Source organism: Arthrobacter sp. 05T444 (assembly GCF_056395905.1).
Window position 1 is genome coordinate 1 of the sequence record NZ_JBFTKK010000025.1, and the last position, 57,671, is coordinate 57,671.

General features: G+C 66.0%; 49 protein-coding genes and 2 pseudogenes. 30 read left to right on the plus strand and 21 right to left on the minus strand.

The features are described 5' to 3' along the window. Positions 1-581 (minus strand): L-lactate permease (locus tag AC1DD3_RS18895; RefSeq protein WP_476882264.1); only part of this gene is annotated, 581 nt, incomplete at its 3' end. 374 nt (positions 582-955) lie between these two features. Between AC1DD3_RS18895 and AC1DD3_RS18900 the strand changes: the two genes are divergently transcribed. Next, positions 956-3,136, plus strand: coding sequence for a malate synthase G (locus AC1DD3_RS18900; RefSeq protein ID WP_476882265.1), 2,181 nt, complete (start codon positions 956-958; stop codon positions 3,134-3,136). Beyond that, entirely contained in the window at positions 3,133-3,561 is a 429-nt protein-coding gene (locus AC1DD3_RS18905) for a GlcG/HbpS family heme-binding protein (RefSeq protein ID WP_476882266.1), read from the plus strand. The genes AC1DD3_RS18900 and AC1DD3_RS18905 overlap by 4 nt, the downstream gene beginning before the upstream one ends. Before the next feature lie 533 nt (positions 3,562-4,094). Here the strand turns inward: AC1DD3_RS18905 and AC1DD3_RS18910 are convergent. After that, positions 4,095-4,672, minus strand: a pseudogene (locus AC1DD3_RS18910) (ATP-binding cassette domain-containing protein); the annotation flags it as partial. A gap of 97 nt (positions 4,673-4,769) precedes the next feature. Further along, positions 4,770-5,549 carry an SDR family NAD(P)-dependent oxidoreductase gene (locus AC1DD3_RS18915; RefSeq protein ID WP_476882292.1) on the minus strand — a complete coding sequence of 260 codons (780 nt, stop codon included), beginning with the start codon at positions 5,547-5,549 and terminating at the stop codon, positions 4,770-4,772. A gap of 83 nt (positions 5,550-5,632) precedes the next feature. Between AC1DD3_RS18915 and AC1DD3_RS18920 the strand changes: the two genes are divergently transcribed. Together AC1DD3_RS18920 and AC1DD3_RS18925 are read left to right on the plus strand one after the other, a co-directional pair. After that, entirely contained in the window at positions 5,633-6,319 is a 687-nt protein-coding gene (locus tag AC1DD3_RS18920; RefSeq protein WP_476882267.1) for a TetR/AcrR family transcriptional regulator, read from the plus strand. Between the two features lie 59 nt (positions 6,320-6,378). Continuing rightward, positions 6,379-6,951: a TMEM175 family protein gene (locus AC1DD3_RS18925; protein ID WP_476882268.1), complete on the plus strand. Its 573-nt coding sequence runs from the start codon at positions 6,379-6,381 to the stop codon at positions 6,949-6,951. Between the two features lie 44 nt (positions 6,952-6,995). On the opposite strand, the pseudogene AC1DD3_RS18930 reads toward AC1DD3_RS18925, so the two are convergent. From AC1DD3_RS18930 to AC1DD3_RS18945, 4 genes and pseudogenes are all read right to left on the minus strand, one after another. Beyond that, a pseudogene (locus AC1DD3_RS18930) lies at positions 6,996-7,131 on the minus strand (ABC transporter ATP-binding protein); the annotation flags it as partial. A gap of 40 nt (positions 7,132-7,171) precedes the next feature. Then, entirely contained in the window at positions 7,172-8,038 is an 867-nt protein-coding gene (locus tag AC1DD3_RS18935) for a phosphotransferase (RefSeq protein ID WP_476882269.1), read from the minus strand. A gap of 345 nt (positions 8,039-8,383) precedes the next feature. Further along, on the minus strand, positions 8,384-10,420 hold the full coding sequence (locus tag AC1DD3_RS18940) for an ABC transporter ATP-binding protein (protein ID WP_476882270.1): 2,037 nt from the start codon (positions 10,418-10,420) through the stop codon (positions 8,384-8,386). After that, a complete protein-coding gene (locus AC1DD3_RS18945) occupies positions 10,417-12,192 on the minus strand; it encodes an ABC transporter ATP-binding protein (protein ID WP_230118421.1) in 1,776 nt (591 codons plus the stop codon). Before AC1DD3_RS18945 ends, AC1DD3_RS18940 begins: the two co-directional genes overlap by 4 nt. 208 nt (positions 12,193-12,400) lie before the next feature. On the opposite strand from AC1DD3_RS18945, the gene AC1DD3_RS18950 reads away from it, so the two are divergent. After that, on the plus strand, positions 12,401-12,835 hold the full coding sequence (locus AC1DD3_RS18950; protein WP_230118422.1) for a hypothetical protein: 435 nt from the start codon (positions 12,401-12,403) through the stop codon (positions 12,833-12,835). Between the two features lie 48 nt (positions 12,836-12,883). Here AC1DD3_RS18950 and AC1DD3_RS18955 read toward each other — a convergent pair whose 3' ends face one another. After that, on the minus strand, positions 12,884-13,804 hold the full coding sequence (locus AC1DD3_RS18955; RefSeq protein ID WP_476882271.1) for a 2-hydroxyacid dehydrogenase: 921 nt from the start codon (positions 13,802-13,804) through the stop codon (positions 12,884-12,886). A gap of 140 nt (positions 13,805-13,944) precedes the next feature. On the opposite strand from AC1DD3_RS18955, the gene AC1DD3_RS18960 reads away from it, so the two are divergent. The 10 genes from AC1DD3_RS18960 (at position 13,945) to AC1DD3_RS19005 (ending at position 25,764) form a co-directional block, all read left to right on the plus strand. Next, positions 13,945-14,310, plus strand: coding sequence for a VOC family protein (locus AC1DD3_RS18960; RefSeq protein ID WP_476882272.1), 366 nt, complete (start codon positions 13,945-13,947; stop codon positions 14,308-14,310). Positions 14,311-14,641: 331 nt separating this feature from the next. Then, entirely contained in the window at positions 14,642-15,556 is a 915-nt protein-coding gene (locus AC1DD3_RS18965) for an SRPBCC family protein (RefSeq protein WP_230118428.1), read from the plus strand. Between the two features lie 207 nt (positions 15,557-15,763). After that, positions 15,764-16,186 carry a hypothetical protein gene (locus tag AC1DD3_RS18970; RefSeq protein ID WP_476882273.1) on the plus strand — a complete coding sequence of 141 codons (423 nt, stop codon included), beginning with the start codon at positions 15,764-15,766 and terminating at the stop codon, positions 16,184-16,186. Positions 16,187-16,432: 246 nt separating this feature from the next. After that, positions 16,433-17,644, plus strand: a complete 1,212-nt coding sequence (locus tag AC1DD3_RS18975; RefSeq protein WP_476882274.1) for a glycosyltransferase family protein — start codon at positions 16,433-16,435, stop codon at positions 17,642-17,644. Then, on the plus strand, positions 17,631-18,851 hold the full coding sequence (locus tag AC1DD3_RS18980; RefSeq protein WP_230118434.1) for a glycosyltransferase family 4 protein: 1,221 nt from the start codon (positions 17,631-17,633) through the stop codon (positions 18,849-18,851). Before AC1DD3_RS18975 ends, AC1DD3_RS18980 begins: the two co-directional genes overlap by 14 nt. Further along, on the plus strand, positions 18,848-20,020 hold the full coding sequence (locus AC1DD3_RS18985) for a glycosyltransferase family 4 protein (protein WP_476882275.1): 1,173 nt from the start codon (positions 18,848-18,850) through the stop codon (positions 20,018-20,020). Before AC1DD3_RS18980 ends, AC1DD3_RS18985 begins: the two co-directional genes overlap by 4 nt. Then, the gene (locus AC1DD3_RS18990; protein WP_476882276.1) at positions 20,017-21,879 is read left to right on the plus strand and encodes an ABC transporter ATP-binding protein; all 1,863 of its coding nucleotides are present in this window, start codon (positions 20,017-20,019) and stop codon (positions 21,877-21,879) included. Before AC1DD3_RS18985 ends, AC1DD3_RS18990 begins: the two co-directional genes overlap by 4 nt. Further along, on the plus strand, positions 21,876-23,171 hold the full coding sequence (locus AC1DD3_RS18995; protein ID WP_476882277.1) for a phosphotransferase family protein: 1,296 nt from the start codon (positions 21,876-21,878) through the stop codon (positions 23,169-23,171). The genes AC1DD3_RS18990 and AC1DD3_RS18995 overlap by 4 nt, the downstream gene beginning before the upstream one ends. After that, on the plus strand, positions 23,168-24,304 hold the full coding sequence (locus AC1DD3_RS19000; protein ID WP_476882278.1) for a phosphotransferase: 1,137 nt from the start codon (positions 23,168-23,170) through the stop codon (positions 24,302-24,304). The genes AC1DD3_RS18995 and AC1DD3_RS19000 overlap by 4 nt, the downstream gene beginning before the upstream one ends. Beyond that, positions 24,301-25,764, plus strand: a complete 1,464-nt coding sequence (locus tag AC1DD3_RS19005; RefSeq protein ID WP_476882279.1) for a UDP-glucose dehydrogenase family protein — start codon at positions 24,301-24,303, stop codon at positions 25,762-25,764. The genes AC1DD3_RS19000 and AC1DD3_RS19005 overlap by 4 nt, the downstream gene beginning before the upstream one ends. 112 nt (positions 25,765-25,876) lie before the next feature. Here AC1DD3_RS19005 and AC1DD3_RS19010 read toward each other — a convergent pair whose 3' ends face one another. After that, on the minus strand, positions 25,877-26,083 hold the full coding sequence (locus AC1DD3_RS19010) for a hypothetical protein (RefSeq protein WP_230118439.1): 207 nt from the start codon (positions 26,081-26,083) through the stop codon (positions 25,877-25,879). 346 nt (positions 26,084-26,429) lie between these two features. Between AC1DD3_RS19010 and AC1DD3_RS19015 the strand changes: the two genes are divergently transcribed. The 7 genes from AC1DD3_RS19015 (at position 26,430) to bcp (ending at position 34,044) form a co-directional block, all read left to right on the plus strand. Next, entirely contained in the window at positions 26,430-27,230 is an 801-nt protein-coding gene (locus AC1DD3_RS19015) for a hydroxypyruvate isomerase family protein (RefSeq protein WP_230118441.1), read from the plus strand. Positions 27,231-27,284: 54 nt separating this feature from the next. Then, positions 27,285-28,163, plus strand: a complete 879-nt coding sequence (locus AC1DD3_RS19020) for a 2-hydroxy-3-oxopropionate reductase (RefSeq protein ID WP_230118444.1) — start codon at positions 27,285-27,287, stop codon at positions 28,161-28,163. 150 nt (positions 28,164-28,313) lie between these two features. Further along, positions 28,314-30,104 (plus strand): glyoxylate carboligase, encoded by a 1,791-nt coding sequence (gene gcl, locus AC1DD3_RS19025; protein ID WP_230118445.1) that lies wholly within the window; start codon positions 28,314-28,316, stop codon positions 30,102-30,104. Positions 30,105-30,139: 35 nt separating this feature from the next. Further along, positions 30,140-31,399 carry a glycerate kinase gene (locus tag AC1DD3_RS19030; protein WP_476882280.1) on the plus strand — a complete coding sequence of 420 codons (1,260 nt, stop codon included), beginning with the start codon at positions 30,140-30,142 and terminating at the stop codon, positions 31,397-31,399. Next, a complete protein-coding gene (gene allB, locus AC1DD3_RS19035; protein ID WP_476882281.1) occupies positions 31,392-32,735 on the plus strand; it encodes an allantoinase AllB in 1,344 nt (447 codons plus the stop codon). Before AC1DD3_RS19030 ends, allB begins: the two co-directional genes overlap by 8 nt. A gap of 11 nt (positions 32,736-32,746) precedes the next feature. Further along, positions 32,747-33,490: a winged helix-turn-helix domain-containing protein gene (locus AC1DD3_RS19040; RefSeq protein WP_230118451.1), complete on the plus strand. Its 744-nt coding sequence runs from the start codon at positions 32,747-32,749 to the stop codon at positions 33,488-33,490. Positions 33,491-33,564: 74 nt separating this feature from the next. Beyond that, complete coding sequence (gene bcp / locus AC1DD3_RS19045) at positions 33,565-34,044, plus strand: thioredoxin-dependent thiol peroxidase (protein ID WP_230118453.1); 480 nt, start codon at positions 33,565-33,567, stop codon at positions 34,042-34,044. Between the two features lie 173 nt (positions 34,045-34,217). Here bcp and AC1DD3_RS19050 read toward each other — a convergent pair whose 3' ends face one another. Continuing rightward, a complete protein-coding gene (locus AC1DD3_RS19050; RefSeq protein WP_230118455.1) occupies positions 34,218-35,174 on the minus strand; it encodes a polysaccharide deacetylase family protein in 957 nt (318 codons plus the stop codon). 13 nt (positions 35,175-35,187) lie between these two features. Continuing rightward, entirely contained in the window at positions 35,188-36,711 is a 1,524-nt protein-coding gene (locus tag AC1DD3_RS19055; RefSeq protein ID WP_476882282.1) for a purine-cytosine permease family protein, read from the minus strand. 108 nt (positions 36,712-36,819) lie between these two features. On the opposite strand from AC1DD3_RS19055, the gene AC1DD3_RS19060 reads away from it, so the two are divergent. Next, positions 36,820-38,397 carry a PucR family transcriptional regulator gene (locus AC1DD3_RS19060; protein WP_476882283.1) on the plus strand — a complete coding sequence of 526 codons (1,578 nt, stop codon included), beginning with the start codon at positions 36,820-36,822 and terminating at the stop codon, positions 38,395-38,397. 151 nt (positions 38,398-38,548) lie between these two features. On the opposite strand, the gene purU is transcribed toward AC1DD3_RS19060, so the two are convergent. Genes purU through glyA form a run of 7 tightly spaced genes read right to left on the minus strand, consistent with a single transcriptional unit; the run spans position 38,549 to position 47,402 of the window. Further along, positions 38,549-39,445 (minus strand): formyltetrahydrofolate deformylase, encoded by an 897-nt coding sequence (purU, locus tag AC1DD3_RS19065; RefSeq protein ID WP_230118459.1) that lies wholly within the window; start codon positions 39,443-39,445, stop codon positions 38,549-38,551. A gap of 3 nt (positions 39,446-39,448) precedes the next feature. Beyond that, the gene (locus tag AC1DD3_RS19070; protein ID WP_230118462.1) at positions 39,449-40,822 is read right to left on the minus strand and encodes an L-serine ammonia-lyase; all 1,374 of its coding nucleotides are present in this window, start codon (positions 40,820-40,822) and stop codon (positions 39,449-39,451) included. Next, positions 40,822-41,457 carry a sarcosine oxidase subunit gamma gene (locus AC1DD3_RS19075; protein ID WP_476882284.1) on the minus strand — a complete coding sequence of 212 codons (636 nt, stop codon included), beginning with the start codon at positions 41,455-41,457 and terminating at the stop codon, positions 40,822-40,824. The genes AC1DD3_RS19070 and AC1DD3_RS19075 overlap by 1 nt, the downstream gene beginning before the upstream one ends. After that, positions 41,450-44,398 carry a sarcosine oxidase subunit alpha family protein gene (locus AC1DD3_RS19080; RefSeq protein WP_476882285.1) on the minus strand — a complete coding sequence of 983 codons (2,949 nt, stop codon included), beginning with the start codon at positions 44,396-44,398 and terminating at the stop codon, positions 41,450-41,452. The genes AC1DD3_RS19075 and AC1DD3_RS19080 overlap by 8 nt, the downstream gene beginning before the upstream one ends. Next, complete coding sequence (locus tag AC1DD3_RS19085; RefSeq protein ID WP_476882286.1) at positions 44,395-44,802, minus strand: sarcosine oxidase subunit delta; 408 nt, start codon at positions 44,800-44,802, stop codon at positions 44,395-44,397. The genes AC1DD3_RS19080 and AC1DD3_RS19085 overlap by 4 nt, the downstream gene beginning before the upstream one ends. A gap of 27 nt (positions 44,803-44,829) precedes the next feature. Further along, positions 44,830-46,050, minus strand: coding sequence for a sarcosine oxidase subunit beta family protein (locus tag AC1DD3_RS19090; RefSeq protein ID WP_230118467.1), 1,221 nt, complete (start codon positions 46,048-46,050; stop codon positions 44,830-44,832). Continuing rightward, positions 46,047-47,402: a serine hydroxymethyltransferase gene (gene glyA / locus AC1DD3_RS19095; RefSeq protein ID WP_290369746.1), complete on the minus strand. Its 1,356-nt coding sequence runs from the start codon at positions 47,400-47,402 to the stop codon at positions 46,047-46,049. The genes AC1DD3_RS19090 and glyA overlap by 4 nt, the downstream gene beginning before the upstream one ends. 175 nt (positions 47,403-47,577) lie before the next feature. Between glyA and AC1DD3_RS19100 the strand changes: the two genes are divergently transcribed. Next, on the plus strand, positions 47,578-48,249 hold the full coding sequence (locus AC1DD3_RS19100) for a GntR family transcriptional regulator (RefSeq protein ID WP_230118468.1): 672 nt from the start codon (positions 47,578-47,580) through the stop codon (positions 48,247-48,249). 830 nt (positions 48,250-49,079) lie between these two features. On the opposite strand, the gene hxlA is transcribed toward AC1DD3_RS19100, so the two are convergent. Further along, complete coding sequence (gene hxlA / locus AC1DD3_RS19105) at positions 49,080-49,703, minus strand: 3-hexulose-6-phosphate synthase (RefSeq protein WP_476882287.1); 624 nt, start codon at positions 49,701-49,703, stop codon at positions 49,080-49,082. A gap of 54 nt (positions 49,704-49,757) precedes the next feature. Further along, positions 49,758-50,375, minus strand: coding sequence for a 6-phospho-3-hexuloisomerase (gene hxlB / locus AC1DD3_RS19110; protein ID WP_230118470.1), 618 nt, complete (start codon positions 50,373-50,375; stop codon positions 49,758-49,760). A 131-nt stretch (positions 50,376-50,506) separates the two neighbouring features. On the opposite strand from hxlB, the gene AC1DD3_RS19115 reads away from it, so the two are divergent. The 3 genes from AC1DD3_RS19115 (at position 50,507) to AC1DD3_RS19125 (ending at position 53,410) form a co-directional block, all read left to right on the plus strand. Continuing rightward, entirely contained in the window at positions 50,507-51,835 is a 1,329-nt protein-coding gene (locus AC1DD3_RS19115; protein WP_476882288.1) for a helix-turn-helix transcriptional regulator, read from the plus strand. Between the two features lie 50 nt (positions 51,836-51,885). After that, positions 51,886-52,458 (plus strand): GNAT family N-acetyltransferase, encoded by a 573-nt coding sequence (locus AC1DD3_RS19120; protein ID WP_230118472.1) that lies wholly within the window; start codon positions 51,886-51,888, stop codon positions 52,456-52,458. Positions 52,459-52,594: 136 nt separating this feature from the next. Continuing rightward, positions 52,595-53,410, plus strand: coding sequence for an IclR family transcriptional regulator (locus AC1DD3_RS19125; RefSeq protein WP_230118475.1), 816 nt, complete (start codon positions 52,595-52,597; stop codon positions 53,408-53,410). Positions 53,411-53,433: 23 nt separating this feature from the next. Here the strand turns inward: AC1DD3_RS19125 and AC1DD3_RS19130 are convergent, their stop codons facing one another. Next, the gene (locus tag AC1DD3_RS19130; protein ID WP_290369747.1) at positions 53,434-53,691 is read right to left on the minus strand and encodes an FAD-dependent oxidoreductase; all 258 of its coding nucleotides are present in this window, start codon (positions 53,689-53,691) and stop codon (positions 53,434-53,436) included. A gap of 342 nt (positions 53,692-54,033) precedes the next feature. On the opposite strand from AC1DD3_RS19130, the gene AC1DD3_RS19135 reads away from it, so the two are divergent. The 3 genes from AC1DD3_RS19135 to AC1DD3_RS19145 all read left to right on the plus strand — a co-directional run bounded on the left by AC1DD3_RS19135 (position 54,034) and on the right by AC1DD3_RS19145 (position 57,495). Beyond that, a complete protein-coding gene (locus tag AC1DD3_RS19135; RefSeq protein ID WP_476882289.1) occupies positions 54,034-55,932 on the plus strand; it encodes a BCCT family transporter in 1,899 nt (632 codons plus the stop codon). Between the two features lie 161 nt (positions 55,933-56,093). Beyond that, on the plus strand, positions 56,094-57,221 hold the full coding sequence (gene moaA / locus AC1DD3_RS19140) for a GTP 3',8-cyclase MoaA (protein WP_476882290.1): 1,128 nt from the start codon (positions 56,094-56,096) through the stop codon (positions 57,219-57,221). 1 nt (position 57,222) lies between these two features. Continuing rightward, complete coding sequence (locus AC1DD3_RS19145) at positions 57,223-57,495, plus strand: MoaD/ThiS family protein (protein ID WP_290369749.1); 273 nt, start codon at positions 57,223-57,225, stop codon at positions 57,493-57,495. Positions 57,496-57,671: the final 176 nt, after the last annotated feature.

Below are 57,671 nucleotides of genomic sequence, written 5' to 3' on the forward strand. Positions count from 1 at the left end.
GAGGACAGATCGTGCAAGGGCAGGCCGGTGACCCCGTTCAGGGCAATGATGGGAGCAGCCATGGCACCGAAGGCCACCGGGGCTGTGTTGGCAAGGAGCGAGACAACGGCGGACTTGAGCGGTTTCATGCCGGCGGCCATCAGCATCGCCGCGGTGATCGCCACCGGTGCACCGAAACCAGCCAGGGACTCCAGCAGCGCACCGAAGCAAAACGCAATCAGGATGGAGAGGATGCGCAGGTCGTTGGAAATGGACCGGATGGTCCGGCCGAGGGCATCGAACCACGGAGTGGCCACGGTGAGCTTGTAGATCCACAGGGCGTTCACCAGGATCCACAGAATCGGGAACAGGCCGTAAAAGGCGCCGGCGGCAGTGGCGCTAAGAGCCTGATCCAAGGGCATCTGCCAAACCATGGTGGCCAAGACAATTGATAGCAGCAGACTTGTCAGGGCAGCTTTTGCCGCTTTCACACGGAAGACACCCAACAAGACAAACAGAAGAAGCAACGGCAACGCCGCACACAAGGCGGATAGGCCAAGCGAACCCCAGAGGGGATCCACGACTTGCTGGTAAGTGCTCACAAAAGACTCCTTTGTATTTGGAGCGGGGAGGGAGAGAGTACGTGGCGCATAGGACTGAAAGCGTCAATTTACGGGGCAGGTTCCCCGACGGCTTCCGGTACGGAGCTTGAAGATCCAAGGCACCTTTTCCACCATACGATAAAAATATTCTGCGTTATGGATTGACTTTACGTATCGGTCTGACCACTAGTCAATGGTCTTGTGGGGAAAAGTTGAACTTGCTTTTAGCCGTTAGCGCCGACCGGAGCGGGATCGCTGAGACGACGTCGTGAGCGAATTGCACTTGAGCGTTGACAGGCAGCGTTGCTCTCGTTAGGTTCTACTTGTTGAAATAATCTTTCCGCTGTGCGGAATAACTTGGATGGACGAGGAACATGTCACACCGGATAGAAACTAACGGCCTTAGTGTCGCCGAAGAGCTCCATGCCTTTGTACGGGACGAGGCGTTGCCGGGCACGGGGATCGAGGAGGAGGAATTTTGGAGCGGCGCCGCGGCGCTAATCGGGGAGTTCTCGCCGCAGGTGCGCGACCTGCTGGATGTCCGTGACCTGCTGCAGCAGCAGATTGACGAGTTCCACCGCTTGAACGGTCCGGGGGACCCGGAGGTCTACGAGGAGTTCCTGCGTTCGATCGGTTACTTGGCCGATGAGCCTGCGGATTTCACTATTACGACCAATAAGGTCGACCCCGAAATGGCCACGATCTCCGGCCCCCAGCTGGTCGTGCCGCTGCTGAATGCACGCTTTGCGATCAACGCGGCCAACGCCCGCTGGGGCTCGCTGTACGATGCCTTGTACGGAACCGACGTCATCGACGAAGCGGAGGGACGTGAGCGAACGAGCGGCTACAACCCGGTTCGGGGCATCGCCGTCGTCGCCCGCGGGCGACAGTTCCTGGACGAGCACGTGCCATTGGCGGCCGGCTCGCACGCAGATGTCACCGCCTACCGTATCGCAGACGGCCTCCTTGTCGCCGAGACCCCGAACGGCATGACAGAGCTGGCCAAGCGCGACCAGCTCCGCGGCTATCGGGGCACCGCGGATGCGCCTGAGTCCGTGCTGCTCGTCCATCATGGCCTGCACGTGGAGATCCAGATCGACTTCACCCATCTCATCGGCTCGGGCGACCCAGCCGGCGTGAAAGACATCGTGCTGGAATCCGCGATCACTACAATCATGGACCTTGAGGACTCGGTGGCGGCCGTCGACGCCGAGGACAAGGTGGTCGGCTACCGCAACTGGCTGCAGCTGATGCAGGGCACTCTGACCGCCGAGGTCGCCAAGGGCGGGGGTACCTATACCCGACGGCTGAACACCGATCGCGTCTACACCGCACCTGACGGATCCGAACTGGCCCTTTCGGGCCGCTCGCTGCTGCTCATCCGCCAAGTCGGCCACCTCATGACGAGTGACGCCGTTCTCGATACAGCCGGTGAGCCGGTGCCGGAGGAGATCCTCGACGCCCTGTTTACCGGCCTCGGCTCCGTGCACGACCTGCGCGGGCCGAACGCACGCAACAATTCGCGGACAGGCTCGGTATACATCGTGAAGCCAAAGATGCACGGACCGCGCGAAGTGGCAGTGGCCTGCGCTCTACTCGCGGGCACAGAGTCCGTGCTGCGCCTTGACCCACTCACCCTCAAGATCGGAATCATGGACGAGGAGCGCCGCACCTCGGCCAACCTCAAGGCGTGTATCTGGGAGGCGCGCGACCGCGTGGTATTCATCAACACCGGATTCCTGGATCGCACCGGCGACGAGATCCACACCTCGATGCTCTCAGCGCCCATGGTGCGCAAGGCCGACATGCGCACTTCCAGCTGGATTGCCGCCTACGAGGACGCCAACGTGGACATTGGACTGGAATGCGGATTCCGCGGCCGGGCCCAGATCGGCAAGGGCATGTGGGCGGCACCGGACAACCTGGCGGATATGCTCGCCCAGAAGATCGCGCACCCGCTCGCCGGCGCCAACTGTGCTTGGGTTCCCTCGCCGACCGCCGCGACCCTGCACGCCATCCACTACCACCACGTCGACGTGGACGCCCGGCAGGCCGAGCTCGGTGGGGCGCGCCGGTCCACGTTGCGGCAGCTTCTCACCATCCCGGTCGGGGACCCCTCCGATTGGGACGCCGATGCTCGACGCAACGAGCTGGACAACAACATCCAGAGCACCTTGGGCTACGTCGTGCGCTGGGTGAATGCCGGCATCGGGTGCTCCAAGGTTCCCGATATTCAGGGCGTGGCGCTCATGGAGGATCGGGCCACCTGCCGCATCAGCTCGCAGCATGTCTCCAACTGGGTCCGGCACGGGGTTGTAACCACGGAGCAAGTGGAAGAATCGCTGCGCCGCATGGCCACGGTCGTCGACGAGCAGAACGCCTCAGATCCCGACTATTTGCCGATGTCCCCTGCGTTCGACACCGAGGGGTTCCTAGCCGCCCGCGAGCTCGTACTTGACGGCGTCGCGCAGCCGTCCGGATACACCGAACCCGTTTTACACTTGCGCCGAGCCACGCAGAAACACATCCACGACCTTGCCAGGAGCACCTCATGAACATTGACCTAGCGACTGCCCAGTCGATCATCGCCCAGGCCCTCGCGACGGGTCAGGAACACGGCTTCAAACCGCTGACCGTTGTCGTGCTCGACGCAGGAGGCCACGTCATCGCCGTCTCTCGCCAGGACGGCGCTTCGAATAACCGCTTTGAAATTGCCCAAGGCAAGGCCTACGGTGCCCTCGCCCTCGGGATGGGATCGCGGGCCATCATGGAGCGCGCCGAGCAGCAGGCCTACTTCATCGCCGCTGCGACCGCCGCTCTCGCAGGCCGCCTGATCCCTGTGCCCGGTGGCGTCCTCGTGCGCGATGAAGACGGCACGATCACAGGTGCCGTCGGCATCAGCGGGGACAGCTCCGACAACGACGAGACCGCCGCGGCGACGGCGATCAAGGCGGCCGGTCTGACGGCGCAGGTGGCCTGACCGCCTAGGTGATCTGACCTGCCGGGCGCACGCTCAGCCCGCGTGAGCCCGGCGGCTCCTAGCATCCCCTCGCGAACGGCGGGAAGAACCGGCGAATTCACGTATAGAGAGCGGTGCCAGCCGCTGAGACCAGGCAAATGGGCTCTCCCCGAAACGGTGCCGGATCGTTCATTTCAGTATCAGAGAAGGCACGATGCGAACGGTCCGGGCGTAGTTTCTTGAGGGGCTTGTCACACAGCAGTACCGATGACAAACGAGCCCGGCAGAACTTCAGAGAGAGTGACGAGAGGCCTAGGACCTTGCCGCAACTAAACCAACGTTTGTCTCGCATTCCCGCGTCTTGCAACCGCCGGCTCCAAGACGCGGGAACAGGCGTAGTGCGGCGGACCCTCATATCCAAAATGAACTACACCCCAACCTGACGTCAGGTAAGAAGCCGAATGGGCGTCAGCATAGGGTGTGATTCCCCTTTTTCTGACACAGCTCAAGAGGCGCTTAGAGCTCAACCTGACAATACTGATACGCCAGCCGCGCTAAACCTCCGCCACAGGAGCCGCGAACTGTGCCGCATACAGCGCCGAGTACGCTTCACCCGCAGCCAACAACGAAGTGTGGGCCCCTGCTCCACGATCTGCCCGGCTTTCATCACCAGGATGAGGTCGGCGTCGCGGATGGTGGACAGGCGGTGCGCGATCATGAAGCTTGTCCGGTCCGAGCGCAAGGCACTCATCGCCTTCTGCACCAGCACCTCGGTCCGGGTGTCCACAGAAGAAGTCGCTTCATCCAAAATCGAAACAGACGGCCGTGCCAGGAACGCCCGGGCAATCGTCAGCCGCTGCTTCTCGCCGCCGACACGTTAGAACCCTCGTTCTCCAGCACGGTGTCGTAGCCCTCCGGCAGCGAGTGCACGAACCGGTCCACGTACATGGCCCGCGCGGCCCCTAGGATCTCCACCTCTGTAGCCGAAGGGCGCCCGTACGCAATGTTGTCCCGGGTCGATCCGCCGAACAGCCACGGATCCGTGCTCGCCGTCGAGCGTTATCCGCCCCGCATCCAGCTCGTAGAACCGCATCATCAGGTTCACCAGCCTGGTCTCGCCCGGTACTCGTGGGAGCCTATTCGCCGCCGGCGTCTGCTGTGCGCAGCGACGGTGAGCGGACGACGGCGGGATGTCCCGCCGTCGTCCGTTTGCGTTTGGTGCCGCTCCCCTACAGCGCCGACCAGCCGCCGTCGGACGCGAGGATCGCGCCGTTGATGTTGGTGCCGTCGTCGCTGAGCAGGAAGGTGATCGAGGCGGCGAGCTGCGCCGCGGTGGCGGGCGTGGGGACGGTGGCCTGCATCAGCGGGCCGAGGCGTTCGGCCGCGAGCTGGGATCCCCAGTTGGCCACGATGTTGGTGATGGTGGGGCCGGGGGCCACGGCGTTGAAGCGCAGGCCCTTGGGCCCGTACATCACGGCCGAGTTCTTGGTCAGGCCGACGACGGCGTGCTTAGACGCGGTGTAGGCCGCGCCGGCGGCGGACCCGCGCAGGCCGGCCTCGGAGGCGACGTTGACCACCGAGCCGGTGCCGGCGTCGAGCATCATCGGCACCACGGCGCGGGTCAGGCGCATGAGGGCGGTGACGTTGATCCGGAAGACGCGCTCCCAGAGGTCGTCGTCCACTTCGTGGATGGGGGCGAAGTTGTCCATGATGCCGGCGACGTTCGCCAGCGCATCGACCTGTCCGCCGGCGGCGGCGACGACGGCGGCCACGGTCTCCTCGGTGGAGATGTCGCCGGCCACGGGGACCAGGTCCAGTCCGGCGTTCTCGGCTACCAGGTCATCCAGGCGTTCCTTGCTGATGTCGGCGGCGATGACGCGGCCGCCTTCCTTGGCGACGCGCAGGGCGGTGGCCTGGCCGATGCCGGAGGCCGCCCCGGTGACGATGACGGTCTTGCCGGCGAAGCGGCCGCTGGTGGCGGCTTCCTGCCATGTAGCTCCGTTGCCCATGATGTCCTTCCAGACGTTGCTGATCGTGGTGCGATCCACCTTATGACACTCTGTGTCATTATGTAAGGGTGAATACTGGTGGGATGCCTTCGGATGCTTTGAAGACCGCCGTTCCGCGCTCCACCGGTCGCCCGGTGACGCCCGTTCCGCGCTCCACCGGTCGCCCGGTGACGATTGATCCCAACGCCGTGGCCGCCATCGCGCTGCGGCTGTTCGCCGAGCGCGGCTACGAGCAGACCTCCATGGGGGACATCGCGCGCGAGGCGGGGATCGGGCGCAAGAGCCTATACCGCTACTTCTCCAGCAAGGCCGAACTCATCTGGGGCGGAATGGAGCCGGCGATCGAGGCATCGGGGCGGGTTTTGGATTCCTTTAGCGTTGCGGGCGCTTCCGACGGCGACATGCTGGCGGGGCTGCGAGATGCGGCTGTCGCTGGAGTTGCTGTTCTCCCTGACCTGGAGGTCACGCGCGGCCGGCTTCGCCTGATCGCTGAACACCCCGAACTGGCCAGCCGGAGCTACGAGTCGCTGGCGCCGCAGCGGGAGCGGACGCGCGCTTGCCTGATATCGGCTGGAATCAGCGAGGATGTTGCTGGGTATCTGTGCGCCGCTTATCTCGGGGCGACGTTCGAGGCCTGGATGCAGTGGGCTGCGGGGTCGGACGCGGATCCGGTGCCTTATTTGGTGGCGGCGGTTGGGGTGCTGCGCGTGCCGGGCTCATGGATGCCTCGGCAGTCAATCGACGCAACGGCCTCGACCAAGGCAAAGTAGGGGAAGCCCATATCCGGTACTACGTAAAGCTGGGATGAGGCGCTGATGAAGGGAACTTTGTGAACAAGAATCGGCTGGAGGCATTCAGCGATGGCGTACTGGCCATCATCATCACCATCATGGTGCTCGAGCTGCGTGTGCCGCACGAACCGACCTGGCAGGGGTTGGCCGCTGTGCTGCCCACCTTCCTCAGCTACCTGCTCAGTTTCGTTTACGTGGGCATCTACTGGAACAACCACCACCACATGATCCACTTGGCCGACCGAGTAAACGGTGGGATCCTCTGGGCGAACCTGCACCTCTTGTTCTGGCTCTCGCTCTTCCCGTTCAGCACCCGTTGGATGGACGAGTCCGGGTTTTTACAGGTCCCGGTTCTTGTATATGGGATCAACCTCCTCTGCGCGGCCATCGCCTACTTCATCCTGCAGCAGACCCTCATCCGCCATCAGGGCAGGGAGGGTGCCCTCGCCCGGGCCGTCGGCAGGGACTGGAAAGGCAAGGCGTCCCCGCTGATCTATTTGACGGGCCTTGCGCTGAGCGCAGTACAGCCGTTACTGGGAGTTGCGGTCTATACCGTGGTGGCGCTGATCTGGCTTGTTCCGGATCGTCGGGTTGAGCACTTCGTAGCCTAGGCGCACCAAGACCAACGCCGACGCTGACCCCAGACCCCAGACCCTTAAACCTCCGCCACTGGAGCCGCGAACAGCGCCGAGTACGCCCCGCCGGCCGCCAACAACTCAGCATGCATTCTCCTGCTCCACGATCTGCCCGGCCTCCATCACCAGGATGAGGTCGGCGTCGAGGATCGTGGACGGCTGTCGCTGCGGGTGGAGCCGTCATCTGCCGGGGGGCTCACTGTCTCAGCTCCCGTGCCGCGCGTTCCGCGAGGACGGCGATGGCCAGGGAGAAGCGTCCAGGTAACGGAGAAAGTGCCAGACGGAGCCAGAAGGCGTCCGAGTACGCATCGAACCGGGCCGGGCTGACGTGCAGTTCCTCGGCGGCGGCCAGCACCTGCCTGTGAGCCGTCAGATATCTTTCGGGCGTCATGCGGTTATTTCGCAGATGAAGCTCCAGTCGGACGTCCAGGCCGGCCAGATCCCGGGCGGCCTCGTGTTGGGCCGTACTGTCGAAGTCCAGCAATCCGGGCGGCATTTCGTCGGCAGGAACGATGATTTGCCTGTCGTAAAGGTCTCCGTGGGCCCATACCAGAGGATCCGGTGTTGTCCGAAGCAGGTTCGTGGCCACTTGCTCTGCAGCGGCACGCAAGGCATCGCGCTGAGACGACAACTCGGGGACGTTTTCATTGTGCCGCAACCAGTCGTCCACCCGTCGCCACGCCTTCGTGGCTTCCCACTCTGCTGAACGGAGCGGAAGGCTGTAGAGAACGCTCTGTGCCGCGGGACCATAGGAGCCGTTCAGTTCCGTGACCCAGGCGCGCGACCATTTCTCCCACGCCCTGGCGAACTCTTGATCGCAGACGGCGGCCTCCACCTGGCCCAGCTCGTTCAGAGTCTGTCCCTCGATGGCGCTGAAAACGATGACGTCCTCCTGGGAACTCTGACGGAGAATTCTGGGTGTTGTGAAGTTGCCGGCGTCCAGCAGGACGTCCATTTGTGCACAGCGCTCGGCCGGTACGACGGCGCCGCCTGGCTCGAAGATCTTTATGTAGCGGCCCTCCGCCCGGACGACCGCCTGGTGGTGGGGCCAGTACGAAATCAATTCCCCCCGCTCCGCTTCCCCCCGCAAGGCGGGCAGCCCCGGATCGTCCAACGGGATAAGTTCGAACTGCCCGTGACGCAGATGAGCTCCCCTGACGCCGGGCCGTCCCGGAGTCAAAACCTCCAGTACAAATTCTCCTGGTGTCTTGTCCGGCCATGCCCGCTGAATCAGCCAAAATGTACCGGTATCGTCGTCGGCAGACGCTGGAACGGGGGAGGGCCAGTCCCTGGAATCAATTCCTTGGACTGGCGGAGGCGCCAGCCAATGGTTTGAGCCATGAACTGCGGGCGGCCGAGACTCACCAGCCGCTCTTCCAACCCTCGGCTTTCGAGACGACGCCAACCCTTAAACCTCCGCCACAGGAGCCGCGAACTGCGCCTCATACAGCGCCGAGTACGCCCCGCCGGCCGCCAGCAAGGAAGCATGCGTCCCCTGCTCCACGATCTGCCCGGCCTCCATCACCAGGATGAGGTCGGCGTCGCGGATCGTGGAGAGGCGGTGGGCGATCACGAAGCTCGTCCGGTCGGACCGCAACGCACTCATCGCCTTCTGCACCAGCACCTCGGTGCGGGTGTCCACCGAGCTCGTCGCCTCGTCCAAGATCAACACAGAAGGCCGGGCAAGGAACGCGCGCGCAATCGTCAGCAGCTGCTTCTCGCCGGCGGACACATTGGAACCCTCGTCGTCGAGCACCGTGTCGTAGCCCTCCGGCAGCGAGCGCACGAACCGGTCCACGTACGTCGCCTGCGCGGCCTCCAGAATCTCGGCTTCCGAAGCACCAGGCCGGCCGTACGCGATGTTGTCCCGGACCGTCCCGCCGAACAGCCACGTGTCCTGCAGCACCATGCCCATCCGCGAGCGCAGCTCGTTGCGCGTCATCAGGGTGACGTCCACGCCGTCGAGCGTTATCCGCCCCGCATCCAGCTCGTAGAACCGCATCATCAGGTTCACCAGCGTGGTCTTGCCGGCCCCGGTGGGCCCCACTATCGCCACGGTCTGCCCGGGCTCGGCCACCAGGCTCAGGTCCGAAATCAGCGGCTTGTCAACAGAATAGGAGAAGGACACGTTATCGAACACCAGCCGGCCCCGCACCGACTCCGGCGCCACGGCAACAGCCGGATCGGGGCTCTGCTCCTCCGTATCCAACAGCTCGAACACCCGTTCCGCCGACGCCACCCCTGACTGCAGCAGATTGGCCATCGACCCCAGCTGGGCCAGCGGCTGCGTGAACTGCCGCGAGTACTGGATGAACGCCTGCACGTCGCCCAGCTGCATCGCCCCGGACGCCACCTGCAGCCCGCCCACCACGGCGATCCCCACGTACACCAGGTTCCCGATGAACGTCAGCGCCGGCATGATCAGGCCGCTGATGAACTGCGCGCCGAAGCTCGCCTCGAACAGCTCCACATTCTTCTGCCGGAACCGCTCCTCCACCTCCCGCTGCCGGCCGAACACCTTCACCAGCGCGTGCCCCGTGTACGTCTCCTCGATCTGGCCGTTCAGCTCCCCCGTGTGCTTCCACTGCGCCACGAACAGCTTCTGCGAGCGCTTGGCGATCAGCGCCGTGGTCACCAGCGTCAGCGGCACCGTCACCAGCGCAATCAACGCCAGCACCGGCGAAAGCAGGAACATCATCACCAGCACGCCCACCACCGTGAGCAGCGACGTCACCGCCTGGGAGATCGACTGCTGCAGGCTCTGCGAGATGTTGTCCACGTCGTTCGTCACCCGGCTGAGCAGCTCACCTCGTTGGACTGAATCGAAATACCGCAGCGGCAGCCTGTTGATCTTCGCCTCGATCCGCTCGCGCAGCCGGTACACCGTCCGCTGCACCACACCGTTGAGCACATACGCCTGGATCCAGCCGAACGCCGACGCCAGCACATACAGCGCCAGCGCCCACTCCAGCACGCTGGCCAGCGCTGCGAAGTCGATCCCCGTCCCCGGTGTCAGCGTCATCGCGCCGATCATGTCCGCCTGCGAATCCTGGCCGGCCGCCCGCAGTCGCGCGATCACCTCGTCCTTGCTCACCCCGGCCGGCAGGTTTTTCGACACGACGCCGGCGAAGATCAGGTTGGTGCCCTCCCCCAGCAGCCGCGGCCCGATCACCGAGAACGCCACACTCGCCACGGCAAGCGCCAGGACCAGCGCCAGCCACAGCCGCTCCGGGCGCAGCGTGCCCAGCAGCCGCCTGGCCGACGGCCAGAAGTTCATCGCCTTCTCCGCCGGGACATTCATCCCGGCAAACGGCCCGCCCCTGCCCGGGCCCATCGGCGGCCGGGGCGGCCCCGCGGGCCTCTCTCCTGTCCCGCCCGCGGGAATACGTCCGACGGCGGGTGCTCCCGTTCCGCTGCCGGTTCCGGTCCGGCTTGAGGTGCTCATGCCGCCTCCTCCGCCGCCAGCTGGGAGGAGACGATCTCCCGGTACGTCTCGGACGTCTCCAGCAGCTCCCCGTGCGTTCCGCGCCCGACGATCCGGCCGTCGTCGAGCACCAGGATCTGGTCTGCATCCACGATGCTGGACACCCGCTGGGCGATGATCACCAGCGTGGCTCCGGAGGTGTCGTGCTTGAGTGCCTGCCGCAGGCGGGCGTCCGTCGCGGTGTCCAGCGAGGAGAACGAGTCGTCAAAGATGTACAGCTCGGGCCGCTTCACCAGGGCCCGGGCGATGGCGAGCCGCTGCCGCTGGCCTCCGGAGACGTTGGTGCCGCCCTGCGAGATGGGCGCATCCAGGCCGCCCTCCATCTCCCGGACGAAACTGTGTGCCTGGGCCGTGGCCAGGGCGCGCCACAGCTCGTCCTCGGTGGCATCGGGCTTGCCGTAGAGCAGGTTGCTGCGCACGGTGCCGGAGAACAGGTAGGGCCGCTGCGGGACCAGGCCGATGTGCCCCCACAGCAGGTCCGGGTGCAGCTCCCGCACGTCCACGCCGCCGAACCGCACCGAACCGGCGGTGGCGTCGAAGAGCCGCGGCATCAGGTTCACCAGCGTGGTCTTTCCCGACCCGGTGCTGCCGATGATCGCCGTCGTCTGCCCCGAGCGGGCCGTAAAGCCGATCCCGCTGAGGACAGGCTGCTCGGCACCAGGGTAGGCAAATCCGACGTCGTGCATTTCCAGCTCGCCCCTTCGCGGGCGACGCCGGGCAACGCCGTCTTCACCAAAATCCCGATCGGCGCCAAAACCCACGGGGTGCGCCGGCGGGCGCACGCTTGACTCTGTGTTCAGCACCTCCCCGATCCGGTCCGCGGAGACCGCAGCGCGGGGGATCATCACCGCCATGAATGTGGCCATCATGACGGACATCAGGATCTGCAGCAGATAACTGAGGAAGGCAATCAGGGTGCCCACCTGCATGGACCCGTCCTCAATCCGGAACGAGCCGAACCAGATCACGGCCACGCTGGAGACGTTGAGCACCAGCATCACCACCGGGAACGCGAGCGCCATCAGCCGCCCGGCGCGCAGGGCCGTGTCGGTCACGTCCGCGTTGGCCCGCGCGAACCGGGCGGTCTCGATGTCCTCGCGCACGAACGCCCGCACCACACGGATGCCGGTGAGCTGTTCGCGGAGCACCCGGTTCACGGTGTCGATCCGGACCTGCATCTTCCGGAACAGCGGCACCATCCGCGTAATGATCAGTCCGACGCCGATCAGCAGTGCCGGGACGCTGACGGCGATCAACCAGGACAGCTGGGCATCCTGCCGGACGGCCATGATCACACCGCCGATGCTGAGCATTGGTGCCGCGACCATGAGCGTGGCGGACATCAGGACGAGCTGCTGGACCTGCTGGACGTCGTTGGTGGAGCGCGTGATGAGGCTCGGGGCACCGAACCGGGTGACCTCCTGCTCGGAGAACTCACCCACCCGGCCGAAGATGGCCCCGCGCAGGTCACGCCCCAGGCCCATCGCCGCCTTCGCCCCGAAGTACACGGCCGTCACCGCGCACGCGATCTGCAGCAGCGTGATGAACAGCATCAGGCTGCCCACCCGCAGGATGTAGCCGGTGTCGCCCTTCGCCACACCTTCATCGATGATGTCCGCATTCAGCGTGGGCAGGTACAAGGAAGCGATGGACTGCGCCAGCTGGAAAACGACGACGGCGATCAGCAGCCGCCGCTGCGGCCGCAGGTACTCAACGAGCAGCTTCCAGAGCATCCGGGCTCCACCTCACGCAGGCACATCACGCACACTGATTTGGACAGTGTACGTCGCGAGGCTGGGGACGTGTTGGCGCCCTCCTTCCACACTTGACAGGGCCGCAGATTCCGTCACCTGTAGGCTGTGAAACACCGCCGGATATCCGCGGTACATCGCATGTTGAAGATTGGGGACTTCATTGGGGGAACAGCGTTTGGATTCCGGCGTGCCCGGTGACATACCGGCAGTCATTAGGTCGTCGGCGGCGTTCTGGCTCGCCAGCGCCGTGGCTGCAGGCTTCCTGCCGGCTGTTTTGGAGGTGGCACGCATCGACTTCGGCCAGTCCACGCCCGATTGGGCGGTGCCGTACATGGTGGCGTTCGCGGTGCCGCTGACCGCCCTGCAGGTGTGGGCCGCGATCGAGCTGCTGAGGGGCGCGGGCTGGGCCCGCATCCTCCTGACCGTGGTCGCCGGTCTTTCCGCGCTGGGAGCGCCGCTAGACCTCTCGGGCCTCATCCTGGCCGGGCTGGCCCTGACGCTGGCCGGTGCCGCGCTGATGTGGACTCCTGCCGCCAACCGGTTTTTCCGGCGGTGCCGGCACGAGTCTCCAGTCCCCGGTCTGGAGCCCGACGCTCCGAGGCGGTCCGCGGTCGGACCCTGACGGGGACGGGGCCGAACGAGGACCCGGCCTGAGTGGGACCGGGTCGCATCAGCCGCCCAGCACCACGTTGACCGGCGGTTCCCCGGCCAGCATGAGGTCGATCTGCCGCTGCAGCAGCCGCCCCATCCGCGGGCGCATCGCGGAGCTCGCCCCTCCCACGTGCGGGGTGATGATGACGCCGGGAGTGCCCCAGAGCGGGTGGTCCCGGGGCAGAGGCTCGGGATCCGTGACGTCTAGGGCGGCACGGATCCGTCCGGACGCCGTGTGGCGGACCAGGGCTTCGGTGTCCGCCACCGGGCCCCGGGCCACGTTCACCAGCAGCGCGCCGTCGGGCATTGCCGACAGGAAAGCGTCGTCAATGAGGTGCTTGGTGGCGTCGCCGAGCGGCACCCCCACAATTACAATGTCGTGTTCCGGCAGCAGCGCGGGCAGTTCCGCGATGCCATGGACGACGCCCGTCTCATCCGTCCGCTGCCGGCTGGCCACCCTCGTGATGCTCGTTTCAAACGGGATGAGCCGCTGTTCGATCGCCTTGCCCACGCCGCCGTAGCCGACAATGAGGACGCGGCGGTCTGCCAGGCTTGCGGTGGGCCTGGTGTCCCACTCGCCCTCCTGCTGGTTCCGCATGATGCGCGGGAACTCCCGCTGGCTGGCCAGGACCATGGCCAGGGCCAGTTCCGCGGTGGACGTTTCGTGCACTCCGGCGGCATTGGCAAAGACCCGTCCGGCCGGAAGCGCCTCCGCCACACCGTCGTACCCGATCGACTGGCTCTGCACCAGCGCCGTCTCCACGCCGTCTAGATTCCGCAGGACCTGCGGGCCGCCCATGTACGGCGGCACCACGATGTCGATCTGGCGCTGCGGCGGCTCGCCCGCGAAGTCCCACTCAAACACCGTGACGGCCGCGTTCGGCGTCAGGTACTCGCGAAGTGCCGCATCCGGCAGGCTCACAGTTATCTTCCGGGTCATGGGTCTCCAACAGCTCCGTCGGCTCGGGGCAGGTCGGTCACATGGGAGGGCGGCCTGCCGGGTGTTCTCTGTCGCCAGCCTAACGGAGCGGCCGGAGGCAACAGCTTTGCGGAGCCCCTGGGCGGGTGTACGTTGGCCGCATGCTGAGCATCGGCTCCATCGTGATCCGCGTTGATGACCTCCCGCGCCAGATGGCCTTCTGGCAGGCAGCCTTGGGCTACGAACCGCGAAGGGCGGCGGATGAGGATTTTGTGATCCTCCAGCCGCCGGACGGCGTGGGCACGTGCATCTCGCTGGACCGGGTCCCGTCGTCGGCCCGCATCCCGCCGCGGATCCACCTGGACCTGTACGCCGAGGACCAGGGCGGCGAAGTGCAGCGCCTCCTCGGTCTCGGAGCCACCCGTGTTGAGTGGAGCAAGCGGCCGGCGGACGCGGACTACGTGATCCTTGCCGATGCGGAAGGCAACCGTTTCTGCGTGGTGGACACCGCGGGCAGCGAGGATTAGCGGATGCCCGCCGGCTGCGCGCCGTCGCCTTCCTCTCTTCGCGCGGGGCGTAGATGTGATTCGGCTCAAGGTTTAGTCAAGATGTCCTAAATATGCCCTGATAAGCCTCCACCCGGCTGTACATTGATTCCAAGCTCTCCGTCTTTCCCCCCAGACCGGAGCGCCAGGGAGCCTCCGCGCTTGAGTCCACAGGATTCGCGCAGGGGCTCCCTTTCACTTACGGCCGGAGGACGGCTCTGGCCAGCTAACGGTTCAGGCCGATATGGTAAGCATGCTGACGAATTGTGTTCTTGTTCGTCGGTGCCTGTTCAAGTCGACAAAAGGAGACACTGTGAGCACGAGGGTTGAAAAACGAATTCTGGTCAATGTGCCGGTCAGCACGGCCTACAACCAGTGGACCCAGTTCGAGGACTTTCCCCAGTTCATGGGCGGCGTGAAGAGCGTGACCCAGCTGAGTGACGACCGCCTTGAGTGGGTGGCCGAGATCGCCGGCGTCAAGCGGAAATGGGAAGCGGAAATCCTCGAGCAGATCCCGGACCGCAAGGTCGCCTGGGCCGCCACCGAGGGTGCCACAAACGCCGGATCGGTCGAGTTCGAGGATGTGGGCGGCGGGCAGACGTCCGTCCGGCTCTTCATTGACTACGAGCCCGAGGGCTTGGTGGAAAAGATCGGTGACAAGCTCAACGTGGTGGATCGCCAGGCCGAGTCCGATCTCCAGAAGTTCAAGGAGTTCATCGAAGACGAAGGGTATGCCAGCGGCGCCTGGCGGGGTTCCGTCAACGAAGGCGCCTCCGTCGGCACACCCGGCGTCGAACATGCTGCTATGTCGCGCGGCGACAGCGGCAAGGCCGGAGTATCCGGCAAGCTCGCCGCGGGGGTCGGCGTTGCCGCGGCGGCAGCGGCAGGAGCCGTCGCAGCCACCCGCAGCAGCGATTCGGACGCCACAGTGCGAGTCCCCGACCACACGGCGACCCCGGCGGTGACGCCGGTGTACACCGAGACAGTAGGCACCGCCGGGACGCCTGAAGTGACCGGCACGGCTCCGGTAACCGGTGCGGACAGCTCGGCGCTGGCCGACGAGACGATCGCCCATCCCTTCGACCAGACCAACGGCCTCATTGACGACGACGGCGATTCGGACGAAACAGCCGCCAGTGACACCCAGAGCGCTGCGGATCGCGACGAGACCGCTGACCGCGGCCCGGGCACCGTCCCGCCCATGGGTGGAAATCTCGGCCAGCATTAGGGGCAGCACGGCCGGCTGAATTCCACAGCCTGTTCCCCAAACGAACGCACTGGAGCGACGGCGGGACCTCCCGCCGTCGTTCTTTTTGCTTTCGACGTCAGGTGGCCGAGAAAGAAAAGTTGAACGATAAATTTTTAGGATTGACCTACACGACAAGCGGTGGCAACGTGGGACACATCTCGCACCCTCCTCTCGTCGGGGGTATTTATGCACACCCTCTTCAGACAGTTGGCGTCCGCCGCGGGCGGACACCAGCGAAAACGTCTGCAGCCCGCCACGGTGATGGCAGTCCTCGCACTCGTTGTGTTCCTGGGGGCGTCCACTCAGGGCCTGGCCCGAAACTCTGCATTCAATAACCACCACGGCGCCGCCACCGTCTCGGGACTGGCGCCGAGCCCGGCAGTTCATGGTTACCCGCCGGTCGCGTATTTCTTTGACGCGTCCAGTGAGCCGCTGCAAGCGCGCAGCACTGACGGCATGCAAGGCGACGACGCCTGGCTGCGGGACTCTGCCCTGCAGATCGCGGCAACTCCCGCTGCCACTGTCATCAGCTGCTCGCCGTCGCCTTTGCCACAACGGAAAGAGACCCGGCAGGACCGCAGCCGGCCCCCTCCGGGGCTCCACGCCTGACTGGTTGGTTTCCCAAGGGTGCGTCGTACTTTCTTGTGGCTGCTCTGTATTACTTTCTTGGGGCAGCTCTAACGACGTTGACCGGCAGCCTACGCGGGCATCAGTACATCTAGGGCAAATTATGAGAGTTGTCTAATAATTTTTATCGCTGGTCGCGCCTTTCTTAAGGGCTGGCTAGACCAAAGTAATCGTCACCGAGAATTCGGTTGGCTGTGGGGGGCGAATTCAGTAGGCCGTGGGGGCCCATTGAAAAAGTTAAGAGTTGCGCTCTATTCCCATGATTCGCTTGGCTTGGGACACGTCCGCCGCAATCTGGCGCTGGCGCACGCCCTAAGCAATCAGCTTCCCGGCCTCACCGGCCGGCCAGTAACCGGCGTCCTCATTTCCGGGACGGCCCTTGCACCAGGCTTCCAGGTTCCGGCGGGCTGGGACTGGGTTATTCTGCCGGGCGTCGAGAAGGGTCCTGACGGCTACCATCCGCGAAACCTGGCGGTCCCCATGCAGGACCTTGTATCCCTGCGGGCCGCCCTGCTGGAAGCAGTACTGGGAGGTTTCCGCCCCGACCTGATCGTGGTTGACCGCCATCCCACTGGCATTCACCGCGAACTGGAGGCTGCGCTGCGCCGTGCCCGTGCCCTGACTCCGGCGCAGGTTGTGCTGGGACTTCGCGAGGTGCTGGATTCCCCGGAGACTGCCCTCGCAGAATGGGACAGTGCCGGCGGCGCACAGCTCGTCAAAGACCTTTTTGACGCAGTCTGGATTTACGGCGACCCCGCAGTCCATGATCCACTTGCCGCCGGCGAGATTCCCGAGTCCCTCCGGAGCATGATCCGATACACAGGCTACCTGGCGACCGGCAGGCCGACCGGATCCGGGAAAATCTGCATGTCTGGCCCCTATTTCCTGACAACGGTCGGAGGCGGTGCCGATGGTCACGCCTTGGCGAGCATCGCCGCCGCCGCCGCGCTCCCAGCCGGAATCGGACACCTCATCGTTGCGGGTCCGCAGATGCCGGGGCCTGAGCTGGCCGACCTGCGGCGGCACGCCACGCCCGGCGTCCGGGTGGTCGAAGCCCTGGACGACATGGTCCTGCACATGCGGAATGCTCAGGCGGTTGTTTCCATGGGCGGATACAACACGGTGTGCGAGCTCCTGAGCACCAGCGTGCCTGCGCTGATCGTCCCCCGGAACCACTCCCGCTCCGAGCAGCAGATCAGGGCCGCCTCCCTGGCCCGGGCCGGCTATCTGGACCGCCACGACATGGGCACGCTGACGCCTGCAATCCTGGCGGCCTGGCTGGCACAAAGCCTCGGCACCAAGGTGGACCGGCGGCTGGCGCACCTCAACGGGCTCGCCCGTGTGCCTCAGCTGGCAGCCGCCCTCCTGCAGCCGGTCCTCCAGCCGGCCGGCTCGCGGGCGGAGACCATCAGGGAAGGGGCGGCACGTGCTGCAGTCTGAACCGGCCATCGCCTACGTGCTGAAAATGTATCCGCGATTCTCCGAGACCTTCATCGTTTCCGAAATCCTCGCCCGGGAGGCAGCCGGGGACCGGATCGAAATCTTCTCACTTCTCCAGCCCAACGACCCCCGCTTCCATCCCGAGCTTGCCCGGGTCAAGGCTCCGGTCACCTACATTGACCGGCCGCTCAAGGCGTCCGAGCTATGGGAGAACTTCAGGGCCGCGGATACAGCCGGCCTGTCCGCAGCCCTTTCGCGCAACCTGGGCCAACTGACCGCGGCCGAATGCACCGAAGCTGCGCAGGCGATCAACCTCGCAACTGCCCTTTCGCAGCGGAACATCAGGCATCTTCACGTCCATTTTGCCAACGCGGCCACCAGCGTTGCGCGACTCGCCGCGGCCCTCGTCGGTCTTCCGTTCTCGTTCACGGCCCACGCAGTCGACATCTTCCATGAGTCAGTCCAGGCCGACGAGCTGCGGGTGAAGCTGGAAGAGGCCCATCACGCCGTGACCATCAGCCAGTACAACTTCCGTTACCTCCGCCGCCTGTTTCCCGCTGCCACCTCCCGCCTCCATCTGGTGCGCAACGGCCTGGAACTGAATCGTTTCCCCTACCGGGAGCCACGCCCCATCGGTACTACCTTGCGCGTGGCCGCCGTCGGCCGGTTGGTGGAAAAGAAAGGTTTCCAGCACCTGTTGCCTGCCGCCGCAGAGCTCGTGGGCCAGGGCTTTCACCTCGACGTGCAGATCGCGGGCGCCGGCGAGCTTACCGAGGAACTGCAGAACACCATTGAACGACTCAGGCTCGGCAACCACGTCAGGCTGATCGGACCGCAGACCCAGGACGAGGTCCTCGAACTGCTTGACTCCTCCGACGTTTTCGTGGCCCCGTGCGTCATCGGCGCGGACGGCAACGCCGACGGCATGCCTACTGTCTTGCTGGAGGCGATGGCAACTGGCGTGCCCTGCATCAGCACCTCGGTCACAGGCATCCCCGAAGCGATCCATGATGGCCAAACCGGGATTCTGGCAATTCCCGGAAGCCCGCACGCCCTGGCCCGGGCAATCCGCCGGATCAGCGCGCCCGGAACGGACCGGCTTGCCCTGTCCCGCAATGCCCGCGCCCTGATCGAACAGGATTACGACGTCCGCCGGCAGGTGGAGCTGCTCCGGTCCCTGGCCCTTTCGGAAAGGAAGGTGGCATGATGCACGTGGCCTACCTCTGCGCCGACCGCGGAGTCCCCGTCTTTGGCACCAAGGGCTCCTCCGTTCACGTGCAGGAGATCATCAGGGCCTGGCGCAATGCAGGGGACGACGTCACTCTCTACTGCACCCGCCGCGGAGAGGACCGCCCGGCGGACCTTGCCGATCTCGACGTCGTCGAAAACCAGCCGCGCCGGGGGCCCGGCATACACCCGGAGCGTGCTCTCCAGGATGCGGCGCTGGATCTCGCAGACACAGTCCTGAGTGACGGCTGCGACTTGTTCTACGAGAGATACTCGCTGTTCAGCCCGGCCCTGTCCCTTGTTTCCCAGGCCCTTGGCGTTCCGGCCGTCCTCGAAGTCAATGCACCCCTCATTGAAGAGCAGCGGCGGTACCGCCAGCTGCTGGACGCGGAAACGGCCGAAGCAATCCTGCGCCACAATGCGGGGGCGGCGCAGGTGGTTTCCTGCGTCTCAGAACCTGTGGTCCGCTGGGTCCGCGGCCGGGTGCCCGCGGCGAGGACCGTGCTGGCTCCGAACGGCGTCAACGTTGAACGCATCACTCCCCGGCGCCCCGGACGGCGGCATTCCGGTCATCTCACCGTGGCCTTCGTGGGGACGCTGAAGCCCTGGCACGGCGTCCCGGACCTGCTCCACGCCGTCGCAATCGCCAACACCCGCTCCGCCGACCCGGACCGCTGGACCGTGCGGATGATCGGAGACGGGCCGGAGCGGGACAACCTTGAACGCCTTGCAGCCATGCTCGGGGTGGAGACGGAATTTACCGGGGCAGTTCCCCCGGGGACCGTGCCCCGCCTGCTTCATGAATGCGACGCCGCCATGGCCCCGTACCCTCCCGAGGACGCCGGCCGGGAAGACTACTTCTCACCGCTGAAGATCTACGAGTACATGGCGGCGGCTATGCCGATCATCGCAACGTCCGTCGGCCAGATCCCGTCCATCCTGGAGCACGGCCGCACCGGGTTGCTGGTTCCGGGCGCCGATACCTCCGGGCTCGCCTCCGCGCTGACGCGGCTGGCGGCTGAGCCGGTGCTGCGCGCAAGCCTGGGCCGCCAGGCCCGGACCGACGCCGAGCGCCGCTTCAGCTGGAACCACGTGCTTTCGACCATCACCGAAGCCTTGACGGCCGAACCAAAGGCGGCATTGCGATGAGCACAACTGCCCGACATGCGGGCGGCCGCGGGGCGCCGGGCCGCGACCCCAAGCCGGAGTCCGGACTCCGGCGGACGCTCCGCTGCGTGCGCCCGCATCTCAAGGGACACCGGCTCCTGATGGCCGGCGGTTTCGTGGCCCTTGCGGCCGATGTCCTCTTCCGGCTGCTGGAGCCCTGGCCCGTAAAACTCGTGGTTGACGCCGTGTCGCGGTCACTCGGCGCCACGCTGCGCAAACCCGGACCCTCAATGGACGCAAGCCTGGAAACCCTCCTATTGTGCGGCGGAGCAATTGTGGTCATCAGCGTGGTGCGGGCCATCGCCAACTACTGGTCCGCGATCGCCTTCGCCCTGATTGGATCCAGGATCGCTGCCGACCTTCGCGCGCGGACCTTCCGCCATGTGCAGAGCCTCTCCATGAGGCACCACACCCGCGCCTCCTCCGGAGACACAGTCCAGCGCCTGGTGGGCGACGTCTCCCGGCTGCAGGAAGTGGCCGTTACCGCAGGGCTGCCGCTGCTGGGCAACATGGTCACTCTGGTGGCCATGACGGGCATCATGGTGTGGCTTGATCCGCTGCTCGCACTCGTCGTGTTCTTTGCCGGCGGCGCGTTCGTGCTGCTGTCACACAGAAGTTCGCCATCAATAACGGTGGCCGCCCGCAGGTCCCGCAAAGGTGAGGGCGCCCTGGCAACCACCGCCGCCCAGACCCTGAATGCCATGCGTGAAGTCCAGGCCTACGGCCTTGAGGACACCATCAGCGACGACTTCCGGTCCAGCAACAAGCAGACCCTGGGAACGGGAGTGGTGGCCCTGCGGCTGGCCGCGGCACTTGAACGCCGCACGGACGTACTGATTGGCGTGGCCACGGCGATCGTCCTGGCCGGGGGCGGCATGCGCGTGCTGGACCACTCGATCACACCAGGAGACCTGGTGGTCTTCCTGACCTATCTGAAGACCGGGATGAAACCCCTCAAGGACCTGGCCAAGCAAACCAGCCGGATCGCCCGCGCCACGGCGTCTGGGGAACGGGTGGCAGATCTCCTGGAGGCGCAGACCGATCTCCCCGAGGCCGCCGACGCCTGCGTGCTTTCGAGCGCCCATCCCGACATTGTGTTCGACGACGTGACCGCCGGCCACGGCGAGGGAACCACCGTGCTGCACGGAATAAACCTCAGCGTCCCGGCCGGCGAACACCTGGCCATCCTCGGCCCCTCCGGCGCCGGCAAATCAACCCTGGCCAGCCTCATCCTGCGAATGATCGACCCAACGTCGGGGGCAGTGCTGGTCGGCGGCAGCGACCTCAGGGAGTTGAAGATCGCGTCCGTGCGCTCGCACGTTTCAATCCTGCTCCAGGATTCCGTTCTCTTTGGCACCACGGTCCGGGACAACATCAGGTTTGGCCGCCTGGATGCCACGGACGAGGAAATCGAGAACGCCGCCGCCCTGGCCCAGGCAGACGCCTTCATCCGTTCCCTGCCTGAGGGCTACGACACCGTCTTGGGTGAAGCGGCAAAGGATCTCTCGGGAGGCCAGCGCCAACGAATCGCCATCGCCCGGGCCATCCTCCGGCAGGCACCCATTGTGATACTCGACGAAGCGACTGCAGGCTTGGATCCTGCCTCACGGGAGTCGGTTCTGGAGGCCCTGGCTGCCCTCACCCGGGACCGCACCTCGATTACGATCACCCACGATGAGCATTCCGCCCGCTCCTGCGACCGCGTCATCTGGCTCGAGGACGGCCGCATCGTCGAGGAGGGACGGCCGGATGAACTTCTGCAGGATCCGGAGACGCGTTTCGCACGCTGGATGGGCGATCAGGACCCGGGGCGGCCGCTTGAAAGGCTGGAAGTGCCATGACCGCAGCTGCGTCTGCCCTCCGGGATCCGGACCGGGCCCTGGCCAGCCGGGACAGTGGCCTGGCAGGTTTGCCCTACCTGCTGGACAACGGCAATCTGTCCGCGCTCCTCGGCGAAACTGTCCGGGTGACGAGGGTCCGCTACAAACCATGTACTTCCTTGCTGGTTGCTTTCCGCCGGACCCGGAACGGCAGCTTCGATTACGGCTGGGCCCTGACCAAGACCGAGGAGGGAAGCGGTCAGCTCCTCCATCGCGAACAGGCCTCCAAGTCGCGCGAGGGGAACATCAGGGTGCTCCGGCCCGACCCCCGTCAGCCGGGTGCCCTCGTCGCCACCGGCGATATAGCCGACGACTGGAAGCTGCGCCGCAACCTTGCCTGGCTCCGCAAGCACGGCGTGGAGCGTCTGGGCGTCGACTGGCTTCCGCCCGACGGCCATCTGGCCGGTGCGGCCAGCGTGCTGCGCTACAAGCCCGAACGGCGACTCGTACTGATGATCCCGGATCCCGCGGCCCCCGTCGTGATCAAGATAGCGGCCAATGCGGCCGACGCCGAACGGCAGCTGGATTTTCAGCAGCGCCTCTACGAGCACGGCGTCCCGCTTCTGCCGCAACTCGGTGACCCGGAGTGCGCACGTCACGGAGTTGGCGCCAGCCCAGTATGGGGCGGAGGTGACCTGGCCGGACTCGACGACGCGCACGCGGCCGGCGGTGCCCATCGCGCCGGGGAGGCTCTCGCCCGGCTGCACGGCCTGCACGTCCGTCCCGATGCCGCTTCCGGTGACTGGTTTGATGATCTGATCAGACAGCTGGCCGCGACCCGCGCCATGGTGACTGCGCTCGTCCCCGAACTGGAGGGGCACGCGCGGAAACTGGAGAGCGGCCTACCCGGCCTGCTGGGCCACCGCGAAGAGCGTACCAGCGTCCCCGTCCACGGCGACTTCTCGGCCGATCAGGTGCTCGTGGGCGGATCGGACGTCCGCATCATCGACTTCGACCGGGCCCACCCTGGCTCCGCCGAAGCCGATCTGGGATCGTTCGCTGCCGTGGAGGAAGCTACTCTGGCGGCGCCCGGTGCTGCAGCCGCGAGCACCCACGGCGCGGGCGGTGCGAAGACCGCCTGTCTGACCGAAGGCTATGTTCAAGCAGGCGGACGGTTCCGGCAAAAGGACCTCGATGCCTGGGCCGCCGTCCGGTTGTTCAAAGGCAGCGTGGATCCGTTCCGGGACCGGTCCCCCGAATGGGCCGCCGACATAGCCTGGCACCTCCGCCGGGCCCTGGAGTTGATCGCATGAGCTGGCACCCTGCTATACCGTCCCGCGTCACCGATGCCGGGGGCAGGGATTGGCTGGTCCGCCGTGCCTGGCCCGGACCCGAAGGCGACGACTACGTCCTGGAAATCCGGTCCCCTGGGATTCCGGGTGTCCGCGCGGCCCATCTGCGGCACGGAATCTTTGAGCCGGTACCGGAGAAGGACCCACGGCTTCCCGCGCTCGCAAAGGAGGCCCCCAAGGGAGAAGTCGTGGCCCATCGCGCCCACAAACGCGCCGTAGTCCACGCCGGCAGCCGGTACATAAAAGTCTTCCGACCCGGCCCGGCAGAGACGGCAGCCAGGAACCATACCCTGGCCACCGCGCCCCTGACCTCAGGCTGCATCACAGCCCCTTTGCTACTGGAGAGCCGGCGCTCGGTGGTCGTCTTCAGCAGTATTCCGGGGCGCTCATATTATGAGCTCGGGCAGGACCATGCGACCGTTACGGACGCCTCCTTTGCACGGATGTGGCGCGAATGGTCACTGGCCTGGCTGCAAACAGTTGACGTCGCCAACAGTGCCGATTTCCGCAGCAGCGTAGCGGGACTGCCACTGCACCCACCCGCGGCCGAAGTGGCCAATCTCCGGCGCTGGATCGATCTCTGGCTCCTGCAAAGCGAAGGCGTCCCGGAAGCTGCAGCAGCCCGCACCGGCCTCGTTGCACAGGCCGAGAATGCCATCACCGGGCTCATGGCCACGCGCCCCGATCCGTTCCGCTGGGCGCATGGGGACCTGCATGACAAGCAACTGCTGGGGCGGGGAGGAAGCGGCACGCCCGGGTTGCTGGACTTTGACGAAGCCTGCCAGGCCGAGCCTGCACTGGACCTCGCCAATCTCGCCGTGAACCTTGAGCTGCGGTTGTGCCAGAAGCTTCTGACAACGCGGCGCTATGCCATTGCCCACGGCGAGATCATGGCCGTAGCCGAAGAACTGCACGTCGCGCCCGAACGGTTCGCCGCGTATTGTGCCTGCGCGCGCCTCCGCATGGCCTGCCTTTACTCCTTCCGCCCACCCTGGGGGGCACGTGCGACGCGCTACCTGGTGAAGCCCTTCCCCAGCCCGTCCCCGGATCGCGAACCCGTCCCGGTATTGAGCACAGATTGGAGCCTGACATGAGCAGTTCCTCTCGGCGGGCGCACGGCGCCGCGGATGTTCCGCCGTCGTCCGGCTTTTCCCTCTCCACCGGCGCCCCGGTGTTTACCAGCCTTTCCCTTACCGTCATCGGGACGGGATACCTCGGCGCAACCCACGCCGTGTGCATGGCACTGCTGGGCCACCGCGTGACGGGGATCGACGTCGACGAAGCCAAGGTACGAGCCCTGTCCGAGGGGCAGCTGCCGTTTTTCGAGCCGGGCCTCAAGAAGCTCCTGCGGAAGATGCTGGAAAGCGGCAGGCTGAGGTTCACCAGCGACTTCTCCGCGGCCAGGGATGCTGATGTCCATTTCCTGTGCGTCGGCACACCGCAGGAACCCGATTCCCCTGCCGCCGACCTCCGCTATGTGGACGCGGCACTCGAGCGCCTCGCCCCGGAGCTGGGACGGCATTGCCTCATCGCGGGAAAATCCACCGTTCCGATCGGCACGGCGGAGCGGCTCACGGCCAACATCCAGGCCACCGCGCCGGCCGGCACGCTGGCGGAGCTGGCCTGGAACCCGGAATTCCTGCGCGAAGGCCACGCGGTGGAGGACACCCTGCACCCGGACCGGCTGGTCTTCGGAGTGCCCTCCGCATGGGCACGGGACCGGCTCGCCGAATGCTATGCCCCGATCATCACCGAGGGCACTCCGGTGGTGATTACAGACCTTGCCACCGCCGAACTGGTCAAGGCGGCAGCGAACTCCTTCCTTGCCACCAAGATCTCGTACATCAATGCGATGGCGGAAATCTGCGAGGCCACGGGCGCGGACGTCAGTCTCCTGGCGAAGGCGTTGTCCTACGACAACCGCATCGGCGGCCGCTTCCTCAAGCCGGGCCTGGGGTTCGGCGGGGGCTGCCTGCCGAAGGATATCCGGGCCTTCACGCACCGGGCCAGGGAACTCGGCGTAGGGCAGGCGGTCGGCTTCCTGCAGGAAGTGGACGCCATCAACCAACGGCGCCGCCAGCGGACCGTGGACCTCATCACCGAAATGGCGTGCGGCGACCTGGCGGGCGTGCGCGTGACCGTTTTGGGCGCCGCCTTCAAACCCGACTCTGACGATATCCGCGACGCCCCGGCCCTTGACGTTGCCCGCATGCTCCACCAGAGCGGCGCCAGGGTCACGGTCTTCGACCCCAAGGCGATGGAGAACGCCCGCCGGAGCTATCCGGACCTCGCTTACGCGAATTCGCTGGAGGAGGCCGTGACCGGGGCCGAAATCGTGGCAGTCCTGACCGAATGGGACATCTTCCGGCGCGCTGACCCGGCTGCGCTGGGCGAGCTAGTGCAGCTGCGCAACATCGTTGACGGCCGGCACGCGCTTGACGCCGTGGCATACCGCGCCGCTGGCTGGGACTATCGGGCACTCGGAGCACCCAACAGGCTACCCGCGCCGGGCCCGGGGTCCACGACGTTCGAAGCGGCGCATCTGCGTGTCTAGTACGGTCAAGGTCCCAGCGACCGGACCCGGTGTGCAAACGGAACAGCGGCCACCCAAACGCCTCAATGCGCCTGGGTGGCCGCTGTTGCCCTGCCTGGATTCACCGGCCCCTTCAGAGTGCCGGGTCGGGTGAGCCTGCGATCCTGTTGTGGTTTTGCATCAGGTGGAGCTGCAGCTTCGCTTCAGCTTCCCGCCGCCGCCGAGCCTGCTCGCGCATCTTCCGCGTCGCCTCGGAGCCTTCGGGATGGAATAGTCCGGCCGTTCTATTACGGGGAGCGCCACCGCCGGAGGGTGCCGCCGCCATAAGTTCTTCGCTCATGCCCGTATCGTCACACGCCCGCGCCCGGCCCGGAAGAGCCGTGACCGTAGTGTGACCGGATCGGAATCAATAAGGGCCGGCGGCGCTTGGGAAGGCACCCCGGCTCACCGGGGCTCTGCCGTCGGCCCCACAACAATTCTAGAAGCGAATCGGCTGTTCAAACAGGGGTTCCGCAGTGCCGCCTCCGGCATCAGCCTGCCGGACGGTCCGCAACGGTTGACGCCGGCACCCGCCCCGTCCTACACTTTTCATACAGCAGAATATAACTTCCACAATACGAAATAACCGAGGAAGCCAGCACTGCTCAGCAAAGACGCCACCACCGGACCCGCAAGGAACAAAGACAATGACGTACACCGTGAACTGCTCCATCCTGCTGACGGAACTGCCGCTCTTGGAGCGCCCCGCCGCGGCGAAGGCTGCCGGCTTCGACGCCGTCGAATTCTGGTGGCCCTTTGACACCTCTGTCCCCGCCGACGCCCAGGTCACCGAGTTCGAGAACGCCATCAACGACGCCGGCGTGCAGCTCACGGGCCTGAACTTCAACGCCGGCAACATGCCCGGCGGCGACCGCGGCCTCACCTCCTGGCCAGCACGATCCCGCGAGTTCCAGGACAACATCGACGTTGTAGCCGGCATCGGCGAGCGCCTCGGCTGCAAGGCCTTCAACGCCCTCTACGGCAACCGCATCGACGGCGAATCGCCCGAAAAGCAGGACGCCATCGGCGCCGAAAACCTCGCAACGGCGGCTGCCGGCGTCGCCCGCATCGGCGGCACCGTCCTCCTCGAACCGGTCAGCGGCGCCCCCAAGTACCCGCTCCTCGCCGCCGCAGACGCCCTTCGGGTGATCAGCCGGGTCCGGGAAGAATCCGGCGCCGAGAACATTAAGCTCCTCGCCGACTTCTACCACCTGGCCGTCAACGGGGACGACGTCGACGCCGTCATCGAAAAGCACGCCAAGGACTTCGGCCACATCCAGATCGCCGACAACCCCGGCCGCGGGGCTCCCGGAACCGGGCAGCTTCCCCTCGGCGAATGGATCGCCCGCAGCCGCGAACTCGGCTACGAGGGCTACATCGGTCTCGAATATAAGGAACCGGCGGAAACAGCCTTTAGCTGGGCCATCCGCCAGCACGCTTCCAACTAGGTCCCGACAGGCTCGGCCACCAGAACCACCACAGACTTCAGAAAGAGAACCATCATGAGCAACGTTGCAGTCATCGGACTCGGAATCATGGGCCTCCCCATGGCCATCAACCTCGTCAAGGCCGGCCACGCGGTCACCGGTTTCAACCGCAGCCAGGACAAGATCGACAAGCTCGTCTCCGAGGGCGGCAAGGGTGCCACGAGCATCGCGGACGCCGTCAAGGACGCCGACGTCGTCATCACCATGGTCCCGGACTCCCCCGATGTTGAGGGCGTCGTCAGCGGTAAGGACGGCATCTTCGCCAACGCGAAGAAGGGCACCCTGTGGATCGATGCTTCCAGCATCCGCCCGGACGTCGCCAAGCGCCTCTCCGAGGACGCGGTCGCAGCAGGCATCCGCCCGCTCGACGCCCCGGTCTCCGGCGGTGAACAGGGCGCCATCGACGCCGCCCTGTCCATCATGGTGGGCGGCGACGCGGCCGACTTCGACGCAGCACAGGACGTCCTCAACGCCGTCGGCAAGACCATCGTCCACGTCGGCCCCGCGGGCTCCGGCCAGACCGTCAAGGCAGCCAACCAGCTGATCGTGGCCGTCAACATCGAGGTCCTCGGCGAGGCCATCGCCTTCCTTGAGGCCTACGGCGTGGACACCGATGCAGCACTCAAGGTCCTTGGCGGCGGTCTGGCCGGCTCCAAGGTCCTGGACCAGAAGGGCCAGAAGATGCTGGACCGCAACTTCGACCCCGGCTTCCGCCTTGCCCTCCACCACAAGGACCTCGGCATCGTCACCTCCGCCGCCCGCGAAGCCAACGTCGCCGTTCCCCTTGGCGCCGTCGTCGCACAGCTCGTTGCCGCCACCGTCAACCAGGGCGACGGCGGACTCGATCACTCAGGCCTCTTCAAGCAGGTCCTGCAGCTCAGCGGCCGGAAGTAACCCAGGCCGCCAGTAGGCCAGCCGCCCACAGGGCGGACTTAGCAAGCAAAACCGGGCAACCGCCGTCGTGCATCAACGACGGCGGCTCCCTAAACACACCCAAAAATTCAGCCCACAGCGGGCAACCCACAGACTTTCAAGGAGCACACCATGACGAAGATGCGCACCGTAGACGCAGCCGTCGCCATCCTGGAAAAGGAGGGCGCCACCGAGGCGTTCGGCCTGCCAGGCGCGGCAATCAACCCGTTCTACTCGGCCATGAGAGCCCACGGGGGCATCCGCCACACCCTGGCCCGCCACGTTGAAGGCGCCAGCCACATGGCTGACGGCTACAGCCGGGCAAAGGATGGCAACATCGGCATCTGCATCGGCACCTCCGGCCCCGCCGGCACCGACATGATCACCGGCCTGTACGCGGCCTGGGCCGACTCCATTCCGATGCTCTGCATCACCGGCCAGGCCCCCGTGGCCAAGCTGCACAAGGAAGACTTCCAGGCCGTGGACATCGAGTCGATCGCCAAGCCGGTCACGAAGATGGCCATGACCATCCTGGAGCCGGGCCAGGTTCCGGGCGCCTTCCAGAAGGCCTTCCAGCTGATGCGCTCCGGCCGACCCGGCCCCGTGCTGCTGGACTTGCCGATCGACGTGCAGATGACCGAGATCGAATTCGACATCGACACCTACGAGCCGCTGCCCGTCGAGAAGCCCAAGGCCAGTCGCAAGCAGCTGGAAAAGGCCCTGGACATGCTCACCGCGGCCCAGCACCCGCTGATCGTGGCCGGCGGCGGCATCATCAACGCCGGCGCCTCCGCCCAGCTGGTGGAACTGGCCGAACTGCTGAACGTTCCGGTCATCCCCACCCTGATGGGCTGGGGCACCATCCCGGACAACCACCCGCTGATGGCCGGCATGGTGGGCCTGCAGACCTCGCACCGCTATGGCAATGAAACCTACCTGCAGAGCGACTTCGTGATCGGGATCGGCAACCGCTGGGCCAACCGCCACACCGGCGGTCTGGACACCTACACCGAGGGCCGCAAGTTCGTGCACATCGACATCGAGCCCACCCAGATCGGCCGCGTGTTCTCACCGGACTTCGGCATCGCGTCGGACGCCGGCGCGGCTCTGGACGGGCTGCTGGAACTGGCCCGCGAACGCCAGGCCGCCAAGACCCTGCCGGACTACTCCGGCTGGGTTGCCGAATGTGCCGAGCGCAAGGCCACCCTGCACCGCAAGACGCACTTCGAGAACATCCCCATCAAGCCGCAGCGCGTGTACGAGGAGATGAACCGCTCCTTCGGCCAGGACACCACCTACGTGTCCACCATCGGCCTGTCCCAGATCGCCGGCGCCCAAATGCTGCACGTCTTCGGCCCGCGCAAGTGGATCAACGCCGGCCAGGCCGGCCCGCTGGGCTGGACCGCACCGGCGGCCCTGGGCGTGGTGCGCGGCAAGCCGGATGAGACCGTGGTTGCGCTGTCCGGCGACTACGACTTCCAGTTCATGATCGAGGAACTGGCCGTGGGCGCGCAGTTCAACCTGCCGTACATCCACGTGGTGGTGAACAACTCCTACCTGGGCCTCATCCGGCAGTCGCAGCGCGGCTTCAAGATGGAACAGAACGTGTCCCTGGCCTTCGAGAACATCAACTCCACTGATTCCTCCGCTACCGCAGCGGGCTACGGCGTGGACCACATCAAGGTGGCCGAGGGCCTGGGCTGCAAGGCCATCCGGGTGGAAGACCCCAACGACCTGGGCTCCGCGTTCGACAAGGCCAAGGCCCTCATGGGCGAGTTCCAGGTTCCCGTGGTGGTTGAGGTCATCCTGGAGAAGATCACCAACATCTCCATGGGCACCGAGATCAACGCAATCAACGAGTTCGAGGAGCTGGCCGAGACGCGCGAGGACGCCCCCACCGCCATCCTGGCCCTGCAGCCCTAAGCCGCGGCGCTCAACACTAAAAGACAGGCACTGCAATGCACATAGTGATCGCGCCGGACAAGTTCAAGGGCTCGCTCTCCGCCCCGGACGTCGCCCGGCACCTGGAAAGGGGGCTGCAGGCGGGCTTCCGCATCGCGGGGCAGGGTCCCCTTGAGGTACTCCGGATTCCCGTGGCCGACGGCGGCGAGGGCACCTTGGACGCCGCCGTCGGCTCCGGCTTCACCCGCCGCAGCGCCGTTGTCAGCGGCCCCACCGGGCAGCCGCTGACTGCCGAGTTTGCGGTCCGCGGACGGGAGGCCGTCATCGAGATGGCCGCGGCCTCCGGGCTCGCGGTCCTCCCCGATGGCGCTGGAGGAACCGGCGGCAAGGCCAATGGCGCTGGAGGGACCGGCGGCCAGCCGGATTCCGCCAGCGCCAAGGCCGCCACGAGCCTCGGCACCGGCGAACTCATCCGGTCCGCCCTGGACGCCGGCTGCCGGCAGATCATTTTGGGCGTCGGCGGCAGCGCCAACACCGACGGCGGAGCGGGGGTCCTGCAGGGCCTCGGCGCCATACTGTTCGACGCCGACGGCAACGAACTCCCGCTTGGCGGTGCCGCACTGGCGGACCTGGCGAGCATCGACTTCTCCGGCTTCGACGCACGCCTGGACGAGACCCGCTTCGTCCTGGCCAGCGATGTGGACAACCCCCTGCTGGGTGCGGAAGGTGCCGCTGCGATCTTCGGACCGCAGAAGGGCGCCACCCCTGCCGATGTGGCAACACTGGACAGCGCCCTGGCCAACTTCGTCCGCGTCCTCGCCCGGGAAATCGGCCCGCGCGCACTGAAAGCCGCGGACGCGCCGGGGGCCGGAGCGGCCGGCGGCGTTGGCTACGCGGCCATAGCGGCCCTGGCCGCGACGCGCAGGCCGGGCATCGACGTCGTGCTTGAATTCACTGAACTGGCCGCCCGGCTGGCCGGCGCCGACTTGGTGATCACCGGCGAAGGCAGTCTGGACGAGCAAAGCCTGCTGGGCAAGACGCCCATGGGCGTGGCCCGCGCCGCCGCTGCCGCCGGCGTGCCGGTGGTCGCCGTCTGCGGCCGCACCACGCTGACCGCAGAACAGCAGCAGGAATCCGGCTTCCGGCAGGTCTACCCACTGACCGCGCTGGAGGCCAAGGTAGAAATATGTATAGCCCAAGCAGGACCCCTGCTTGAACAATTGGGACAGCGCATCGGCGCGGAGCTGGCGAACCCGGTCCCCGCCGCCACCGCCACGGCGAACAGCGCCCGCACAAAGGAGCCCCTCAATGTCTGAAGAAAGCTTTGACCTCGTCATCCGGGGCCAGCGGGTCCTCACCACCGCCGGCATCGCCGCGCGTGAGATGGGCGTGCGGGGCGGCAAGATCGTCGCCCTCGAACCGTTCGGCAACGGCCTGTCCGGCCGGGAGATCATCGAACTCGCCGACGACGAAACCCTCATTCCCGGCCTCGTGGACACCCACGTCCACGTCAACGAGCCCGGCCGCACCGAATGGGAGGGCTTCGCGTCCGCCACCCGCGCGGCCGCGGCCGGCGGCGTGACCACCATCATCGACATGCCGCTGAACAGCATCCCGCCCACCACCACGGTGGAGGGCCTCAAGCTCAAGCGCGAAGTGGCCGAGGACCAGGCGTTTGTCGACGTCGGGTTCTGGGGCGGCGCCGTGCCCGGGAACAAGGCGGACCTGCGCCCGCTCCATGACGAGGGCGTGTTCGGCTTCAAGTGCTTCCTGCTGCACTCCGGCGTGGACGAGTTCCCGCATCTGGAGGCGGATGAGATGGAGGAGGACATGGCCGAACTCAAGTCCTTCGATTCGCTCATGATCGTCCATGCCGAAGACTCGCACGCCATTGACCGCGCACCGCATCCGGGCGGCGACCACTACTCCACGTTCCTGGCGTCCCGCCCCCGCGGTGCCGAGAACAAGGCCATCGCCGAGGTCATCGAGCGGGCCCGCTGGACCGGCGCCCGCGCGCACATCCTGCACCTCTCCTCCTCGGACGCGCTGCCCATGATCGCAAGCGCAAAGCGCGACGGCGTCCACCTCACCGTGGAGACGTGCCCGCACTACCTCACGCTCATGGCCGAGGAGATCCCCGACGGCGCCACCGCCTACAAGTGCTGCCCGCCCATCCGCGAAGCCTCCAACCGCGAGCTGCTCTGGAAGGGCCTGCAGGACGGCACCATCGACTGCATCGTCTCTGACCACTCGCCTTCGACGCTTGACCTGAAGGACCTGGAAAACGGCGACTTCGCCGTGGCCTGGGGCGGCGTCTCCTCGCTGCAGCTGGGCCTGTCGCTGATCTGGACCGAGGCGCGGCACCGCGGCATCCCGCTGGAGCAGGTGGTGTCCTGGATGGCCGAAAAGCCGGCAGCCCTGGCGCGGCTGTCCAACAAGGGCCAGCTCGCCCTCGGTTACGACGCCGACTTCTCCGTCTTCGCCCCCGACGAGGCGTTCGTGGTGGACGTCTCCAAGCTCAAGCACAAGAACCCCATCACCCCGTACGACGGCAAGGCCCTCTCCGGTGTTGTCCGCAAGACGTTCCTGCGCGGCAGCGTGGTGGACGGCCAGACGCCCAGCGGCAAACTGATCCGCCGCGGCGGCGTCTGAGGCGTTCCGTCATGGCCGTCCATGCCCATACGCCGCGCGGGAACCCGGCCGGTGGCAGCGTCGGCGGGCGCCCGCACCTCACTGCCGTCCCGGACCGGAACTCAGGCGCGCCCGGGTTCAAGGCGCGGGGCTTGGCCGTCTGGGTAACCGCCGGGCCCGGGCAGGACATTGATGAGGCTGTTCTCACCCGCGCCGCCGAGCTGGTGCTCGCGCGTGCCCTGAAGATTGCTCCGGAGGCGGAAGTCCACTGGCCTGCCGCCGGAGCTGCAACGTCCGCCGCCGGTTCGTTCCCGTCCGGGAAGCCCCCAGGGGAGGGGGCACCCCACGGGACGCCCGACGGCGGCACTCCCGCGCCGTTGTCGTCCTCCCCGGAGGACTCCCCGCAACTGGACGACGGCGGCGCACCCCACCTCCCGCCGTCGGGCGGCCCCGTCAGCCGGGTCGCCGTGGACCTCGCGAAAGGCGAGGTGCTGCTGGACGGCAGGCCGGTGCCGCTCACCGGCGTCGAGTTCAAGCTGCTGCGCTACCTCGTGGAAAACTGCTCGCGGGCCATCGGCCGCGAGGAGCTGCGGGTGTTCCTGGAATCGTTCGACAGCCCCGGGGCGGCCACCCGCTCCATCGACGTCTACGTGGGCCGGGTGCGGCGCAAACTGCGCGGCGGCCGGCACGCGATCGCCACGGTGCGGGGCGGCGGCTACCAGTTCATCCCCGGCCCGGGCGCCACCGTCCGCGGCCCGGCGGAATACAGTATCTAGCTAGGCTGTTATCCAATTCAGCCCTTGATTCTTCCACCAGCTTTTGTTTCGCAAGATCCATCCGAAGGAATGCCATGAGCCCCAAACTGACCACCAAGCTCCAGCCCGGAACCCAGGCCCCGGACTTCACCCTGCCGGACGCTGAAGGCAAGCAGACCTCGCTGGCCGATTACCGGGGCAAGAACGTCATCGTGTACTTCTACCCCGAGGCGGCCACCCCCGGCTGCACCACCGAGGCCTGCGACTTCCGCGACAACCTGGCCACCTTCCAGGGCTCCGGCTACGAGGTCCTGGGCGTCTCCCCCGACGCCCCGGACAAGCTGTCCCACTTCACCGGCGACTTCGCCCTGACCTTCCCGCTGCTGGCCGACGAGGACCACTCCGTCGCACTGGCCTACGGCGCCTGGGGCGAGAAGCTCGTGGACGGGGAGGTCCGCGAGGGCATCGTCCGCTCCACCGTGGTTCTTGATCCCGAGGGCAAGGTGCGCCTCGCCCAGTACCAGGTCAAGGCCCAGGGCCACGTCCAGGCGCTGAAGGAATCCCTGGGCGTCTAAACGCTCTCTCACCTCCCGCACGTTCCAGGCCGACGCTCTCTCACCTCCTGCACGTTCCGGGCCGACGCTCTCTCACCTCCTGCAACAAAAACCGGAACGCTCTCTCATCTGGTGAGAGAGCGTTCCGGTTTAAGCGACGGGTGGTGAGAGAGGGCTGCCTGGGCTCAGCCGTGTTACGGGCCGGCGGTCAGCTCCGGCTGCCGGACCTGCGCCGGGGTGAAGCGGGCGCCGGCGTCGGGAAAGCCCGGAACCGCAATGCGCGCGTGGCTATGGACTTCAGTCACGGTGTCCCGCGTGTGCTCGGCGATTTTGGCCATGGTGGTGACCCACATCCCGTCCATGGCTTTGACTCGGTTGATCAGCTGCTCCAAGGCCACCGCCTTTGAGGGCCGGCCGGAGATGAACGGATGGTTCGTCAGCACGAAACAGCTCCCGGCCGCATGGTGTGCCTCTGCCTCCAGCGTCCACATTTCGAGGACCTTGGCGGGGCTTTCAATGACTCCGCTGCCGGTCACCCCCGGATAGAAGGCGTACTGCTCCCAGTCGTCCAGTGCCCAGTCAACAGGTATTTCGACCAGATCCCTGGAGTCGCCGTCGGCGACGCTGAAGCGGTACGGTGCGTCGCCGTCGAGCAGGCTTGAGTCGTAGAGGAAGCCGCGGTCAGCCAGCAGAGCCGGCGAGTGCCAGTTCAGCTCCCACCAGGGAGCGCGGTAGCCGACCGGCCGCACGCCCGCAACGTTGGCCAGTGCTTCCAGCCCGCGGTCGATGTACCGCGCCTCGGTGTCGGCGTCGATGCCCTGCATGGGTTCGTGGAGGTAGCCGTGGTGGGCGATCTCATGTCCTGCATCCGCGATCCGGCGCACCACGTCGGGGTAGCTTTCCGCGGTAAAACCCGGGATGAAGAACGTGGCCTGGATGTCCTGCCGTTCGAGGATCTGCAACAGCCTGGGGACCGCAACCTTGGGCCCGTACGACTGGTGCGTCATGAGCGACATCCGGCGCGTGCTGGCGGGGTCATGGGCGATGGTGCACGATTCGGCGTCGACGTCGAACGTGAACGAGGCGGCTGCCCGGTACCCTTCGGGCCAGGTGATGGGATGGGCGGAGTCTGCGAAGGCAGGGAATTCCATGGTCCGTTCCTTTCTAGAGGGCGGCAGTGGTTGTTGACGGGAGGGCCACTGTCTCCGGGACGGCTGCCGGGACCGGCTGCGATCCGGCATCGGCCAGAAACCTGCGGTGGACCCGGGGGCCAAGAACCGCGTAGCACGCGGCGCTGCTGAGGCCACCCGCGAGCCAGGACAGGTCCCAGCCGCCCAAGGCCACGGCGATGGGGCCCTGCATCACCGGGATCAGCCCGTACATGAACAGCCAGGTGGCGAAGATGCCAACCAGGAGGGATACAACGCCGGCCCAGTTGATGCCGGGGAGCCGCCCGGTGCCCACACTGTCGAACAGCCGTCCGCCGTCGGCTGGCCAGCGCTTCTCGATCCAGAAATAATGCACAAGCATGACGCCGCCCCAGGCAGCCACCCAGGCCACGAGCCCGATCAGCCATGCATCCAGGACAGAGGCGAAGTCCTCCTGGAAGATGAAGAATACGACGGCGGCCAGCGAGAAGACGCCGACGAACAGGTTCAGCTTGCGGCGGCTGATGGTGATGTCGAGCGCCTGAGTGGCGACGGAGAAGGTGTAGATGTTCAGGATGTTGGTGGCGATGGGCCCGTGCAGGACCATCAGGAGCACCGGGAGCGCCATGACCCCGAAGTTCTGGACTATGAGCTTTCCGGGGTCGATCTCGCCGCTGTTGGTGGCGAGGCTGGCTCCCAGGATTCCGAGCCAGACGACGGGGATGAACTGGCCGAGGACCGACGCGAGGTAGACCTTGCGCTTTGGCACTTCGGTGCTGACGAACCGGGAGTAGTCGGCGGCGTACGTGAACCAGGTGATCCCCCAGCCAATGCCGATCGCCGTCATGACCGCGCTCATCGCGGCGATCCGCTCCGAGCCTTCGAGGATATTGCCGGCCGGTCCTGCGTAGGACCAGTTGATCTTCATCCCGAACCAGGCGACGGCGGACATCACCGCGAGGATGATGATGGTTGGCGGTACGGTCCATTTTTCAAACGCGGCAATGGCCTTGTAGCCGAACCAGGCGATGGCCACCTGCGCTGCCATGATGGTGGTGGCGACGCCGATCTTCCATCCGTAGTTGTGGGCTGTCGGGTCGACCCAGCCGAGCGTCCCGAAGAGCGCCATCACGAGGTCCAGGATGATCCAGGTGTTCACTGCGCACCAGCCGATCACCAGCAGCGCCTGGATGGAGGCGGGCAAGTAGTTTCCGCGCCGGCCGAACGCCGCGCGGGCCAGCACCATGCCGGTGGCGCCGGTCTTCTGGCCGAGCAGTACAAAGCAACCGAACAGCAGCATTCCGATGAGGTTGCCCAAGACAAGGACAGTGACGGTGTCGGCAAAGCCGAGCCCGAGGTGGATGCCGAGGGCGCCGAGGACCCAGTTGATGGGTGCCAGGTTGGCGCCGGCCCAGATCCAGAACTGTCCGGAGACTTTCCTGGTCCGCTGGGATTCCGGAATGGGCTGGAGCCAGGCTTCGACATCATTGTCGGCTGCCGGCACTGGGCCGTCCGCGGCTGCAGTGGAGTGGTTGTGCATGGGGGCCTCCGTAGGGGGAAGGGGGATACCGCCAGATTATGTGTCACAGGCCACAGTCAACAAGATACTATGTGTACAACACAACGCTCATCTACGTTACGGATCGTAATGCCTGTATTGCTAGCCGACGTGCTTAAGCACCCCACCCTCACGGCCGCTGATCCCGTGATCCGCGCCGGGGCAGGTGCAGCGTCGGGTACACAACTGCGCTGGGTCCATTCGAGTGAGGTACTGGACATTGCGCCGTTACTTAGCGGCGGTGAACTGCTTCTCACCGGGGGTGATGCCCTGGTCTCAGCCACGGACGGCCGGCGCGTGGAGTACGTCCGACAGCTGGCTGAACGCGGCGTCGGCGCCCTGGCCGTGGAGACAGGCCAAACCCTCGCGTCGCTTCCGTCCTCGATGATCCGGGCCGCCGAAGAAGCCGGGCTGCCCCTCATTGAATTCCGCAAAGTAGTGCCGTTCGTGGGCATCATGCAGGCCATCAACTCGATGCTGGTCAGCGAATCGGTGGCACACCTGCGCCGCGCGGACGAGGCCAGCCACGCCATGGCCGTGGAACTGGCCCACGGGAGCAGCCTGGACCGGATTCTCGCCGTGCTGGCCGGGATCATTGAAGCGACGCTGGAACTCTCGTCGGTGTCCGGTGTGACACTGGGAACCGCCGCCCCGGCAAGTGACGGTTCCGCCGGTTCCATTCCGGCGGACGGTTCCGGGCCCGACGAACGGCGCGAAAACGCGGTGGGGACCGGCACGGATGGAACGCCGATCAATATCGACGTCCCCGTCCGCGGCGTGCCCTCCGCCAGGCTGGCAATCAATGTCCCGGCCCATGGCGACGTCAATTTGGCACGCGTTGCCGGCGGGCGGTGCGTTGACATCCTTTCGCTGGCGCTGCTGCAACGGATGCCACCCGGCCTGAAAGAGGTCGCAGGGACCGCGCTGCTGCGCGCTGTCAGCTCCAGCAGTCAGCCCTGGCGGCTGCAACAGCTCTCTCCGACTGCCGGGATTCCGGCCTCGGCAACTGTGGTCGCCATCGTCGTCAGGACGTCCACGTCCCAACAGTTACGCGCCGCAATGGACAAGATCCTGAAGCGCTCAGCCCAGCAGAGCGCCAGCTATGTGGATAATTCAGAGCTTCTTGCCCTCGCAGCCCTTCCTATTGACGGCGCCTCCGCCGCACGGGCGGAACTCGTGGCGGCCTTGCAGGAACTCCCTGTGGAGGCCGGAACCATGACGGCGGTGGGCCCCCTGGCTGCCGGGATCATAAACGCACCGTGGTCGCTGTCGGAGGCGAAATGCGCCCTGGACCTGGTGGTGAACGCATCACTCCGAGCGGCGAGGCTGCCGTCGGAATCCGCAGGTGTGGTGGTCGACGTCGAAAACCTCGCCGTGGAGCGAATGGCTGTGCAGCACCTGGACCAGGGGGCACGGCAGGACTTTGTGCGCCAGCAACTTGGACCCGTACTGGAGCACGACGAGCGGCGGAACTCCCAGCTGCTGACAACCCTGGCCATCTGGCTCGACTCCGGCTGCAATACGGCGCAGGCCGCGAGGGAACTTCACGTGGAGCGGCAGTCGATGCATCACCGGCTGCAGCGGATTTTTGAATTGTGCGGCGGAGATCCGCGGGGAACCGGCCGGCTCGCAGCCCTGCATCTGGCCACCCGGCTGGCCGTCCTGTAGCCCCGGCGGGATGGACGCTCTCTCACCTTTCGCAACAAAAATAGGGACGCTCTCGCACTTCCCCCAAGGAAGTGAGAGAGCGTCCCGGCTTAGGCGACGGGAAGTGAGAGAGCGTCCCGGCTTAAGCGACAGGAAGTGAGAGAGCGTCCTGTTAGCGGAGCACCACTGTCCTGTTGCCCTGCAGGATCACGCGGCCCTCGCAGTGCCAGCGGACGGCGTTGCTGAGCGCCTTGCATTCGGTGTCGCGGCCGGCGGCAACCAGGTCCTCCGGGCCGTACGTGTGGTCAACCTCCACCACCTGCTGGGAGATGATGGGCCCCTCGTCGAGCTCGCCGTTGACGTAGTGTGCTGTAGCCCCCACCGTTTTCACCCCGCGGGCGTAGGCCTGGTGGTAAGGCTTGGCGCCCTTGAAGCTGGGCAGGAATGAGTGGTGGATGTTGATGGCACGCCCGTCCAGCTTGCGGGTGAGCGCGTCGCTGAGGACCTGCATGTAGCGCGCCAGCACCACCAGTTCCACATCGAACTCGTCCACGAGCTCCAGCAGCCGTGCCTCCGCGGAAGGCTTGGTAGCGGCGGTGACGGGCACGTGGAAGAACGGGATACCGTGCCATTCCACGAGGGTCTGGTGGTCGGTGTGGTTCGAAACAACGGCCACCACCTCCACCGGCAGTTCGCCGATCCTGGCGCGGAACAGCAGGTCGTTGAGGCAGTGCCCGAACTTGGAAACCATGATCAGCACGCGCCGCTTGGAGCCGTGCGGCTCCAGCCGCCAGCTCATCCCGAAGCGTTCCGCCACCGGGCCAAAAGCGGCCCGCAGGGTGTCCGCGGTGGACACATCGCCGTCGGACGCAAAGTGCACCCGCATGAAGAAGTGCCCTTCGGAGCGCTCGCCGAACTGCTGGTTGTCGATGATGTCGCAGCCGTGTTCCAACAGGAAGCCGGAGACGGCGTGCACAATGCCAGGCGACTCCCGGCAGTCCAGCGTGAGGACATGCTCCACGGTGGTCGCGGTCGGACCGGTAAAGGATTCAGTCTCGATGGCAGTCATGGCTCAGCACTCGATCACATTCACGGCGAGGCCCCCGCGGGAGGTCTCCTTGTATTTGGTTTTCATGTCCGCTCCTGTCTCACGCATGGTTTTGATGGCTTTATCCAGCGACACCTTGTGGCTGCCGTCGCCGTGCAGCGCCAGCCGCGCGGCGTTGATCGCCTTCACGCTGGCGATCGCATTCCGTTCGATGCAGGGGATCTGCACCAGGCCGCCCACTGGATCGCAGGTCAGGCCAAGGTTGTGTTCGATCCCCACCTCGGCGGCGTTTTCCACCTGTTCGGGGGTGCCGCCGAGGACCTCGCACAGCCCGGCGGCCGCCATGGAGCAGGCCGAGCCCACTTCGCCCTGGCAGCCCACTTCAGCGCCGGAGATGGAGGCGTTGATCTTGAAAAGAATCCCGACGGCGGCCGCCGCCAGCAGGAAGCGGACCACACCGTCGTCGTCGGCTCCCGGAACAAACTTGACGTAGTAGTGCAGCACCGCCGGCACGATCCCGGCCGCGCCGTTGGTGGGGGCGGTGACGATCCGCCCGCCGGCGGCGTTTTCCTCGTTGACGGCGAGGGCGAAGAGGTTTACCCATTCCATGGCCCGGAGCGGATCGGTGACGCCGGTGTCCGCGGTCAGGGTGTTGAATAACGACGGCGCCCGGCGCCTTACGTTCAGACCGCCGGGAAGGATTCCTTCCGCGGTGCAGCCGTTGTCGACGCATTCGCGCATGACGGCCCAGAGTGCCAGCAGCTTCTCCCGGAGCTCCGCTTCGCTGCGCCACACGAGTTCGTTGGCGAGCATGACGTCGGAGATGGACATGCTTTCGCGGCGGCAGATCTCCAGGAGTTCGTCGGCCGTGGTGAAGGGGAAGGGGAGGACGGTGTCGTCGGCCACCACGTTGTCGCCGGGACCAACGGCGCCGTCAACCACGAAGCCGCCGCCGATGGAGTAGAAGCTCCGTTCGCTGAGCACGGCGCCGGCGTGGTTTAGCGCCCGGAAGGTCATGCCGTTGGGGTGCGCGGGCAGGGACTTGCGGCGGTGCAGCACCACGTCCTCGTCCCAGTTGAAGTCCACTCTGTGGTCCCCGCCGATCCGGAGTTCGGCGTCGAGGGCGGCCGCGGCCACCTGGTCGTCGGCCGTGGAGGTGTTCACCGTTTCCGGGTCCAGGCCCTGGAGGCCCAGCACCACGGCCTTGTCGGAGCCGTGGCCCCGGCCGGTGGCGCCGAGCGATCCGAACAGTTCGGCCTGGACCCTTGTGGTGGAGCTCAGGTGGCCATCACCTTTGAGTCCTTCGGCGAACAGCTTCGCCGCCCGCATCGGGCCGACCGTGTGCGACGACGACGGCCCGATGCCAACAGAGAACAGGTCCAGGGCGCTGAGCGCCATCAGGGCACCTCGGGGGAAGCGAACTCCCTCATGGCATCCAGGAGCCAGCGGCCCAGGAAGTCCGCGAACGAAGCCCGCGGGAACAGCCGGAAGCTGTCGTCCCCGGTCTTCAGGAGGGTGACCGGAATGTTCCCCACCTCCGTGGTCAGGGCCGTTCCCGGCGTGAAGCTCCGCGGGTGCAGGTCCAGGGCGCAGCCTTTCTCCAGCACGGCGCGGGCCCGGGGGCCGGAGAGCTCGAACGTGGTGCGGTTGGCGGACAAGTCCACCACCTGTCCCGGGGCATCGCCCAGGGCTGCGGTGAGCGAGCCGATCAGGTCCCCGCCCAGGGAGTCGTGGGCCTCTTCGGGGGCCACCACAAGGAATTCGGACGGGCCGAGCCACAGGACGCTGACGCCGTCCCTGCCGGTGACCTCGCCGCAGCGTGCCGGCAGGCCGCCGGCGACGGACGCGATCCTGGCGCCTTCCTCGGAGCTGGGGGCGACGCGGACGCCGGCCATGGTCTGGAACGGGCCCTCCTTGAGGACGACTGCCCCTGGCACGGAGCCGGCTTCGAGTGCCTGGGCCAGGTGGGAGGCCGGGCTGCGGCGGATTTCCCGGAGTCCATTGATGCCTGTGAGTGCTGCGGTGTTAGCCATCTTTACGGGTCCCTTCGGGGTCAAAAAGTACGGTTTCGGCGACGACGACATCAACCAGCTGGTCGCCGGCGGCGGCCACGAGGGTCTCGCCGATGCGGTTGCGGCCGTTCTTGATCAGTGCCAGTGCGAACGACCTGCCGAGCGCGGCGCTGTGGTAGCTCGAGGTCACGAAGCCCTGCATGGGCACGGGCCCGTAGGCGGGGTTCGTGGTGATGCCCTTCTCCACCAGCTGGGTGCCCTCCGGCAGCCGGAGTGACCCGTCCACGGGAAGGACGCTGACCAGGTGCTTGCGGTCCTCACGCTGTGCGTCAGCCCGGGCGTAGGAGCGTTTGCCGATGAAGTCCTTGGCCTTGGAGACCACCCATTCCATCCCGGCGTCCTGCGGGGTGACCGTGCCGTCGGTGTCCTGCCCGACGATCGGGTAACCCTTCTCGGCCCGGAGCACGTGCATCGTTTCGGTGCCGTACGGGGTGATGTCGAATTCGGCGCCTGCGGCGGCCACGGCTTCCCAGGTGTTCAGCCCGTACCAGGACGGCACATTGATTTCATAGGCCAGTTCACCGGAGAACGAGATCCGGCAGATCCGCGCCTTCACGCCGGAGGCCAAGGTGGTTTCGCGGAAGGTCATGAACGGGAAGGCTTCAGCCTCCAGCCCGCCGCCCGCGGCGAGTTCGGGGGCCACCTTCGCGATCACCGCCCGGGACTTGGGCCCGACGACGGCGATGGTGGACCACTGTTCGGTCACCGAGGTGCAGTGCACGTCCAGTTCGGGCCATTCGGTCTGCAGCCACTCCTCCAGCCAGTCCAGCACCTTCGCGGCGCCGCCGGTGGTGGTGGTCATGAAGAACCGGTCCTCGTCGAGGCGGAGGGTCACGCCGTCGTCGAAAATCATGCCGTCCGCCATGCACATGACGCCGTAGCGGGCGGAGCCGGGTGCGAGCTTCTTGAACGCGTTGGTGTAGATCCGGTTGAGGAATTCACCGGCGTCCTTGCCCCGGATTTCGATCTTGCCGAGGGTGGTGGCGTCCATGAAACCCACGGATTCGCGGACGGCGGCGCATTCGCGCAGCACGGCGGTGTCCATGTCCTCGCCGGACTGCGGGTAGTACCAGGGCCGCTTCCACTGCCCTACGTCCTCGAACAATGCTCCCTGTGCCACGTGCCACGGGTGGATCGACGTGACGCGGGCGGGGTCAAACAGTTCGCCGCGCTGGCGTCCGGCCAGTGCCGCGAAGGCCACGGGGGTGAACGGCGCCCGGTAGGTGGTGGTTCCGATGTCGCCGATGCCCCGGGACGCTTCGCCGGCCTGCCGGAGGGCGGCGGCGATGACGCCGATCGCGTTGACGCCGGAGGTCTTGCCCTGGTCGTTGGCGGTGCTGATGGAGGTGTAGCGCTTGATGTGCTCCACGGAGCGCATGCCGGCCCCGGTGGAGCGGAGAACGTCGGCCACGGACTGGTCGCGCTGAAAGTCGACGAAGTGGTGGTGCCAGTCATCCGGCGTGCCGGTCTGCCCGGGGACCAGCCACAGCTGGCGGGTGGGGCCGGACGCTTTCGGCTCACTGATAACGGAAGGCTCGACGGCGGAACCAAAGCCGGCGGCGATCGCCGCCGACGCTCCGGCCGAGATGCCCTCGGCGAGGCAGTCCGCGAGTTCGAAGCTGCCGCGGCCTGAGCCGACAATCTGCTGGTTCGGGACCATGCTGCTCGGCACGAAGGCCGCCAGGTCCTCGTCCCAGCGCAGCTTGCCCTGCCGCTGCGAGTGGAGGTGAACCAGCGGGCTCCAGCCGCCGGAGACTGCCAGCAGGTCGCAGGCGATCTCCTCGATGCCGGAGGTGAGTTCGCCGTCGTCGTTAATGCTGCGGACGGTGACCCCCGTCAGCCGGCCGTCGCCGTCCTCTGCGGCGGCGGTGTCGGCCACAGCGCTGCCGATCAGCACACGGGTGCCGGCTTCGACGGCGGCGGCGGCCACCGGGGTGAGGCGGGGACGGGCGTCGACGACGGCGGCCACCTTGACGCCGGCGGCCCGCAGGTCCGCGGCCAGGGAGTAGGCGCTGTCGTTGGTAGTACTGATGACCGCGCGCTGCCCGGCGGCGACGGCGTAGCGGTTGAGGTAGCTGCGCACGGCCGAGGAGAGCATGATGCCGGGGCGGTCGTTGTTCTCGAACACCAGCGGCCGTTCGTGGGCGCCGGGAGCAAGGACGACCTGATTAGCACGGATGTGCCAAATACGCTGCCGGGAGACACCGGGGGCGGCCGGGCTGGACAGGTGGTCGGTGCGGTTCTGGACGGCGATGACGTAGTTGGCGTCGTAGGCGCCGAAGGCCGTGGTGCGGTTCAGGACGGTGCATTCGGCTCCGGAGACGAGCTCGGCTTCGACGTCCGCCACCCATTCGAGGGCGGGCTTGCCCTCGATGGTCTCGGCCAGGCCGGGGGCCGTGGATCCGGAGAGAAGCGTGCCGCCCAGTTCGGGCTGGTCGTCCAGCAGCATCACGCGGGCGCCGGTGCGCACGGCTTCGCGGGCCGCGGCCAGGCCGGCGGGGCCGCCGCCGATCACCAGGATGTCCGTGTGGACGTATTTCTTGTCGTACTCGGCGCGGTCGTCCTCCGGGTCCAGCCGGCCCAGACCGTTCAGCAGGCCTGCCTTCAGGCCGTCCACCAGGGTGACGGTGGTGGCGGGGAGCATGGATTCGGCCACGTGGCCGGGGAAGCGCGGTTCGATCCGGACCAGGGCGTTGGGTTCCTCCACGCCGGCTGCCAGGATGCCGCGGGGCCGGTCCTCGTAGAGCGAGTTGCCGACCGTGATCCGGCCGTTCGCGAGCAAGGCCGAGGCGAGCGTGTCGCCGGGGTGGCCGGTGAATTCCTCGCCGTCCACTGTGAAACGCCAGGAGATGCTGCGGTCGATGCGTCCGCCGGCGGCGAGGCGGGCGTTCTGGGAAGTCACTTGGTTGCTCCTTCCGGGGCGGTGCTGCTGGAGATGATGCTGGTTGCAGAGGTGCTGGGTGCGGCGTTCCCGATGGTGGTGCTGCCCGCGGCGACGCTGGCGGTGCCGACTTCAGCAGCGGCGGGAACCGCCGTCGCCGGCCGTGGCGTGCCCATCGGGTAGACGGCGTGGATGTCGTAGGTGACGGTGTCGCGGAGCATGTTGAACCACTGGCGGCAGCCGGTGCTGTGAAGCCAGCGCTCGGCGAAGGTGCCCTTGGTGTTGTCGCGGTAGAACAGGAACTCGGCCCATTCGCGGTCGTTCAGCTCGTTCGGGTTTTCCGGGTAGGGCACGTGGGCCTGGCCGCCGTAGTGGAACTCGGTCTCGTCGCGCGAGCCGCAGTTGGGGCATGAGATAAGCAGCATGTGCGTCTTCTTTCTAGTGGACGGCGGCTAGTGGGCGACGGCGGCTGCGCCGTGTTCGTCGATCAGGGCTCCGGTTTCAAAGCGTTCCAGCGCAAACGGCCTGTTCAGCTTGTGCGGTGCGCCCGTGGCGATGGTGTGTGCGAACGTGAGTCCGGCAGCGGGCGTTCCCTTGAACCCGCCGGTTCCCCAGCCGCAGTTGACGAACATGTTCTCCACCGGTGTGGTGCCCACGATCGGCGAGGCGTCCAGCGTGGTGTCCACAATCCCGCCCCAGGTCCGGAGCACATGCGCCCGGGCAAAGATGGGGAACAGTTCGACGGCGGCGGCCATCTGGTGCTCGATCACGTGGAAGGATCCGCGCTGGCCGTAGCCGTTGTAGGAGTCGACGCCGGCGCCCATCACCAGTTCACCCTTGTGGGCCTGGGAGACGTAGACGTGCACGTGGTTGGACATGACCACCGTGGGGTGAACCGGTTCGTGCAGTTCGGACACCAGCGCCTGCAGCGGGTGCGACTGGATGGGGAGCCGGAAACCGGCCATTTCCGCCAGGACCGAGCTGTGTCCGGCCGCGCACAGGCCCACCTTTTCGGTGTTGATGGTGCCGCGGTTGGTCTTGACGCCCACTACACGGTTGCCGTCCTTGAGGAAGCCGGTGACCTCACAGTTCTGGATGATGTCCACGCCCAGTTCGTCGCATTTGCGGGCGAAGGCCCAGGCCACGTGGTCGTGCTTGGCGATGCCCGCGCGCGGCTGGTAGGTGGCGCCCATGACGGGGTAGCGGATGTTGTCGCTGATGTTCAGGATGGGGCACAGTTCCTTGACCTGGTCCGGCTCCAGCCATTCGGCGTCCACGCCGTTGAGCTTGTTCGCGCCCACGCGCCGGATGCTCTCGCGGACGTCACCCAACGTGTGGGCGAGGTTCATGACCCCGCGCTGGCTGAACAGGAAGTCGTATTCGAGCTCCTCCGGCAGGATTTCCCAGAGCTTCAGGGCGTGCTCGTAGATGGCCGCGCTCTCGTCCCAGAGGTAGTTGGAACGGATGATGGTGGTGTTCCGGGCCATGTTGCCGCCGGCGAGCCAGCCCTTTTCCAGGACGGCGATGTTGGTCATGCCGTGGTTCTTGGCCAGGAAGTATGCGGTGGCCAGCCCGTGCCCGCCGCCGCCCACGATTACTGCGTCGTAGGAGGACTTGGGCTCCGGGTTGCGCCAGAGGAAGTCCGGGTGTTCCGGAAGCTGCTGCGTGCTCACTGGGCTGCTCCAATCATGTCTGCCTCGAAGTCGGCAATCTCGGTGCCGTCGTTCAGATGCGGGTAGAGGGGAAACTGGTCGGCGAGCGCCGTGACCCGGGCGCCGAGTTCGACGGCGGTGTCCTCGCTGAGCGGTCCGCCGGCGGTTTCGCCGCCGGTCGCCGCGGCGATGAGCGCCGTGGCGATGATGTCCGCCACTTCGGTGAATTCCGCTGCGCCGAAGCCCCGGGTGGCCAGTGCAGGCGTTCCGATCCGGAGACCGGAGGAGACCATCGGCGGGCGGGGGTCGAACGGGACGGCGTTGCGGTTGACAGTGATGCCGATCCGGTGCAGGGCGTCTTCGGCCTGCTGGCCGTCCAGTTCCGAGTTGCGCAGGTCCACGAGGACCAAGTGGACATCGGTGCCGCCGTTGACCACCGAGATGCCGGCGGCGGCGACGTCCTCCTGGAGGAGCCGGGCTGCCAGCAGCTTGGCTCCCTCGAGGACGCGTTCCTGGCGTTCCTTGAATTCGGGGGTTGCGGCCAGCTTGAAGGCCACTGCCTTGGCGGCGATGACGTGCTCCAGCGGGCCGCCCTGCTGGCCGGGGAACACGGCGCTGTTGATCTTGCGGGCGTACTCCTCCTTGGCGAGGATGACTCCGCCGCGCGGGCCGCCCAGGGTCTTGTGCGTAGTGGTGGTGACGACGTCGGCGTACGGCACCGGGTTCGGGTGCAGCCCTGCCGCCACGAGGCCGGCGAAGTGCGCCATGTCCACCATCAGGTACGCGTCCACCAGGTCAGCGATCCGGCGGAACTCGGCGAAGTCGAGCTGGCGGGAGTAGGCCGACCAACCTGCGACGATGAGCCGCGGGCGGTGCTGCAGGGCCAGGGCTTCGACTTCGGCCATGTCCACGCGGAAGTCGGATTCGCGCACGTGGTAGGGGACCACGTTATAGAGCTTGCCGGAGAAGTTGATGCGCATGCCGTGGGTGAGGTGGCCGCCGTGTGCAAGATCCAGACCCATGATGGTGTCGCCCGGGTTCAGCAGGGCGAACATTGCCGCGGCATTGGCCTGGGCGCCCGAGTGCGGCTGGACGTTGGCGAACTCGGCACCGAACAGGGCCTTGACCCGGTCAATGGCGAGCTGCTCGATCACGTCAACGTGCTCGCAGCCGCCGTAGTAGCGCTTCCCGGGGTAGCCCTCGGCGTACTTGTTGGTCAGGACCGAGCCCTGCGCCTCCATGACGGCCGCCGGAGCAAAGTTCTCCGAGGCGATCATCTCGAGGGTGGACTGCTGGCGGACCAGCTCGCGGGCAACGGCCTGCTCGACCTCTGGATCGACTGCGGAAAGTCGCTCATTCAACTGCTCAACCACGGATGCTCCTTTGAAATACCATTTCGTCTATAACTGATATATCAGTGTGATGACAATGGTATGATTGAGATCACAAGAGAGTCAATAGCCGGAAGCAAAGTGGCACTGAGCTTCCATTTGAATCTCGGGCCGCAGTAGGTAAGAGGACCCCAGCACCGAGGAACGGAGCCGCGCCGTGAATGCACTTCCCGCTTTGCCGTCCGCCGAGGACGAAGTACTGTCCCAGGCCGAGGCAGCGTACCGGCAGTTGCGCGACAAGCTGATCATGCTTGAAATCCGGCCCGGCGAACCCATCAACGACGGGCAGTTGGCCGCGGAGCTCGGCTTCGGCCGCACGCCCGTGCGCGAGGCGATCAAGCGGCTGGAGGTGGACCACCTTGTGGTGTCCTATCCGCGGCGGGGAACATTTGCCACCACTGTGGACTTCACGGAGTTGGCCGACGTCTCGGAAATTCGGGAACTGCTGGAGCCGCTGGCGGCCCGCCGCGCCGCGAAGAGGGCAAACGCCGCGATGCGCCGCGAATTACTGCGCGTGGCCACAACAATCGCGGAACTGGATCCGAGCCCTGCAGAATCCCGTGAGCTTATGAAGTACGACCTCACGGTGCACCGCCTGATCTACAAGGCGGCCGCGAACCCGCACCTCGAAGACACCCTGATCCGCTACGACAACCTGGCAACCCGCATCTGGTGCCTGGTCCTGGACAAGGTCCCCTCAGTGAGCGGCCACATCACCGAGCACGTGGAGCTCCTCAATGCGGTGGCCGAAGGGGACGCGGACAAGGCCGGTGAACTCGCTTTGCACCACGTCACGAGCTTCGAGGAGACCATCCGCAAGGTCCTCTAGGCAGCATCACCCCCCCAGACGCTCTCTCACTTACCACCATAAAAACCGAAACGCTCTCTCACGAGTGAGAGAGCGTTTCAGCTGACGCGGCAGGAAGTGAGAGAGCGTCCGGCAAACAGTGCCAGGGCTCCGGCCGCAACGCCGAGCGTGATTCTTTTGGTTCGTGACATGTGGTGTCTCCTCGATCCGCCGCGCGAAACGGCTTGTGGCTAAGGGCGGCGTCAGGTTCAGCCCCCTCATACAAAGATGCGGCAGCGGGATATGGCACCGCTGTTCGGAAACTGTCAGGAAGCTGTGAGTGCAACCGACGATGCGCCGGGGGTCGGCGGCCACGTAACTGTCGCCGTCGGCATCCATGTCCCTCAGCGTCGGAACTGAACAACAGCGGAGGCTTTCCCCAACCTCGCCGGTCGCCTTCATGCAGTCCGTCCGCGCACCTGGAGGAGTCCATGCAGCTGATCAGGATTCCGGGACCTAGCTCTCACCGGATCACTTCCGGCGTTTCGGCCATTTCACGTTCATCAGCAGCAATCCCAGCAACAGCGAGTCCACGGTCATGATTGCCGCTGCGAGGTACGCCCAGCCGATCATCATGAGTTGCTCACCGCCAGCCGAAGGCCTGAAGTGCAGGGTTGGATCAGACTGCGCATGACAATCTCCTGACTTGGATCCCCCAGCCATTCGATAGTTCATACAGTGTGCCACGGCGCCGCCCGGGAAGGAACGGCACCCGGAGGCCGGCAGTCGGCACCAGAACCTCGGCCAACACCAGAACGGCGGCCGGCACCGAAGAGGTGCGGACCGCCGTCGGGGTTTCCCGGAAGCTCCTGCTAGATGATCGCTGCGCGCAGTTCCTTCGCGGCCAGCTCGGGGTCCGCGGCGCTGTAGATGGCACCGCCGGCGACGGCCACGTCGGCGCCCGCCCGCTGGACGGCCTCGATGGTGGAGAGGTTCACTCCGCCGGCCACGGAGAACGGCACGCGTGCTTCCTCCCCGGCGCTCAGCAGCACGTTCAGGTTGTAGCCGGGCCTGGCCTGCTCATCCAGGCCGGCGTGCATCTCTACGAATTTCGCACCCAGCGCGCGGACTTCCTTGGCACGGGTGACCTTGTCCGCCACGCCGATCAGGTCGACGACGACGCCCTTGTTGTGGGCCTTGGCTGCCTTGACGGCACCGGCAATGGTGGAGTCGTCGGCGGCGCCGAGCACGGTGATCAGGTCAGCGCCGGCCTTGAAGGCGATGTCGGCTTCGAGTTCTCCGGCGTCCATGGTCTTCAGGTCCGCGAAGACGATCTTGTCCGGGTGGGCGTTCTTGATGGCGGTAACGGCGGAAAGCCCTTCGCTCTTCACCAAGGGCGTGCCGAGTTCGATGATGTCCACGTGTTCGGCAACCTTGCCGGCCAGTTCGAGGGCGGCTTCGGTGGTGAGGAGGTCGATGGCGACTTGCAGTTTCATGTGTTCTTCCTTGGTTTGTTGAGTGGTTCAGGTGGTTTGTTGGCGTTTCGGGGGTTACTCGAGGTTTGCGTGGCGCAGCCAGAGGTCTTCCGGAGCAGCGGCGTCTTCATCCCAAAGACTCTGGAACACCGCTTCCGTCGTGGTGAACAGCACCTGCTCGAACAGGCTGCCGGAGTACTGGCGCGAGACTGCTGATCCGTGGTCCGTCTTCTGCACCCCCGGGATTACGACGACGGCGGAGGCCGCCTCCGCGAGTGGGGAACCCGGGTTCGTGGTGTAGACAGCCACCCGCGCGCCCTGGGCGGCAGCGGTCTGTGCTGCCTTGACGACGCTCGATGTGGTGCCGGAACCGGAGGCGGCGAGCAGCACGTCTCCGGAGCGGACGGCGGGTGCTGTGGTCTCGCCCACCACGTGCACTGTCAGTCCCAGGTGCATGAGCCGCATGGCCGCCATCTTCAGGACGAGGCCGCTTCGCCCGGCGCCGGTGACGAAGATCCGCTGGCCGCGCCGGATCTCAGATGCCAGGGCGGCAACCTGCTCCGGATCCACGCGGGCAGCTGTCCGCTGGATCTCGTCCAGGACCAGGAGCTGGTTCCTGGTGACCGATGCTGCCGGAACTGCGGTGGACGTTCCTGCCAGCGTGGCGGGATCGGTGCCCGTCATGACACTCATGGGTTATCTCCTTCGGGACGTTCTTGCCCTTCCATCTTCGATTGCTAAACGGGCGGGCACTACGGCATGATCGGACGGTCTTTCCCACCCAAAGGGATAGGCGGCGCCGCGGATTTCTATACAATGGACGGGTGCCAGTCACTACCGAAGCCGCCACCCCTCCCCCAACGCCTGAGACGTCCGAAGGCGTGAAACCCCTGCTTGAGGCGATCGCGTCCCTGTCCTCGGCGCCGCTGGCCCAGATCGCGCAGAAACTCCACCGGGCCACCCTCCCGTACCTGCGGAGCAGTGCCCTCGTGATCTTTACGGAAGACTGCACAGGCCGGCCACAGAAAAAGTCCGGTGACGAGTCCGTCATCAGCCAGGTCTCCATCGCCGAACTGGATGCCGTCAGAGCGTCGCTGGACGGGGGCGAAACTTGGCAGGGCCGGGCACCGATCGGGGGCCGGGAACGTCCCATCCTTGCCCTGCCGTCGCCCACAAACGCGTTGCTGGTTCTGACCGATCCCCAGTCCGCCACAGGAGAAAGCGGTGCGGGGCTTCCCGGGCAGGAGCTTACGGTGCCGTGGCTGGTCCGTTACCTGTGGGATCTCGCGGCCGAGCGTATCCGCGAAAAGGTGGCGGATGCACCGCCGTCGTACCTTATCGAGTCCCGTGCGGCGTCCGCCGAACGGGTCAGGGTGACGGCGGAACTGGTTGACCGGCACTCAACCACGCTGGAGACATTGCTTGCCGCCCTGCGCTCCCCCGCCCTCGCGGACGGTGCAGCCCGGAAGTCCGCCACAGATGTCGCCGCCAAGGCCCTGGTGGAACTGCGGACGCTCAATGACCGCACCACGGAACAGGTCGAAGAACCTGTTGCCACGGCCTTCCAGCGCCTCCGCGAAGATCTCCGCCCGCTGATGCATTTCAGCGGCATCGACGTCCAGTTCATCGAGCCCCCAGTCAACGGCCGCGCCCTTCCCGGGGAAGTGGCGCATGCCGCCCGGGCCATCGTCCGTGGCCTCGTGCTCGCCATGGTTGAACAGCCGGATGTGCGCCGCATCCGTACCCAGTGGGATTGCGACGGCGAGAACCTGCTCATCAACGTCCGCGATGACGGCCTGGGTAGCCTCTCCGCAGAGGCTCCCAGCATCGCCCGCCTGACGCAACGGGTGGAGGTCCTGGACGGCCAGATGACGATCGACCTGATGCAGGGCTGGGGTGCCGACGTCGCTGTCACCCTTCCGCTGGACCCGCCCGGCCGCAAACTGCCCGACGTCGCCGCCTGGAACCTGGGTGACCGGGAGCTGGAGGTCCTGCAGCTGCTGGCCGCCGGGCAACGGAACCGGGCGATCGCGGCCAAGCTGCACGTCAGCGAAAACACCGTGAAGTTCCACCTCCGCAACATCTACCGCAAGCTCGGCGCCACTTCGCGCACTGAAGCGATCGCCTTGGCGCACAGCAACGGCCTGCGCTAAGTCGTCTTTCCGCGCTTGCCTCCACCCGAGAGCGGTGGCAAGGTGGCCGCATGGCGATCGAGGTCCGTCCGGCGACGCAGTTCGAGGACGTGAAAGCGGTGGTGGGGCCCAAGCGGCCCGACGCAACCGTGTGCTGGTGCCTGAGCTACCGCATTCCGTCAAAGCAAAACGTTGAGCTGCGGGGCACTGCCCGCGGGGAGCTCGTGCAGGAACTGGTGGCGCAGGACCCGCCGCCCGGGGTGCTGGCGTACGACGGCGGGGAGGCAGTTGGATGGGCCGGTGTCCATCCGCGCGCCGACACCAGCTTCGCACGCAACCGCCGGATCCCTCACGTGGACGACCTCGACGTGTGGGCCGTGTGGTGTATCCGGGTGCGCCCGGGGTACCGCGGGTGGGGAATTTCCCATGTGCTGCTGCAGGGTGCCGTCGAATTCGCACGCTCGTTCGGCGCGCCCGCCATCGAGGGCTATCCGGTGGACAACCAGGGCAGGAAGGTGGACCTCACCATGGCCTATGTCGGTACACGCAAACTCTTCGAGGATGCAGGTTTCACCAAGGCCGCCGACACCGGCTCCGTCCTCAATGGCTTCCCGCGGGTGCTTATGCGCCTTGACCTGCGCTGAGCGTTAACCGCCTCAACGCAATGTCGGCTTCGTCACACTTCCCGGCATAGGATCAAAACGGGGGATTGGCCGAGAGGCCTGTCCCCGCGGTCTCCCTGGAAAGCAGACCGCCGACACTACTTTGAGAGTATGGATCATGGCTTCGAACAATGACCCTGAATCCGATGCCGACAGCGAGGGCGAGGGCGGCCAGCATGGCGGTGTCCAGTCTGTAGACAGGGCCCTCGTTGTCCTGGAGATCCTGGCCCGCGAAGGCCATGCTGGCGTGAGTGAGATCGCCGAGGAAATGGGCATTCACAAGTCCACTGCCTCCAGGCTGCTCGGCTCCCTGGTGGGCAGGGAGATGGTCCACCAGAACAGCGAACGGGGCAAGTATCAGCTGGGCTTTGGCATCCTGCGCCTGGCCAGTTCCATTCCCGGCCGGCTGAGCCTGGTCCGCGAGGCACGCCCTGTGCTCGAAAGCCTGGCCGAGGAGTTCAAGGAGACGGTGAACCTTGCCGTGCTCCGGTCCAATTACGCGGTGAACGTGGACCAGGCCATGGGACCGTCAACTCTGGCTACCTATGACTGGGTGGGGAGCCTGACCCCCTTGCACGCGACATCGAGCGGGAAAGTTCTGCTGGCGGCACTGCCGGTGGAAGAACGGGAAAGGATCCTGACTGAGACCGGACTGCCGGCCCGCACCCCGCGGACCATCACCAGCCGCGACAAGCTTGAAAAGCAACTTCTGGACGTCGCCCACCACGGCCATGCGGTGGTCAGGGAAGAGTTTGAAATCGGTCTGAACTCCATGGCGGTTCCGGTCTACAACCACTTGGGGACGGTGATCGGCGCGGTCAGCATCTCCGGCCCCGCATTCCGCTTCGATCCGGAGAAAACGCCGGGCCTCGTCGAGGGCCTCGGGCAGGCTGGCCTGCGGATCAGTGCCAACATGGGCTACACGCGCCGATGACCCGGACCGGTGGTTGAGCATCGCTATCCAGCAGCGCCTGCACCGCTAGCGCCGCCGCCAAGAAGCCACTCAGCGTTCAGTCCGTGGTCGTCCGTCTCGAGAAACAGATCTTCGGCCGTGATGGTGCCGAGGAGGAATTCCTTGGACAGGGGCGGCCTGTCATAGGGGCGGTGATGCTCATCGCCAAGGGTGACCAACCGTCCGGAGAAGCCCTGAGCACGGGCTGCCCTGACCGCCGAAAGGCCGGCCAGTGAGGCGCCCACGATCGCAAGTGTCTGCATAACCCACTCGCTTCCTAACTGCTTTATGCGCAACAGCAACCGCGATAAGCAACAGCGTGATGTGTGACATGTCGACTGTCAAGGATGACGCCAGGCCAAGGAATTCCTTGACAATTGCGTGTGAGCTAGCGCACTCTGTTGCTGAAGACGATGCGTGTTGATTACTGCGGAACTAAACGAGCAGAGGATCCGTCGCCCCTCCCCCGGCGGAACTGCTGGTCCGCATTCACGAAATCAAGATTGTCGACGGCGACAATCGAATCCGAGGACGAGCCGGACCTGCCGCCGGGCTAACCGCCGGCGGCCACGGCCGCCGTCCCACTTATTCAATTAAGGAACCTCATGACAATCAATAGTGACGTCACTATCGATGAAAGCAGCGAAGACAGTCGGGACTCCGGGGTGGACCCGGCGTTGGAACGAGAGCCTGAACCTCCCCAGGAAGACCTGCAAATCCTTCAGGCCCTGCGGGAAACCGAATCAGAACACGAAGAAGCGCGGCGCAGCAGCCAGCTGTTCCGGAAGGGAGGCATCGACAAGGTAGTCTTCGGCGTCGCCGGACTGCTCACACTGGCCTTTGTCATCTGGGGATTTGCCGGCAGGGAGAACCTGGCCGCCACTTCCCAGGTGGTCCTTGACTGGGTCATGGAAAACACCGGCTGGATGTTCGTTTCCCTCTCGTCCCTATTCGTGGTCTATGTGCTGTGGCTGGCGGTCAGCCGCTTCGGGAACATTCCGCTGGGGAAAGACGCGGAAAAGCCCGAGTACTCCATGGTCTCGTGGGTCTCGATGATGTTCGCGGCAGGCATGGGCATCGGGCTCATGTTCTACGGCGTGGCCGAGCCGCTGTACCACTACATCTCCCCGCCACCGGGCACCGTTGACGGCCAGACTCCCGCGGCGGTCCAAACGGCAATGGCAACTTCGATCTTCCACTGGACCCTGCACCCGTGGGCCATGTACGCGGTGGTGGGCGTTGCCATGGCCTACGGGTCCTACCGCCTCGGCCGCAAGCAACTCATTTCCTCCGTCTTCACGTCCCTGTTCGGCATCCGCAGGGTGGAAGGTCCCATCGGCAAGCTCATCAACATGCTGGCCATCTTCGCCACACTCTTCGGAACGGCAGCATCGCTCGGACTCGGAGCGCTGCAGATCGGCAGCGGCATGGCGTCCAACGGCTGGATCGGCGGCCACCTTGCCACCCCCGTGCTCGTGGTGATCGTTGCCATTCTCACAGCCTGCTTCGTGGCCTCGGCAGTCTCCGGCATCAGCCGCGGAATCCAGTGGCTGTCCAACATCAACATGGTCCTGGCCGCACTCCTTGCGGTCATCGTCTTCGTGGCCGGGCCAACGCTTTTCATCCTGAACCTGATCCCGGCGGCCGTCGGCGACTATGCCCGGGACCTGGCCGAGATGGCCTCCCGGACCGAGGCCGTCGGCGACGATGCCCTGCGCACATGGATGTCCGGCTGGACCATCTTCTACTGGGCCTGGTGGGTCTCCTGGACTCCCTTCGTGGGCCTGTTCATCGCCCGCATCAGCCGCGGCCGCACCATCCGCCAGTTCGTCACTGGTGTCCTGCTGGTCCCCAGCGTCGTCAGCGTGATCTGGTTCGGCATCTTCGGCGGCGCCGCCATCCATATCCAGTCCACAGCTGATGCCACACCGGACACCGGCGATGGCCTGGCCAAGATCGTCGACGGAACTCCCACGATTTCCTTCGATGGTGCTCTGTTCGATCTGCTCCACCATCTGCCCTTGCCCAACGCCATTGCCGCCGCGGTCTCTATCCTGGCGATGGTCCTGGTGGCGATCTTCTTCGTCACGGGTGCCGACGCGGCCTCCATCGTGATGGGTTCACTGAGCTCCGACGGCGCTGAAGAGCCACGCCGGGGAGTCGTTATCTTCTGGGGTGCCCTCACCGGCGCCGTCGCAGCTGTGATGCTCCTTGCCGGCGGCGACAAGCCTGCCGAGGCGCTTGCCGGACTGCAACGGATCACCATCGTCTCAGCGCTGCCCTTCGTGCTTGTGATGTTCCTGATGTGTTTTGCCCTGACAAGGGATCTGCGCAGGGACCCGCTGTCACTGCGCAGGCGGCTGGTCACATCCGTCGTCGAGCGCTCCATCCGCAGTGGAGTCGAACAGCATGGCGGCGTCCAGTTCGATCTGGTGACCAAGCATGAATGTGATGAACGGTGCTCCAAGAGTGAGCTTGATCCTGCCGGGGACAAGCGGCGCTAAGTACAACGCGGCCGGATCCCGGTACCACCTCGGATCGGGATCCGGCCGCACTGACGCGCCCCTGCAAGAACGTCGGACCCAGAAAGGGAAAGCGCAATGTCCGCAACAATCGGCACAGTCGCCGCGGTAACCACCCGGTCATCAGCTCGAAGCCACCACTGATGACCGTTCAACTTGGCTTGCCGGTGTTGCGCCAAGAGGCCCCCTACAACCGGATGAAGATCCCGCCGCGGCGGCCGCAAGGGCAGCCTTCGGGACTGTTCGACCGTTTTGGCCGCCGGGCCACCGACATGAGACTGTCCGTGACGGACAAGTGCAATCTCCGATGCACGTACTGTATGCCTGCGGAAGGCCTGGAATGGCTTCCCAAGCCGGCGGTCATGACCGCCGAAGAGATCGTGCGGATCGTGGGGATCGGCGTCGATCGGCTCGGAGTCAGGGAGCTGCGCCTGACGGGCGGCGAACCTCTGGTCCGCGGGGACCTCGTGGACATTGTCAGCGCGCTCCGCTGCCGCCACCCTGACCTTCCGATCTCCATGACAACCAATGGTCTGGGACTGGACAAGAAAGCCGAGTTGCTGAGGGACGCCGGCCTCACACGGGTCAATATCTCCCTGGACTCCCTGCACCAAGAGACCTTCACCAAAATTACCCGGCGCCCTTACCTGGGCAGGGTGCTGGCCGGGGTCCAGGCAGCCTCGTCCGCCGGCCTCGGCCCAATCAAGATCAATGCCGTACTCATGCGCGGCATCAACGACGCCGAAGCACCAGCGCTGCTGGCTTGGGCCCTTGAATTCGGTCATGAGCTGAGGTTTATCGAGCAAATGCCGCTGGACGCCGACCATGGCTGGTCCCGGCGCGACATGATCACAGCAACGGAAATCCGGAAAATCCTGGGAACAGTGTTCGTGCTGGCTTCCGATCCCGGGGATCGTGACGGCGCGCCCGCCGAACGCTTCCGCGTCCGACGTCGGGACCCGGCCACCGGCGGACCCGCCGGTCCGGTGCTGGGCACGGTGGGAATCATCGCCTCCGTCACGGAGCCGTTCTGCTCGGACTGCCGGCGGACCCGCATCACGGCCGAGGGCACGATCATGAGCTGCCTCTTCTCGCGCCAGGAGTTCGACCTCCTGGGCCTCCTGCGGGAAGGTGCACCCGAGGACGAGCTTGTGCGGCGGTGGGAGGACGCCATGTGGATCAAGCCCAAAGCCCACGGCATGGAACACACAGGCTTGGGGGCGCAAGACTTTGTCCAGCCGGACCGAACTATGAGCGCCATAGGAGGCTAATTTGGCAGTACTGGTCCGTTACTTTGCCGCTGCGGCAGCGGCGGCCGGCATGGCGGAGGAACACTTCGACCTCGCGCCGGGGTCAACGCTGGACGAACTCCTGTCCGCCATACTTGCGGCAGACCGCCCGCAGCCCACTGCCGGCGCTCCGCAACTTGACGGGGTTCTGTCCAGGAGCAGCTTCCTCCGTAACGAAGTGGCTGTCCGCGACCGGTCAACAGCCCTGAATTCGGAGGACGTCCTTGACGTTCTCCCGCCCTTTGCGGGCGGCTAACTCTCCGCGTCTACGAGCGCGTCCCAAACTAGGAAAGGCACTCACATGGCACCATCGGCGTCCACAGTGGCAAAGGTTGAAACGGAATCAGATGAAGCTTCCTCCGTTGATGACTGCGACTACCACGGCTGCTTTTTCTGTTCCGGCCCCGAGACCGACTGACGGCTGCGTCCGGC

Bases quoted from the DNA above. Each gene is read 5' to 3' on its own strand.
- AC1DD3_RS18900 (WP_476882265.1), top strand. From the start codon at position 956: ATGTCACACCGGATAGAAACTAACGGCCTTAGTGTCGCCGAAGAGCTC.
- AC1DD3_RS18905 (WP_476882266.1), top strand. From the start codon at position 3,133: ATGAACATTGACCTAGCGACTGCCCAGTCGATCATCGCCCAGGCCCTC.
- AC1DD3_RS18915 (WP_476882292.1), bottom strand. From the start codon at position 5,549: ATGGGCAACGGAGCTACATGGCAGGAAGCCGCCACCAGCGGCCGCTTC.
- AC1DD3_RS18920 (WP_476882267.1), top strand. From the start codon at position 5,633: ATGCCTTCGGATGCTTTGAAGACCGCCGTTCCGCGCTCCACCGGTCGC.
- AC1DD3_RS18940 (WP_476882270.1), bottom strand. From the start codon at position 10,420: ATGAGCACCTCAAGCCGGACCGGAACCGGCAGCGGAACGGGAGCACCC.
- AC1DD3_RS18945 (WP_230118421.1), bottom strand. From the start codon at position 12,192: ATGCTCTGGAAGCTGCTCGTTGAGTACCTGCGGCCGCAGCGGCGGCTG.
- AC1DD3_RS18955 (WP_476882271.1), bottom strand. From the start codon at position 13,804: ATGACCCGGAAGATAACTGTGAGCCTGCCGGATGCGGCACTTCGCGAG.
- AC1DD3_RS18960 (WP_476882272.1), top strand. From the start codon at position 13,945: ATGCTGAGCATCGGCTCCATCGTGATCCGCGTTGATGACCTCCCGCGC.
- AC1DD3_RS18970 (WP_476882273.1), top strand. From the start codon at position 15,764: ATGCACACCCTCTTCAGACAGTTGGCGTCCGCCGCGGGCGGACACCAG.
- AC1DD3_RS18985 (WP_476882275.1), top strand. From the start codon at position 18,848: ATGATGCACGTGGCCTACCTCTGCGCCGACCGCGGAGTCCCCGTCTTT.
- AC1DD3_RS18990 (WP_476882276.1), top strand. From the start codon at position 20,017: ATGAGCACAACTGCCCGACATGCGGGCGGCCGCGGGGCGCCGGGCCGC.
- AC1DD3_RS18995 (WP_476882277.1), top strand. From the start codon at position 21,876: ATGACCGCAGCTGCGTCTGCCCTCCGGGATCCGGACCGGGCCCTGGCC.
- AC1DD3_RS19000 (WP_476882278.1), top strand. From the start codon at position 23,168: ATGAGCTGGCACCCTGCTATACCGTCCCGCGTCACCGATGCCGGGGGC.
- AC1DD3_RS19005 (WP_476882279.1), top strand. From the start codon at position 24,301: ATGAGCAGTTCCTCTCGGCGGGCGCACGGCGCCGCGGATGTTCCGCCG.
- AC1DD3_RS19010 (WP_230118439.1), bottom strand. From the start codon at position 26,083: ATGAGCGAAGAACTTATGGCGGCGGCACCCTCCGGCGGTGGCGCTCCC.
- AC1DD3_RS19015 (WP_230118441.1), top strand. From the start codon at position 26,430: ATGACGTACACCGTGAACTGCTCCATCCTGCTGACGGAACTGCCGCTC.
- AC1DD3_RS19020 (WP_230118444.1), top strand. From the start codon at position 27,285: ATGAGCAACGTTGCAGTCATCGGACTCGGAATCATGGGCCTCCCCATG.
- gcl (WP_230118445.1), top strand. From the start codon at position 28,314: ATGACGAAGATGCGCACCGTAGACGCAGCCGTCGCCATCCTGGAAAAG.
- AC1DD3_RS19030 (WP_476882280.1), top strand. From the start codon at position 30,140: ATGCACATAGTGATCGCGCCGGACAAGTTCAAGGGCTCGCTCTCCGCC.
- allB (WP_476882281.1), top strand. From the start codon at position 31,392: ATGTCTGAAGAAAGCTTTGACCTCGTCATCCGGGGCCAGCGGGTCCTC.
- AC1DD3_RS19040 (WP_230118451.1), top strand. From the start codon at position 32,747: ATGGCCGTCCATGCCCATACGCCGCGCGGGAACCCGGCCGGTGGCAGC.
- bcp (WP_230118453.1), top strand. From the start codon at position 33,565: ATGAGCCCCAAACTGACCACCAAGCTCCAGCCCGGAACCCAGGCCCCG.
- AC1DD3_RS19050 (WP_230118455.1), bottom strand. From the start codon at position 35,174: ATGGAATTCCCTGCCTTCGCAGACTCCGCCCATCCCATCACCTGGCCC.
- AC1DD3_RS19055 (WP_476882282.1), bottom strand. From the start codon at position 36,711: ATGCACAACCACTCCACTGCAGCCGCGGACGGCCCAGTGCCGGCAGCC.
- AC1DD3_RS19060 (WP_476882283.1), top strand. From the start codon at position 36,820: ATGCCTGTATTGCTAGCCGACGTGCTTAAGCACCCCACCCTCACGGCC.
- purU (WP_230118459.1), bottom strand. From the start codon at position 39,445: ATGACTGCCATCGAGACTGAATCCTTTACCGGTCCGACCGCGACCACC.
- AC1DD3_RS19070 (WP_230118462.1), bottom strand. From the start codon at position 40,822: ATGGCGCTCAGCGCCCTGGACCTGTTCTCTGTTGGCATCGGGCCGTCG.
- AC1DD3_RS19075 (WP_476882284.1), bottom strand. From the start codon at position 41,457: ATGGCTAACACCGCAGCACTCACAGGCATCAATGGACTCCGGGAAATC.
- AC1DD3_RS19085 (WP_476882286.1), bottom strand. From the start codon at position 44,802: ATGCTGCTTATCTCATGCCCCAACTGCGGCTCGCGCGACGAGACCGAG.
- hxlA (WP_476882287.1), bottom strand. From the start codon at position 49,703: ATGAAACTGCAAGTCGCCATCGACCTCCTCACCACCGAAGCCGCCCTC.
- hxlB (WP_230118470.1), bottom strand. From the start codon at position 50,375: ATGAGTGTCATGACGGGCACCGATCCCGCCACGCTGGCAGGAACGTCC.
- AC1DD3_RS19120 (WP_230118472.1), top strand. From the start codon at position 51,886: ATGGCGATCGAGGTCCGTCCGGCGACGCAGTTCGAGGACGTGAAAGCG.
- AC1DD3_RS19125 (WP_230118475.1), top strand. From the start codon at position 52,595: ATGGCTTCGAACAATGACCCTGAATCCGATGCCGACAGCGAGGGCGAG.
- AC1DD3_RS19130 (WP_290369747.1), bottom strand. From the start codon at position 53,691: ATGCAGACACTTGCGATCGTGGGCGCCTCACTGGCCGGCCTTTCGGCG.
- AC1DD3_RS19135 (WP_476882289.1), top strand. From the start codon at position 54,034: ATGACAATCAATAGTGACGTCACTATCGATGAAAGCAGCGAAGACAGT.
- moaA (WP_476882290.1), top strand. From the start codon at position 56,094: ATGACCGTTCAACTTGGCTTGCCGGTGTTGCGCCAAGAGGCCCCCTAC.